49 protein-coding genes (1 of these 49 running past the window's edge) are annotated in these 57671 nt (G+C 37.2%); 5 read left to right on the plus strand and 44 right to left on the minus strand.

All coding sequences use genetic code 11. The annotated features are described in order from the left end of the window. Positions 1-336 precede the first annotated feature (336 nt). From N0O92_RS10610 to N0O92_RS10630, 5 genes are all read right to left on the minus strand, one after another. Complete coding sequence (locus tag N0O92_RS10610; protein ID WP_315614630.1) at positions 337-1086, minus strand: SDR family NAD(P)-dependent oxidoreductase; 750 nt, start codon at positions 1084-1086, stop codon at positions 337-339. A 66-nt stretch (positions 1087-1152) separates the two neighbouring features. Further along, complete coding sequence (locus tag N0O92_RS10615; RefSeq protein WP_315614631.1) at positions 1153-2631, minus strand: alanine/glycine:cation symporter family protein; 1479 nt, start codon at positions 2629-2631, stop codon at positions 1153-1155. Positions 2632-2805: 174 nt separating this feature from the next. Next, positions 2806-3495, minus strand: coding sequence for an SDR family oxidoreductase (locus N0O92_RS10620; RefSeq protein WP_315614632.1), 690 nt, complete (start codon positions 3493-3495; stop codon positions 2806-2808). A 525-nt stretch (positions 3496-4020) separates the two neighbouring features. Continuing rightward, positions 4021-5382, minus strand: coding sequence for an aspartate aminotransferase family protein (locus N0O92_RS10625; protein WP_315614633.1), 1362 nt, complete (start codon positions 5380-5382; stop codon positions 4021-4023). Positions 5383-5580: 198 nt separating this feature from the next. Further along, positions 5581-7212: a PucR family transcriptional regulator gene (locus N0O92_RS10630; RefSeq protein ID WP_315614634.1), complete on the minus strand. Its 1632-nt coding sequence runs from the start codon at positions 7210-7212 to the stop codon at positions 5581-5583. 432 nt (positions 7213-7644) lie between these two features. Between N0O92_RS10630 and N0O92_RS10635 the strand changes: the two genes are divergently transcribed. Further along, on the plus strand, positions 7645-8553 hold the full coding sequence (locus tag N0O92_RS10635; RefSeq protein ID WP_315614635.1) for a LysR family transcriptional regulator: 909 nt from the start codon (positions 7645-7647) through the stop codon (positions 8551-8553). Positions 8554-8745: 192 nt separating this feature from the next. Next, a complete protein-coding gene (locus tag N0O92_RS10640) occupies positions 8746-9390 on the plus strand; it encodes a YczE/YyaS/YitT family protein (RefSeq protein WP_315614636.1) in 645 nt (214 codons plus the stop codon). 524 nt (positions 9391-9914) lie between these two features. Here the strand turns inward: N0O92_RS10640 and N0O92_RS10645 are convergent. From N0O92_RS10645 to N0O92_RS10675, 7 genes are all read right to left on the minus strand, one after another. Beyond that, a complete protein-coding gene (locus N0O92_RS10645; protein ID WP_315614637.1) occupies positions 9915-10268 on the minus strand; it encodes a nucleotide excision repair endonuclease in 354 nt (117 codons plus the stop codon). A gap of 374 nt (positions 10269-10642) precedes the next feature. After that, the gene (locus tag N0O92_RS10650) at positions 10643-10843 is read right to left on the minus strand and encodes a cold-shock protein (RefSeq protein ID WP_250098471.1); all 201 of its coding nucleotides are present in this window, start codon (positions 10841-10843) and stop codon (positions 10643-10645) included. A gap of 412 nt (positions 10844-11255) precedes the next feature. After that, a complete protein-coding gene (locus tag N0O92_RS10655) occupies positions 11256-12701 on the minus strand; it encodes a PTS transporter subunit EIIC (protein ID WP_315614638.1) in 1446 nt (481 codons plus the stop codon). Beyond that, entirely contained in the window at positions 12694-14397 is a 1704-nt protein-coding gene (locus N0O92_RS10660) for a glycoside hydrolase family 13 protein (protein WP_315614639.1), read from the minus strand. Before N0O92_RS10660 ends, N0O92_RS10655 begins: the two co-directional genes overlap by 8 nt. Before the next feature lie 365 nt (positions 14398-14762). Further along, a complete protein-coding gene (locus tag N0O92_RS10665; RefSeq protein ID WP_315614640.1) occupies positions 14763-15755 on the minus strand; it encodes a LacI family DNA-binding transcriptional regulator in 993 nt (330 codons plus the stop codon). Positions 15756-16266: 511 nt separating this feature from the next. Further along, positions 16267-16917 (minus strand): YdeI/OmpD-associated family protein, encoded by a 651-nt coding sequence (locus N0O92_RS10670; RefSeq protein WP_315614771.1) that lies wholly within the window; start codon positions 16915-16917, stop codon positions 16267-16269. 428 nt (positions 16918-17345) lie between these two features. Next, complete coding sequence (locus tag N0O92_RS10675; RefSeq protein ID WP_315614772.1) at positions 17346-18299, minus strand: CE1 family esterase; 954 nt, start codon at positions 18297-18299, stop codon at positions 17346-17348. A 768-nt stretch (positions 18300-19067) separates the two neighbouring features. Here N0O92_RS10675 and N0O92_RS10680 point away from each other — a divergent pair. After that, complete coding sequence (locus N0O92_RS10680) at positions 19068-19205, plus strand: hypothetical protein (protein ID WP_315614641.1); 138 nt, start codon at positions 19068-19070, stop codon at positions 19203-19205. 131 nt (positions 19206-19336) lie between these two features. Here the strand turns inward: N0O92_RS10680 and N0O92_RS10685 are convergent, their stop codons facing one another. From N0O92_RS10685 to N0O92_RS10735, 11 genes are all read right to left on the minus strand, one after another. Continuing rightward, on the minus strand, positions 19337-20665 hold the full coding sequence (locus N0O92_RS10685) for a prolyl oligopeptidase family serine peptidase (protein WP_315614642.1): 1329 nt from the start codon (positions 20663-20665) through the stop codon (positions 19337-19339). Between the two features lie 224 nt (positions 20666-20889). Continuing rightward, positions 20890-23316 carry a beta-glucosidase gene (locus N0O92_RS10690; protein ID WP_315614643.1) on the minus strand — a complete coding sequence of 809 codons (2427 nt, stop codon included), beginning with the start codon at positions 23314-23316 and terminating at the stop codon, positions 20890-20892. Positions 23317-23573: 257 nt separating this feature from the next. Next, entirely contained in the window at positions 23574-25145 is a 1572-nt protein-coding gene (locus tag N0O92_RS10695; RefSeq protein WP_315614644.1) for a response regulator, read from the minus strand. Between the two features lie 988 nt (positions 25146-26133). Further along, the gene (locus N0O92_RS10700; RefSeq protein ID WP_315614645.1) at positions 26134-27309 is read right to left on the minus strand and encodes a sugar ABC transporter permease; all 1176 of its coding nucleotides are present in this window, start codon (positions 27307-27309) and stop codon (positions 26134-26136) included. Positions 27310-27321: 12 nt separating this feature from the next. Continuing rightward, entirely contained in the window at positions 27322-28842 is a 1521-nt protein-coding gene (locus tag N0O92_RS10705) for an ATP-binding cassette domain-containing protein (RefSeq protein ID WP_315614646.1), read from the minus strand. A gap of 66 nt (positions 28843-28908) precedes the next feature. Next, positions 28909-30069, minus strand: a complete 1161-nt coding sequence (locus N0O92_RS10710; protein ID WP_315614647.1) for a sugar ABC transporter substrate-binding protein — start codon at positions 30067-30069, stop codon at positions 28909-28911. A 154-nt stretch (positions 30070-30223) separates the two neighbouring features. Next, a complete protein-coding gene (locus tag N0O92_RS10715) occupies positions 30224-31300 on the minus strand; it encodes a sugar ABC transporter substrate-binding protein (RefSeq protein WP_315614648.1) in 1077 nt (358 codons plus the stop codon). A gap of 25 nt (positions 31301-31325) precedes the next feature. Then, on the minus strand, positions 31326-32846 hold the full coding sequence (locus tag N0O92_RS10720; RefSeq protein ID WP_315614649.1) for a response regulator: 1521 nt from the start codon (positions 32844-32846) through the stop codon (positions 31326-31328). 6 nt (positions 32847-32852) lie between these two features. Then, complete coding sequence (locus N0O92_RS10725) at positions 32853-34286, minus strand: sensor histidine kinase (protein ID WP_315614650.1); 1434 nt, start codon at positions 34284-34286, stop codon at positions 32853-32855. Further along, entirely contained in the window at positions 34283-35260 is a 978-nt protein-coding gene (locus N0O92_RS10730; RefSeq protein WP_315614651.1) for a substrate-binding domain-containing protein, read from the minus strand. The genes N0O92_RS10725 and N0O92_RS10730 overlap by 4 nt, the downstream gene beginning before the upstream one ends. A 453-nt stretch (positions 35261-35713) precedes the next feature. Beyond that, entirely contained in the window at positions 35714-36724 is a 1011-nt protein-coding gene (locus N0O92_RS10735; protein ID WP_315614652.1) for an LLM class flavin-dependent oxidoreductase, read from the minus strand. A 321-nt stretch (positions 36725-37045) separates the two neighbouring features. Between N0O92_RS10735 and N0O92_RS10740 the strand changes: the two genes are divergently transcribed. Beyond that, entirely contained in the window at positions 37046-37636 is a 591-nt protein-coding gene (locus N0O92_RS10740; protein ID WP_315614654.1) for a molybdopterin-dependent oxidoreductase, read from the plus strand. Between the two features lie 305 nt (positions 37637-37941). Here N0O92_RS10740 and N0O92_RS10745 read toward each other — a convergent pair whose 3' ends face one another. The 20 genes from N0O92_RS10745 to N0O92_RS10840 all read right to left on the minus strand — a co-directional run bounded on the left by N0O92_RS10745 (position 37942) and on the right by N0O92_RS10840 (position 56016). After that, entirely contained in the window at positions 37942-38871 is a 930-nt protein-coding gene (locus N0O92_RS10745; protein ID WP_315614655.1) for a ketopantoate reductase family protein, read from the minus strand. Positions 38872-38956: 85 nt separating this feature from the next. Continuing rightward, complete coding sequence (ribB, locus tag N0O92_RS10750; protein ID WP_315614656.1) at positions 38957-40063, minus strand: 3,4-dihydroxy-2-butanone-4-phosphate synthase; 1107 nt, start codon at positions 40061-40063, stop codon at positions 38957-38959. 212 nt (positions 40064-40275) lie between these two features. Beyond that, positions 40276-40533, minus strand: a complete 258-nt coding sequence (locus tag N0O92_RS10755; RefSeq protein WP_315614657.1) for a ferredoxin — start codon at positions 40531-40533, stop codon at positions 40276-40278. 6 nt (positions 40534-40539) lie between these two features. Next, complete coding sequence (locus tag N0O92_RS10760; protein ID WP_315614658.1) at positions 40540-41028, minus strand: flavin reductase family protein; 489 nt, start codon at positions 41026-41028, stop codon at positions 40540-40542. Between the two features lie 22 nt (positions 41029-41050). Beyond that, positions 41051-42952 carry a XylR N-terminal domain-containing protein gene (locus N0O92_RS10765; protein ID WP_315614773.1) on the minus strand — a complete coding sequence of 634 codons (1902 nt, stop codon included), beginning with the start codon at positions 42950-42952 and terminating at the stop codon, positions 41051-41053. 56 nt (positions 42953-43008) lie between these two features. Next, a complete protein-coding gene (locus N0O92_RS10770) occupies positions 43009-43395 on the minus strand; it encodes a VOC family protein (protein ID WP_315614659.1) in 387 nt (128 codons plus the stop codon). A gap of 99 nt (positions 43396-43494) precedes the next feature. Beyond that, a complete protein-coding gene (locus tag N0O92_RS10775; protein WP_315614660.1) occupies positions 43495-43695 on the minus strand; it encodes a hypothetical protein in 201 nt (66 codons plus the stop codon). Between the two features lie 28 nt (positions 43696-43723). Further along, positions 43724-44722 (minus strand): 3-hydroxybutyryl-CoA dehydrogenase, encoded by a 999-nt coding sequence (locus N0O92_RS10780; RefSeq protein ID WP_315614661.1) that lies wholly within the window; start codon positions 44720-44722, stop codon positions 43724-43726. After that, entirely contained in the window at positions 44722-45816 is a 1095-nt protein-coding gene (locus tag N0O92_RS10785; protein ID WP_315614662.1) for an NAD/NADP-dependent octopine/nopaline dehydrogenase family protein, read from the minus strand. The genes N0O92_RS10780 and N0O92_RS10785 overlap by 1 nt, the downstream gene beginning before the upstream one ends. A 30-nt stretch (positions 45817-45846) precedes the next feature. Beyond that, the gene (locus tag N0O92_RS10790; protein ID WP_315614663.1) at positions 45847-47268 is read right to left on the minus strand and encodes an amidase; all 1422 of its coding nucleotides are present in this window, start codon (positions 47266-47268) and stop codon (positions 45847-45849) included. Further along, complete coding sequence (locus tag N0O92_RS10795) at positions 47261-47386, minus strand: hypothetical protein (protein WP_315614664.1); 126 nt, start codon at positions 47384-47386, stop codon at positions 47261-47263. The genes N0O92_RS10790 and N0O92_RS10795 overlap by 8 nt, the downstream gene beginning before the upstream one ends. Positions 47387-47401: 15 nt before the next feature. Continuing rightward, complete coding sequence (locus tag N0O92_RS10800) at positions 47402-48163, minus strand: class II aldolase/adducin family protein (protein ID WP_315614665.1); 762 nt, start codon at positions 48161-48163, stop codon at positions 47402-47404. 28 nt (positions 48164-48191) lie between these two features. Further along, positions 48192-49139 (minus strand): D-2-hydroxyacid dehydrogenase, encoded by a 948-nt coding sequence (locus N0O92_RS10805; protein WP_315614666.1) that lies wholly within the window; start codon positions 49137-49139, stop codon positions 48192-48194. Positions 49140-49178: 39 nt separating this feature from the next. Then, on the minus strand, positions 49179-50468 hold the full coding sequence (locus N0O92_RS10810) for a TRAP transporter large permease (protein ID WP_315614667.1): 1290 nt from the start codon (positions 50466-50468) through the stop codon (positions 49179-49181). A 1-nt stretch (position 50469) separates the two neighbouring features. Then, positions 50470-50988 (minus strand): TRAP transporter small permease, encoded by a 519-nt coding sequence (locus N0O92_RS10815; protein ID WP_315614668.1) that lies wholly within the window; start codon positions 50986-50988, stop codon positions 50470-50472. Between the two features lie 107 nt (positions 50989-51095). Further along, on the minus strand, positions 51096-52181 hold the full coding sequence (locus tag N0O92_RS10820; protein ID WP_315614669.1) for a TRAP transporter substrate-binding protein: 1086 nt from the start codon (positions 52179-52181) through the stop codon (positions 51096-51098). Between the two features lie 166 nt (positions 52182-52347). Next, positions 52348-52707 (minus strand): hypothetical protein, encoded by a 360-nt coding sequence (locus tag N0O92_RS10825; protein WP_315614670.1) that lies wholly within the window; start codon positions 52705-52707, stop codon positions 52348-52350. Positions 52708-52726: 19 nt separating this feature from the next. Next, entirely contained in the window at positions 52727-53482 is a 756-nt protein-coding gene (locus N0O92_RS10830) for an SDR family NAD(P)-dependent oxidoreductase (RefSeq protein WP_315614671.1), read from the minus strand. Positions 53483-53505: 23 nt separating this feature from the next. Continuing rightward, on the minus strand, positions 53506-54705 hold the full coding sequence (locus tag N0O92_RS10835; protein WP_315614672.1) for a dipeptidase: 1200 nt from the start codon (positions 54703-54705) through the stop codon (positions 53506-53508). Between the two features lie 33 nt (positions 54706-54738). After that, positions 54739-56016: a Rieske 2Fe-2S domain-containing protein gene (locus N0O92_RS10840; RefSeq protein WP_315614673.1), complete on the minus strand. Its 1278-nt coding sequence runs from the start codon at positions 56014-56016 to the stop codon at positions 54739-54741. A gap of 430 nt (positions 56017-56446) precedes the next feature. Between N0O92_RS10840 and N0O92_RS10845 the strand changes: the two genes are divergently transcribed. Beyond that, on the plus strand, positions 56447-57190 hold the full coding sequence (locus tag N0O92_RS10845) for an IclR family transcriptional regulator (protein ID WP_315614674.1): 744 nt from the start codon (positions 56447-56449) through the stop codon (positions 57188-57190). Positions 57191-57308: 118 nt separating this feature from the next. Here N0O92_RS10845 and dctP read toward each other — a convergent pair whose 3' ends face one another. Continuing rightward, positions 57309-57671 carry the final stretch of a TRAP transporter substrate-binding protein DctP gene (gene dctP / locus N0O92_RS10850; RefSeq protein ID WP_315614675.1) on the minus strand. 654 nt of this gene lie beyond the right edge of the window, so the window shows 363 of its 1017 coding nt (coding positions 655-1017); its start codon lies beyond the right edge, outside the window — the gene reads right to left on this strand; it ends in the stop codon at positions 57309-57311.

Below are 57671 nucleotides of genomic sequence, written 5' to 3' on the forward strand. Positions count from 1 at the left end.
CGATGGTGAGATGAAGTGGTCGGGAAACCAACTTTATCCTATCATGAAGTGAGGTTTTTTTTTACTACCACGCTATAAGCTCTTTTGAACCCCCGGCATAGCCAGGGGTTTTCTAAACCATTAAAAAGAACAGATCGTTCCAAAGAAACGTCTGTTCAATCAAAATCCTAATAATATAACTCGTAATATTTTCAATCTTTGAAAATATATACCATTATAAAGTTGACATTCTTCTTGTATACATTAGTTTAATTACATTGATGAATGATAACAAAACTAATTAATTTGCATTACAAGTGAATTAATAAGGCACCCGGAAAATCCTCGTTAAATAAATTATTTAACGGAAAACCCTCCATCTACGAATATATGAGACCCAGTTATAAAGGATGATTCATTTGATGCTAAAAAGACAGCTGGACCTACAATATCATCTGTTTCTCCAACTCGATTTAACATGGTTAGACCACTTTCTTTTTCCATTACTGCGTGATCTGAGAGTCTATTCATTGTTAGTTGGGTACGAATGGTTCCTGGAGCTATTGCATTTACGCGAATATTATAACCCCCAAGATCTAGTGCCATATGTCGAGTCATAGAAGCAACTGCCCCTTTGGAAGCACCATACTCTACTGTATTCGGTTCTGCAAGCACAGAAGTCGTCGAAGAGATATGAATAATCGATCCGCCACCGTTTTGGGACATAACACGTGCAGCTTCTTGACTACAAAGAAAGACACCCTTTGCATTCACCTGCATAACCCGATCATAATCTTCTTCTGTTAGTTCTAAAAATGGTTTTCTTATCGTAATTCCTGCATTTGCTACAAGAATGTCTAACTTTCCAAATCTTTGAATTGTCTCTTCAATACACCTTTTCACATCATCTAACTTTCCAACATTAATGTATGCAGCTAACCACATTTCATCTGATACACCTGATTCTAGAGCTATTTTTTCCGCTGACTCTTTATTGATATCTGCAAATACTACCTTTGCACCTTCTTTCAAATATCCTTGTGCAATCGCTGCCCCCATACCAGAACCAGCACCTGTTACTAACGCCACTTTATCACTAAGTCTCATTCCCTTCACTCCTCAAAACTATTTTTTAAAATTAATAATCTAAGCTACCTTTACTATTACTCTTCGTTAAAGAGCTTTGGAATTATCCTTCTCATCGACATTCTCTATTTTATATTCATTCTCCCAAAAATCAGCGTTCTTAATTCCAAGCTTTACTGGATCAAATACAGGATCTTTTCCTGCTCTTTTTTGTTCCTTATAATCGTTCAACACTTTCAATGCCGGCTTTGTCAGAAGAAGCAAAGCAACAATATTTAAGTACGCCATACTTCCTAATCCAATGTCACCGATAGTCCAAGCTGCACTTGCAGAAATGATAGTACCCGTAAATACAAAGAATAGAACTCCAAACTTCAGAAGATGTCCTGACCAGACTCCGTTACTCTTCCTATTTCGATTAATAAAGGCTAAGCTTGTTTCAGACTTATAGTAGTAAGAAATCATTGTTGTAAAACAAAAGAAAAGCAGAGCAATCGCCAAAAATGTATAACCGAAACCAGGAAGTACACTGTCTACAGCTAGCTGAATATTTACTACACCAGCTTCTACACCTGGAATGTTAGAAACGAGCGTTTCTTCCCCAGAAGGATGGACATTGAACATTCCGGTAGCTAGAATCATAAAGGCTGTTAACGAGCAAAGAACCCATGTATCAATAAATACCCCTAAAGACTGTACCAGTCCCTGCTTTGCCGGATGTGACACTTCAGCAGCTGCTCCTTCAAACGTTTCACCACCAGATCCAGCAGCATTTGAGAAGAACCCACGCTGAACTCCCCAAGCAATAGCAGAACCTAACATACCTCCTAACGTCGCTTCTACTCCTAAGGCACTTGATACTATTAATCTAAAAACATCTGGTATAACAGATATATTAGCGACTAAAACAATGATACTAACAACTATATAACCAATAGCCATTATAGGTACTGCAAATTCCGCTGTCTTTGCAATTCTTTTGATTCCTCCAATCAAGATCATAAACAAAATCAGTACCAAAAATAGTCCCGTAAATATAGGATTAATCCCAAAAGCTTCATTCATTGAAGCTGCAATAGTATTTGATTGAATATTCATTAATAAGAAACCATTTGCAACTATTGTTAAAATTGCATAGGCAATGGCAAATTTCTTTAATCCTAACCCCTTCTCAATGTAATACGAAGGCCCACCACGATATTCCCCATTTTGTTTACTTTTATACATTTGCGCAAGTGTTGTTTCAATAAAAGATGTTGCCGCACCTAAAAATGCCATGACCCACATCCAAAAAACCGCTCCAGGCCCTCCGAACGTGATAGCTGTTGCAACACCTGCAATATTTCCTGTTCCAACACGGCTACCTAATGATAACGATATTGCCTGAAACGATGAAACCCCACTTTTTGAACTTTTTCTCTGAAATGTTAATTTAACCATGTCTTTGATGTGTGTTACCTGAACAAACTTTGTTGCAATTGTAAAAAACAAACCTATTCCTAAAAAACAGTATACAAAGTATTGATTCCACACTAACCCACTAAGCCAACTAAAAAACTCCTGCATAAAATCCCCCCATCAACTCAATCGACAATAAAGTCACAAATTGAGTATTTTTTAAACTCCTCTTTTAAAAACTCGATTCATTTTTTTATACTCATGATTCTGTGTTGATTAAAAGTATTTTATTGAGTACTACCCTGCTTCCTATAGACCTTTGTCAGAGGAAGATCCCATTTACTAGTTGTGGTTGAGAATAGTTATGTCACTAACATTAAGGTGTTTGCGTGGCTTTAAATTTTCAATTATGATTTCAGCTACATCCTCTGGATCCATATAAAGATCCAGGTTTTTATTTTCAAGATCATTTCTCCATAAATTCGTTTTCATGTTTCCCATATACGCGGAAAAAATATTAATCTTTGAATCTTCCACTTCTAACGCAAGAGCATCTGAAAATCCACGAACACCAAATTTACTGGCACTATAGACACTTTCCGTTGGTTTAGCTACTTTTCCAGAACCCGATACAATATTAACAATTGTTCCTTTGTTCTTCTCTCTCATACCTGTTAAAACTTCTTGGGTACAGTATATTGTCCCCTTTAAGTTGATATCTATCATTTGATTAATTTCTTCTTCCGTTAACTCTTCAATACATTTAAAAACTCCGACACCTGCATTGTTCACTAAGCAATCAATCGAGTCTCTTTCTTCTTGTATTTTTCTAATAGTATTCCTAACACTTACTCTAGACGTTACATCCGCTTCAAAGATAGAGTAATCATTTTCTAGTTTAGAAGCAGTTTCCAAAAGTTTTTCCTGTGTTCTACCTATTAAACACACATGGCTCCCGAGTGATGAAAACTTCCTCGCCAAGGAAGCTCCTAGTCCACTTCCAGCTCCTGTAATTACAACTGTCTCCTTCATCACGACTTACCTCCTTCATCATAGTTGGACTCCTATCAAATATGAGTTTAATAGCATAATAACTTTAGACAATAGACTGAACTCCAAATGATACCGTTCTCATTTTTCAATTATTTCAAAATAAATCCCTTGATCTCAAACATGAGATCACATTAATTCGTAGCTCCATTTAGCAAGATGAAGTCTGAGGTAATCTTTCGAGAAATCGTAATATTTAGTTTCCTGAGTGTATACCTAACTTTCAATATTTGTTATTATTTTATAGAATCTACCTCCTTGTTCTTCATATAAATCGACTAAAATCTACATTTTCTCACCTATATGGTTCTCCCTCTTATCTATATAGTAGATTTATTTAAATGTACCGTGTTTTGATATTTGTCACAATAGACACATTGTTAAAGACGAGTCGTTTATGTTCTTACATCTTTTTTGTAAGCGCTTTAGTAATATTGTTAAAATAAAGCATCAAGGATGTAACCTTATCGCTTTATTTTAACAATTACACAGTTCACGAGATAAAGGTTAATCTAACTCCAAGATGCATTCTTTCAACGTTTTCACAATAAACGCAAAGTCTTCCTCTGTAATACTTAACGGCGGTGAAAGTTGTAAAATATTGTTATAGCCTGCAACCGTATCGCCATTTTTTCCTATAATTAATCCTCTATTTTTACACGCACCTATGACTTGGTTTAGCTTTTCCACTGCAGCAGGTTCTTTCGTTTCCTTGTCTTCTACTAGCTCAATTCCTACTAAAAGACCTTTTCCGCGGATATCCCCTACGTTTGGATGTTTTTTTAGTTCATCAAGTTCAAGCAATAGACGTTCCCCTAACTCTTTCGAGCGTTCAATCAGTTTTTCATTTTCCATAATTTCTAGATTTTTAAGTGCCAATGCGCAAGCCGCAGGATTTCCACCAAATGTGTTAACATGACGGAAACGATCATAATCTTCACTACCAACATAAGCCTCATAAATCTCTCGTTTCACGGCCGTCGCTGATAAAGGAAGGTACGCACTTGTGATTCCTTTTGCCATCGTAATAATATCTGGTTTCACGTCATAGTTCATGAAGCCAAATGGTTTGCCCGTCCGGCCAAATCCGCAGATCACTTCATCACAAATAAGCAAGGCACCATGATTCTCACAAATTTCTTTTACTTTTTTCATGTAACCATCAGGTGGCATTATAATCCCGCCTCCAGTAATGATCGGTTCCATAATGACACCCGCTACCGTTTGGCTTAACTCCCATGTCATCACACGATCAATTTCATTGGCACTTTCAAGCGTATGAACATCATCTGGATTTCGATACGTATCAGGTGGAGCAACATGCAAAAAACCTTGTCCTAATGGCTCATATTTGTATTTACGTTGCGCTTGGCCGGTTGCTGCCAATGCCCCCATTGAGTTGCCATGATAAGCCCGGTAGCGCGAAATGAACTTATAACGATCACGGTCTCCTTTTTGATGATGATACTGACGGGCAATTTTAAACGCTGTTTCGTTTGCTTCTGATCCACTGTTTGAGAAGAAAATGACATACTCCTCACCGAGCCATTCATTCAACTTTTCTGCTAATTTAATCGCCGGAACGTGACTATTCGTGAGCGGAAAATACGGCATTTCTTCCAGTTGTTCAAACGCAGCTTGAGCGAGCTCTTTTCGTCCATAACCAACATTAACACACCACAGACCAGACATCCCGTCTAAATAACGATTGCCATTAATATCGGTCACCCACGCACCTTCTGCTTTCGTAATAATAAGATTAGCAGGGTTAGGACCCGCTCCTTTCATCGCATGCCAAAGGTACTTTTCATCTGTTTTCTGCAAATTTTGTGTTTGTTCATTCAGTAGGGCCGTTTGTGATAATTCCATTGAGAACCTCCTGTAAAATAGAATTAAATCTTTAACCCAATTATATTTGTCCTCTACCACCCTATCACTAGACACTGTGTCAAATTTTCAGCATACGTTTTCTACCTTTTTTAAACATCACTTCTAAACGAGTTTACAAGTTGTCATAAAAAAAGAAACCCTACTAAAATCTTAGGGTTTCATCACGATTTAGGAGTTTTAAGACGTTTTAGAAATTGAAAAATAGGAAGCATCAAAAATTTGCTTTGAAGCGACAGCATATTCATATGCGGAGATGGATACTTCAATTGCTTGTCGTTTATACGGTTCCATAAAATCATTTCCAATTAACTCATACAATTTATCCAAACGATGATAAAGCGTTTGTCGAACAATAAACAGATGTTCAGCCGTTTCTTTTTTGGCACCTTTGCATCTTAAATACATTTTTAACGTCTGTAATAACTCTCCATTGTTCTGTTGATCATGCTCTAAGACCGGTCCAATGTAATCATAAATGAATTCACGAAGGATGCCTTGTTCATTTGCAGCGAGTACAATTCGAAAGATATATAAATCTTCATAAAAATATTTACGTATTTCATTTGGCATTTTTTCTTTGATACTTAACGTTTCCTTTGCTGTACGGTAACTATTTCGTACATGATCTAATTGGTCGACGAACTGTCCAACACTTATCTCCATCTTAGTCAGGTTCTGCTTTTTAATAAAATCGGACTTTTTGATGCAATCGATACAATCTTGCACTCTACGTTTAAAGTCGTGTTTTTTTCGTTTATTTACTAGTATCATAGCCATTTGATTTTTTTGGATTGAGGAGCACAAAAAGATGCCTCTTTGCTCAAAAATAGAACTAAGAAATACTTTCAAGTACGTAATTTCTGAGTTGATTTTATCCAAGTTACTAGCTTTACAAAGTAGCACCGCACATCCGTTAGGTTTGAGATCAGGTTCAAGTTCGAACAAATGTGTTTGGATTTGTTCCTTGCTATGATCCCCTTCAAGCCAGTGACTTACCCATTCCGCTTCCTTTGCCTTCTTTTGTTCTTCAATATATAACTCACGTAAAAGAGCTTGAGCCAAAGCAATAGCACTTCTATCTAATATAAGAGATTCAAATTCAGTGATTGCTTCTGTTTCTGAAATGATAAACAAGTCTGCAAACGTTTGATTAAGAGCTTGAACGGGTTGGTGTGCCACATTCATATTTTTAGGGATATTATTTGTTTTGATTAGGTCAAACAGTTTATCTTGGTCGGATACATTCGTCTTAGGAATAACGGTAACCTCTCCTTGATTAGAAATATAAAATATTCGCATTCCTAAGTATTCATATAAAAGCTCTAAAATTCTTGGTTTCGGATTGGATGAAAGAAGCAATTGATTCAGCCGATTTGAGAAATCTTCTAAATCAGAAAGAAGTTGATAATGTTTCTTTACTAGTAAGCTGTGAATTTCTTGTGTGATATCGATAAAGCGTACTTCTTTCGCAAAGGTGATCAGTGGAAAATCACAGTTGTTGGCTAAATCGATAATTTCTTGAGGAACCTCTTGGACATATGGACCTAATTCAATACATAAACCAGCTGCATTCGAATCAATAAACTTTTGAACTAATAACGCAAATGTAGTTGGATCTCCTTTCCATCCAACTCCTGTTGAAAGGATCAGTTCGTTGCCATTTAACAAATTATCAATTGATGTGACTTCTAAAACATGAACCCATCGAACCGGATGAGAGAGCCCTCCCTTTCCAGCAATTACATTCGCATCGCTAAAATGTTTACTCTTTAAAATCTCATCAATTGATAATTTGCTTTCAAAGTTCATACATACATTCCCCCTACGGTCATTTACGATTTATTTCCCTTTTACTATTTTTCGTTCTTGAATGGAGATGGTTCACCTAATCGACATTCTCCTTATGTCGGTTATTATATCTACAAACCTATATTACTCTACGATTTTTGTAAGGTTTTCTTCCGTCTTTATTTTTTCTTCGTGAAGATAGAAGGAGTAAAAATCAGATAAACCCCACTAGATCAACTGTTAATTCTCAACTAACTTTAATCAAAGAAAATATAATTTCCGCTTCCTCTTATCTGAGTCACTATTGACAGTAAACGCTTTCAATTATATTTATATAATATATATTTTTGATTTTCGCTACTTCTATTACAATAAATTTTAATAAATTCATTAAATTCAGTATACTTCATCCTACTATTTTTAGTAAAATTAATTATTATGATGCAAAGCATAATGAAAACTTATGAATGGAGAATGATGATGACTCTTGCTCGCTATGAAGTTTTTTACACAGTCGTTGAATCTGGAAGTCTGACTAAGGCTGGTCAAATATTAAATTTAACTCAATCAGGGATCAGTCAAGCCATTACGAGCTTGGAAACGGAATTAGGGTTTTCATTACTTACCCGAGGGAGAGGCGGTATCCAACTCACGAGCAATGGAGAACGGATGCTTTCGTATGTTCGTGATATATTGTTTTTATATGAAGGAATGAAACAAGAAGCCGCAGCCATTAACGGAATTGAAATGGGGGTTGTAAGAATAGGAACATTCACTAGTGTCGCTTCACAATGGCTTCCCGACATCATAAAACTGTTTGAAGAAGATCATCCGGGGATTGAATTACAATTATATGAAGGAGACTATGCTTCCATTGAACAATGGATTTCTACAGGAGAGGTAGATTGTGGGTTTCTAACGTTACCAACACCTAAATCACTAGAGTTTACCCCACTAAAAAAAGATCGAATGCTTTGTATTTTGTCCGATCAACATCCACTCCAGAATAAAGACAACATATCATTTAAGGAAATAGAAAATGAACGTTTAATTATCCCTAAATTAGGCTGGGACCATGAGGTTAGAGAGATATTTAAAGAAAACAATATTAATCCCCAAATTAAATTTGAAGTTTCCGAAGACGAAATAATCATTGCCATGGTGAAAAATAATTTAGGTATAAGCATAAGACCTGAGATGACGTTATCTTCTCTTCCTAGTTGTATGCGTATTCTCAACTTAGAAAAAGAATCTTTTCGCTACATTGGAATTGCGACAAAACCTAATACGTCTCCTGCCACTAGAAAGTTTGTTGATTGTGTTTACTCTTGGTTAAAATCAAATCATTTGCTTGATTCCTAGCATTACATACTTTTTTCATTTTATTGTACATTCTCTACATTTAGCCAAAAATTAGGTGCAGAAAATATCTCGAAATGTATGACACTCTGTCTAATGATTACTTTGTAGTGTTTTCCTATCATTGGTAATGGTACAGAATTGAAAACAGAGATAGTTGATAAGACTATCTCCCGTGAAAAATGGGAGGTTATAATGAGAAGTCTACCTGTAAGCTTATTATGGTATGTCTGTTCAATTACGTTAAATGCTCTAGGAAATAGCTTTATGATAATAGCTAGCTTAGGAAGTGCGCCCTGGGCAGCTGCAGGGGAAAATCTTTCGTCTATACTTCCGTTTTCCATCGGTGTCTGCATTGTTATTTTGAATGTTTGTTCATTTCTACTTAGCTATCTCATGAAAATCCCTTTTACCGTAGCGATGATAGCTAAAAGTATGGCTCTTACCTTCGTTTTTGGATTGTTTATTGATCTATTTGTCTACTTACATCACATGATGTATCTACCTGAAAATATATGGATTCGTTTTTTCTATTTAGTATTAGGGCTCAACCTTATGGCAGTTGCTATCAGCATTTATTTTCAATCAAGCTCCGTATATCTGCCGTCTGACTATTTGTTGAAGGCGTTTGGTAAACGATTTAACAACTATACATTAGGAACCATCCTTTGTACGTCCATACCATTATCCATTAGTGTGATTATTATGCTCTTTCAACAGCACATAACTGGTCTTGGTATAGGCACGATTTTGTTTATGTTTGGAATCGGTTTTTTTATTGATCGGTATAATCGTGTAATTGTGATTCACACGGTACTAAGGCAAAATATGTCTGGATAGTAGTCGTTTGAGGTGTGCAGGCAACGTAACAACCTGAACAGCGCGAGGGGCATGACGTTGTGCGATTACTGCGAGTGGACACCCCAATAAAACACTGTTTGTCACAGATAGCGGAACTTGAGTCCACTTGAGATAAAAACAAGAGGATCTTCCGGGAGCTGAATATTTGAAGGAAACTGCGCTTCTATTGGCTCTATGAAAGACCGTTCCCTTGCTTTTCTAACGATGCAGCAATTAATAAAGAAATATCTTCTTCACAGGAAATACCCCATTAAGCACAAGGGTTATTATACTATATTAAAAATAAATGCAAAAAATATAGATTTCTTCAGTAGGGAATCCATGTCTGACATGCTCGCTTCCCCTAGCCATATTCCTAGCTTTTTCTCCTTGCTCCCAGATTCGTGAACCAAGTTTCACTCCCACTTTGTTGGTACTCGCTAAATATGGATTTAAAAGTAAAAAGGCAATAAATACAGCCTAACTAGACCGTACCTATTGCTTTTCATTATTCAGATTTCACTTTAAGAAAACACTTTGTCTACATTGTACTTCGCCTTGAGTTCATTAATTATAAACGTCTCATAGATTTCTCTATGTACAGGGCTTTCGACCACACAAACATCAATTTTAGTCACTTCATTTCTATGATCTTTGATTGGCGATACTGTATCCTCAAAATGTTTTTTGATTCTTTGTCTTAACTTCCTTGCTTTACCGACGAACAATAATTCCTTATTGCCATTATAAAACATAAAAATACCACCCTTATCTCTAGGGATCAGATGGAAATCAGTAAATCCATAAATATTACTTAGCTCTGGATTATCTTGTTTGGTAATCGTAACATTTGGTGTTGGAATCGTTATGTTTATCACGAGAGTTCACTTCCTCTTTAAATATTGCTAGTGCTTTTATGCTTAGATTATGCCACCCAACAATCACTTTAAATTAAGATATCGTCATTGTAACCATTTTTAGAGAGAGCTATCCAAATAAAATGCGATAAAATTAGGTATTCTAAGCATTGTGTGTTATGCTTCATCTAACCATTTTACCACTTGTATCATGTTGCCCCGAGGCTGACTAATAGTAAAATGCCACATCCTACAAACTCGAGAATATAGACTTTTACCATATGGTTTATAGATCGGATTTTAAAAGGGAGAAGGCATTCATTAGTCAGCCTTTTTTGTATTGTGTGTTTGCAAAAAGAAAAAAGGACTCTAATCTAGAGTCCTTTTTTGCTTAATTATGCTTTGTTTACATTAACAGCTTGAGGTCCACGTTGACCTTGCTCTGTGTCAAATGTAACTTTTTGACCTTCATCTAAAGATTTAAATCCTTCGCCTTGGATAGCTGAGAAATGTACGAATACATCATCTCCACCTTCAACTTCGATGAAACCGAATCCTTTTTCTGCGTTAAACCATTTTACTGTACCTTCTTGCATGTGCGTTTCCTCCTGCGGTGGATTACGTCCACCATTTGTTACTATTGATGTTCAGTTATCAAAGGCGAAAAGTTTAAACCACTTATTCGTTCCTACAGATCGAACAAAAATAATTCTTCCTTAGAGTAACAGATAGGATCCAAAAAGGCAAACTGTGTTTCATTTGGAATAGGTGCCAAAACTCTTAAATACCCTTAACACTATGCCACTCTACATACATTCGGTAAAAATTTTTATCAGATATTGGAATTTTTCTCGGCCTCGTTCCATACAGAACTCACTTCTTAGTTGTACATACTCTTTTTTTAAAATAGGATACACCCCTACCTCCCCCTCACTTTTCAAACTAAAAAAGGTGGAGAACTCCTCTTGATTAAGAAAAGTTCTCCACCTTGAGATCAACCTCAAACCATCAACTCACATTCCTTACATCTGCCTCTTCATCTGCAACCATTACTTCTTTTGGTACAGCAAATAAATACGTAATGAAAAATGCAGCAATAAAAGTGATAACGGAAACAACTAGGTAAGCAAGAAGCTGACTCCAATCATAAATGTACATTAAAGGAGAAAGAACGACCGCTAATCCATATGAGTTTGCCTGTACATTCAATAAGGAAAGGACGGCACCCCCAGCAGCGGAACAAGCAATCATCACATAAAGCGGTTTCGTACTGTACCTCATTACGACCCCAAACAGTGCAGGTTCACTAACACCAAGTAATTGAGTTGCCGTTGCACTCGCTCCCGTTACCTTTACCGTACTCTTTTTCGCTTTCACTGTAATTCCTAAACAAGTACCAGCATTAGCAAATCCGTACATCGCACATAAGGTAATTAAAGGATTGAAACCCGTGTTTGCAAGCATCGTTGTTTCAATCATAATAAATAAATGATGCATTCCGGTCATAACAGCTAACGGGTAAATAAAGCCAATCAGTAAGCCGCCAATACCTAGAGGAATATCGATCAGTTGCGTGACAATTGTTACTAATCCCGCTTCTACAAAATGCAATAGTGGACCTAAAATAAGCAATCCAGTAATCATCATTGATAGTAAAACGAAGAACGGGGTAAAAATTAAGTCTAACGCATTCGGCATGACAGCCCGTAATTTCCTCTCCAATTTTGCCCCAAGAAATCCAACAACAAGTGCAGTTAACACACTTCCTTGATACCCGACAATCGGGATGAAACCAAACGCAATAATAGGGTCAACCCCGCTATTAATGTCTGCTACTGCATATGCATTCGGCAAAGCAGGAGAAACAAGCATGAGTCCAAGTACAAATCCAATGATCGGCATCCCGCCAAATTTCCTAAAGGCCGACCAACAAATCAGCGCTGGCAAAAACGCAAAGGCTGTATCTGTCAAAACAGATGTTAGCGTTAAAAGGTATTCAGGAATGTCATCAATACTCTTTCCTATTAAACCTAAGAACGCATCACTGGTCAAAACACCCCTTAACCCAAGGAATAAACCTGTTGCGGCAATAATGGGGATAATCGGAATGAAAATATCAGCTAACGTACGAACAGCCCTTCTGATCCCTTTTTCCTTATTCTGAGATGAGGAGTCCTCTTTTGCTTGGTCCTCCACCTCATCAGGCCGCCCCCCTCTTAAAGCTAAATAAACTTTATTGACCGTACCCGTACCTAAAATCACTTGATATTGACCGGCATTATAAAATACGCCTTTTACCTCATCAATATTTTCAATAGCCTCATCATCAATTTTTGTTCGATCTTTAACGGAGAATCGCAATCTTGTTGCACAATGGACATACGATTCGATATTATCTTCACCGATGACTTCAATCAGTTCTTTTCCTATACGCCCATATTTATTTTCACTCATGAGAACCCGCTTCTTTCTTTTGAAGTATTAATGCTTGGTATGGTTGTAACGAGCGCGCTTGCTCAGAAATAATCTCTTTCTCTTCTTTATAATTGTCCAGTAGAACCTGATACTCTGAATGCTCTAATGTAACGCTTTCAATCTCAGCTGAAAAATTGAAATAGCAAACAATTTCTTCAGCACCTAACTTACGTTTATAGGCAACAATCGCAGGGTGTTCTTCTAAAATAGGTTCAATCTCTCCATATATGAAACAATAACTCGCTACGCTCGACTGCCTAACCTGAATCATCTCTCTATAAAAATTCAATACCGAATTTGGATCATTCTGTTGTTGTTCTACATTAATAGTTTGGTAATTCTCGTTCATTCCTAACCACGGCTTCCCTTTTGTAAAACCACCATTTTCCTCATTACTCCAGTGAAATGGAGTTCTTGAGTTGTCACGGCTTCGTAAATTAATAAAGTGGAGTGCTTCCTCTTCACTAAAACCTTCTTTTATCGAACGATAATATTGATCAATGCTTGAGATATCATCAAATTCTTCAATACTTTTACGTTCAAAGTTCGTCATCCCGATCTCTTGACCTTGATAGATAAACGGCGTCCCGCGAAGATAGAAAAACATCGCACCCAGCATAGATGCTGAATAAAAGTTTCGGTTCTCCTCTTCTTTTATATACTTACTGATTGATCTGTTCTGATCATGGTTCTCTAAAAAGTTTGCTCCCCAACCGGCTTTCTGGATTTCCTTTTGACTCGTAAAAATGAGTTCCTTTAAACCTAGTACATCCCAATCAATTCTTCTAAACCACTCACTTCCAGAAGCAACATCAAGATCTGCATATCTAAAATCAAAAATCATGGAAAAGTAGCCATTGTCGCCAATGAAATCCCCGTACTGCTCATAAGGTACCCCAGGAGCTTCTCCAATCGTTACACAATTGTATTTGGAGAACGTCTCGTCATTTAATTCGTGTAAAAACTCTTCAATACCCGGCTGATTACGAGCCTTCTTGGTACATTTTACAAGTCCATCGACCCCATCAGCAGGAAGATTATCATAGTTTTGATCTTTTTTAATAAACGTTATAGCATCTACCCTAAATCCAGCAATGCCTTTATCAAGCCAGTAATTCACCATTTTATATAGTTCTTCTCTGACTTCTTTGTTTTCCCAATTTAAATCAGGCTGTTTCACATCAAATGAATGGAGATAGTACTCATCTGTTCCTTGCAAAGGCTCCCATACACTTCCACCAAAAACAGAGCGCCAGTTAGTAGGCGGTTGACCATTTTCTCCTGTTTTTAAAATGTAAAAGTCCCTATACTTACTCGTCTTTGGATTTTCCAATAAATCTTGGAACCACGGGTGTTCGTCTGACGTATGATTGATCACTAGATCAAGGACCACTTTAATTCCTTTCTCTTTTGCTTTATCGATTAACTCATCTAAATCTCTCATCTCACCAAACTCCGGGTTTAATTGATAATAATCCGAGATATCGTATCCATTATCGGCCATAGGTGATTTGTAAATCGGACATATCCAAACCATCGTAATACCTAGAGACTGTAAATAATCTAGCTTTTGCGTAATCCCTTTAATATCTCCGATTCCATCATTGTTAGAATCATAAAAACTCTTAGGGTAAATTTGATAGATTACTTCTTTCTGCCACCATTTCTTTTCCATGATATATCCTCCCATTGACTGTGCTTAGATGTGGTATCGATTCCATATAACTACAAAATAAAAAATAGAGATAATAACCACTAATTAAGATTTTACAATTATTTTTCTCTCTTCTCTAATTCGAATATATGTGGTATCGGTTCCACAGTGATCCGAAAAAAATCAATTGCTATTGTTTATGCTATTTCATTTTGTTTTGTGGAACCGATTTCTGTTTTTATTATACTTTTAGTTTTTGTTTTGTGTCAACGCTTTCTATTAAAATTATTCTAGTGAAAATTCATCCATACATGAAAACTTATAAAAAAATACAAAATGAAACAATGAGAAACGTTTCACTTTGTACTCTCTCGTGTTAAAACAGATTAAGTCGATTGCCTTACAACTAATTCTATTGGCAGCTCATAATTTTTTACTTCCACTTCTTCTTTCTCCAGCATTTCAATCATGACTTCAATGGCTTTTTCCCCCATCTGATCAACAGGTTGGCGAATTGTCGTTAATTTAGGATCCAGTATTTCTGCAATCGGTTGATCATCGAATCCAATAACAGCAAGATCGTTCGGGATAGTTAGGCCTTGCTCTTTAGCTTCAATGATGATTCCACCTGCCACTTCATCACTCCCAGTAAAAATAGCCGTTGGGCGGTCATTCATCTCTAACAATTGTCTTAGTACGTACTTACCGTCTTCAATCGTATGTTGATCAACGAAAATCCATTTAGGATTAATCTTAATCCCTGCTTCACTTAGCGCTTTTTGGAACCCCTGATTGCGATCTTTCCCTTTACCCTGCTCATCAAACAATCCACCTGTACAGTAGGCAATTTTGCGATGTCCGCGTTCAATCAAATGGTTCGCGCCAATTTGCGCACCTTTTGATTGATCCAAACGAATCATAGGAGCAATCTCTTGATTCACATAATCATTACATAACATGATTGGACCATATTCAATATATGACTCAATAACATCCCAATCATTTTCAGTCGAAGTCATAATAATTCCGTCAACTTGCTTGGTTTTTAATAAATTTAAAAAAGCTAATTCCTTTTCTCTATCTTCATAACTTTGACCAATCAGCACTTGATACCCCTTTTGGGACGCAGCTTGTTCAATCGAATTGATTAAATGCGCAAAAAACGGGTTTACAATCCTCGGTACAATCACACCAATGGTTGTCGTTAACTGCCCTCTTAGCCTTCTTGCAGAAGGGTTTGGTATGTAACCAAGATCCTTCATCGCCTTTAGTACTTGCTCTCTCTTTTTGTCCGAAACGTACGGATGATTATTGATCACACGCGAAACCGTCGTTTTGGACAATCCTGATAATTTTGCAACGTCTGATATCGTAGCCACTTTGTCGATCACTCCACTTTTTAAAAACCTGAAATCATTTTCATATCATTATTTTACTTTAGTATGGAAAGAGATTGCAATGAATAGTGGCTGGTTTAGACTTCTTAGGGCTTTTAAGAGATTTGGGAGTTTCTTATGCTCTTCTCACAATTAGCGAAACTAATGAAGAAGAAGGTCTGTTCCCTTGTACCTATCCCCATCTCTAGAACTGCTACCTCTTAAGGAAACAGTCTTACTTAGTAAGGTATGAAAAAAATAGGTTGGTGGTTGTAACTGTGTTGGAGTGTTCCTCATCCTGTTCAAGAAATGATGAGGATGTGCTTGATAATTGGAAACGCATGCTCTTTATGACATTCAATACATATCGTAAGGAGAAGAAAAACGTTTTAAGCGAGAAATGTTTCAGTCGGCCAATTGGGGTTATATACAATGGGAGCTGACGTTTTTTATGCTGTTTTCTTAACTTGAAGTAATGCTCCCTTTAGTTGAAAACTATTTCATCTTTAGTCAATTACTTTTTTCGACGATACAAATCAATCGATTTATATCCTTGTGATAAGATATCAATCATTTGTACTCGGCGTTTATCACGAGTCTTCTGTTGCTTAGCAGAGAAAATATAGCGAGCCCAATCCCTTTTGTAACCTGGTGTTAGTCCCTGATAAAACTTTAGTTCATTTGGATGATCTTTTAATACCCTTTCTATATCTTTAACATTTTCCTCGTAATCAGCTACACATTGACTAGTAGCTGATGACTTTTCAGCTTTCTTCTTTTCACGTTTTAACCCAACGACAGTAAATACATCATCCATACTTACCATTCGTGAAAATTTCAAATCGCTATTTTTCACATATCCATCACCTTCTCCTACTTTCATGGTTGGAAAAATTTCATCTCTGTGAATAAACGTATCATATCGCTTATTCCCTTTTTTCGGATAGGCAAAAAACAAGTATCCTTTTTCTAGTAATTGTTCCTCAATAATCACTTTTTGAGTTTGATTCACCATTTCTTCCATCGTTTCAACAAAAATGAAGATAGCATCATGGTCTCCTGTTAATTCCGTCATATATCCTTTAAACAATTCATAATCACTAGGTTGATTAAGCACGGCCATTTTTTGATATTTACTCAGATTTAATTTGTCAATAATCGTCATAACTTTTCCTTTCATGTACCTTCCATCAAAAGTTGTTGTAATTATACATCATAGTTTCTGTCAATTAAAATGAAGATCTTTTTGCTGGAGATTACTGGTGTATCCAAAGTAACAGCTGGTCTATTGATTCTGCTACTAATTTTTGAGCAATGGTTATCTAATGATGAGTTTTTTGTCACAAAATCTGAAATTTAAAGGGCATAATAAACTCTATCTTCAATAAAAAAAGAACTTCGAATATGAAAAACATAGGGAGATTTTAATCTTCCTATGTTTTCAACAGAGTAAAAACTTAATTGCTTTAGCTCTTGTCTAAGGATAAGAAAAACCTCCTCATGGTTGGTGTTTGATCACACTTATAATACCATTTCGGAGGTTTTTTCTGTTTTAATCCGAACCTCGTAATGTGAGGCTGGCGAAACATCCAACTATTGAAGTAGGTCTGTGTTTAAAGTATATTGACTTAGATATTCCCAAACGATCTGACGGTTAATGTCAGCATTGTTAGGCTCATTGGGATCAAGTCCAGCAACTGCATATTGAATAATATCGGCATGATCACCAGTGTATGAGTATCTAGTTACGCTATCAGATACGATTTCTCCATCTACTCGGCCATCGTGATCAATGTCAAGTTTATCAGCCCACCAAGGACCTACATCTAAGAAGTGATGGAAAACAGGTTCACCAAAATTCGCACCAAAGTTGTCAGTCCCGCCTCGAAATGGAATAACATTATCTGCTTCTCCCATTACGTGAATGATTGAAATTGGTGTTGTTGGTGACTCATCATTAATTTCATATCCTAAGGTCATAGTAGCTCCAAGCGGTGCAACTGCAGCAAGTCTATCTGACAAGTTCACAGCAAGGTTGAATGATAACATACCACCACTAGAGAAACCAGTAGCATATACGCGATCAAGATCAAGTGAGTATAGTTCATCAAAATAATCAATCATTGCTGAAACAAAACCAACATCGTCCACTTGATCTCTGTAAATATACTGAAGAGCGATAGAATAACCAGGATCCCATTGAGTACCTGCAACAGGTAACGGATTACCGAAGAAACCTGGAAGATAACCTGAATTCGGGTCATTTGTTGGCAATACGGTTGAACTTGGGAATACGGCAATAAAGCCTTCTTCTTCAGCTATATCGCGCCAAGCTCCTTGTACAGTACCGCTTCCACCCATACCATGGAAGTAAAACAGTAATGGAACATCGCTTTGACCATCATAACTGGATGGTACATAGTATCGGAAATTTCGGTCGTATTCAGCATGACTGAATCCGTCACTTAATACAATAGCACCTGTTTTTTGAACAGTGAACTGTAAATCTAGAGTCTCAACTCGGTCATCAATTGTTACTGTAAGCACTTCCAAGTTAGCAGTTCCATTTAAATTAAGACTGCTATCTACAGCAGATTGATCCCCATTGATTACACTTTGAACAACATTCTCAAAACCTCAACATTCATATATTATGACCGAAGGAGGTTTCACAAATATTAGAACAGATCATTATGTAAACTAGAATCATTTGAATTACACCCACAAAAAAACTGCATGGAGCAAAGGGCTCATCGTGTGAAATGTTTACACATCTATTTAGGAACTCTTAGAAATTTCGTCATTCGTTTTCTTTTTTCATTGAATAACCGCCCATCATAATTCTTGTAAAATATTAACTCTTATTTCAATCTTCTAAATCCAATAATATAAGCCCTTTCATAAGTGAAAGGAACGAGAGCTTAAGTAAATTAGCACTCGTTCCTTTTGAGGTTAATAGTTATGATTGTAGTAATCTGGAAACTGACCGTACCTTGTCCGAATGCGTATCCATGCTGCGCGTGATAATCATGAACATTCTTCTTGTCGATAGGCTTTTGCTCAACTAACGCTTCACATTGAGGTTGCCTCTAAAATACGGCTTGTAAACATTGTAAAACTCTACAAGAAGAATGTAGATGTAATGGATTCACTATATTTTTTTCTATGATCGAATAAGATATAGAGACAATACCACCTCTTCTTTTTTTGGAAAGGTGTTTATATAGATCAATTGAGGGTATAAAAATTGTTGCTGCAATTGGGATTGGTGTTCTATTTTTTGCTTTTACTGGCTTAACAGCTGAAGTATCTAATATGAACGAATCAATCCAAGATCAAACAAAGGCCATCGAAGAACAAACACAAGTGACAGAATCGATCAAAGAAAGCATGGACAACCTCATTGCAACTATTCAAGATGCTGTAAATAAAATAACAGGAGCCATTAGTTAAGTTTTCACCAAATTAATCGGAAAACAGGAGGGACAAAAATGCTCACTCCTGTTTTTTCTGCGAGTCGGCGTGCTACGCACCCAAAAGGCATGAGTCCGATATCGAACTCATGCCCAGGATATTAGTTACTACTATTTTTCTAATGACTGTAACGCCATCCACTCCATAATCGTTACTTGGTTTCCATTGATTTCTTTAACTGGATCGTTATTATAGACATAAATCCAAGACCAATGACCGTTGTATTCAAATGGGGTACCATCAGCGTTTTTGTATTTTCCAGAAGTATCATAGACTCCATCATATAAAGAAAAATGTACATTGGTTGCGCCAGCTTCTAATAAACGGTCATAGGTTGGAATCGTGTAGTGTTCTGGTCGTAACGTTGTATCATTTTCCGCTGTAACAAACCAAATTGGCGTCTTAGCTAAATTCTCAATATCCTCATCTGTGATGAGTGTAGTCCGTAAACCTTCACATACCGGAAATGCAGCTGCGAAGTAACCTGGGTAATCACGGATCATAAGCATAGTCATATATCCACCGTTTGAAGCTCCACCAATGTAAATTCGGTCCGTATCGATATCTGGATTGTTAGCTACATAATCTTTAATAAGCTCCATCAGCGCTTCTTGGTAAATAGAAGTTCCATCAGCTGATCCAGTAAAACCTTCCATCCATCTCGTTGGGGTTTGCGGTACTAACACGTAAGCCCCTTCAAAAATAGACTGGATTTCTTCACTAACAAAGCTCACAGCTTTATTAGCAGCTAGTGGAATCGTCGTATCTGTTCCACCTTCTCCACCACCATGTAACCAAACAATTAATGGATTTTTCTTCTTATCTTTTGCAGGAACATAATCTGCATATGTCAACGTAACACCATTAAATGTTTTTGAACCAGAAGAGAAATCATCAATTAGTTCTCTTGTTTCCCCAGCAAATGTATCAATAACCAACCCAGAGATTGTTCCTGATTTTCCTTGATTAAACGTAATGTCTTGGACCTGAGTAATCGTATATTCCTTATCGATCCAGTCGTTAAAATGTGTGTTTGCAAAATCATAGTTTAGCGGAGACCCTAATGAGATAGTCGGTCCAATTTCCATTTCTAATACTACGTACTTTCCTCTTTGAGCTTGGTTCCCATTTTTATCTGCCACATAAGCATTTGTGACTCTGCGTTCCCCTTCTTCCAAGAACGGATTGTTTAATCTAGCATCACTTCTAGATACATGTACTTGAAAGGTTTCCTTATTTACGGAGTCTTTAGGGAGAGGTTTGCCTATATCAATGATAACCTTTGTAACAGCTGCTCCCCAGTCATGGATTTCTGTCACCGTTTGATATGAATGCGTCTCTGTGTTCCCTTCTTTAGCCAAAACTCCCATACTAAAACAAAGTGACACAACAAAAGCTAACAGACACAACCAGCCAATTTTCACGTGTTTTGAAAGCATCCTCTTCTACCTCCTCTTTTTTGTAAACCCTTACAAATATAGAATAACAGACAGCTTATACGATGATCTTTTTGCTTATAGGATTTTTTTGCTATTTCCTTCAACATTTTGTTATCGTTTCTTCCTGATCTATCAGAGCTGTTCTGTAGAAAAAATACGCCCTTCTAATGAGAAAGGCGCATTTGCTGATTAAAGAAGCTCAAGACATACGAGTAACCTTTATTTTAATTTTTTGAAATCCTAGTAAATTCAACTTGTGGAGCTAATGCTTCATTCACGGTTTCAACAACGATATCTTTATCAACGTTAAAGAATGCCGTTCCTCTTATATCGGTTGAAGACGCACCAACAAGAACCTCATATGTTCCTTTTTCCACAATCCAAGCGGACTTTTCTTCATCAAAAGAAGCTAAATCCTTTAGATCTAAATCAAATTTTACATTTTCTTTCTTGCCTGGTCTGAGCTCTTTCGTTTTTGCGAATGCTTTTAATTCAATCTCAGGCTTCTCTAATTTCCCATCTGGAGCCGATACATACACTTGAACAGCTTCGCGTCCTGTAACCTCTCCTGTATTTGTAATTTCTGCGAAGACCGTAATCTTATCCTTCAATTGACCATTGCGATTTACTCTCACTTTGTCATAATCAAACGTAGTATAGGACAAACCGTAACCAAACTCATAGGCAGAATCTAGGTCAAATGTAGAATGGTAGCGATAGCCTACATAAATATCTTCTTCGTACGAGAATTCATCATTAACACCAGGATAACGGTCTGCATAAGGAAGGTCTTGATAGTCAACTGGGAATGTTTGTGCCAATTTACCCGATGGATTAACCTTTCCAGTTAAGACGTCAGATAACGCACTTCCTAATTCCTGTCCTGGCTGCCAAGAAAGGACGATTCCATCCACCTTATCTTCCCAGCTCGCTGTTTCAAGTGGACCTTCCACATTCAGTACGGCAATAACAGGTTTGCCTTGTGCACGGTAGGCTGCTGATACATCGTCAATCATTTTCAGTTTCGATTCTGATAAGTAGAAGTCCTCTTCCATTCGATCCCGTCCGTAACTACCAAACTCCGTCGCAAGAACGATAATTCCCACATCCGTTTGTTCTGCAGCCGCAATAGCTTCTTCGGCAACATCCATCTCAGGTAGAGTCGGGAGTGTTGAGACAAAGAAATTACCTGGCGTTTGTTTATATTCATCTGTTGCTCTTAACTCTTCAACATACGTTTCATATTTGGCTAGCAAATCTTCGTTTAATGTTAGCCCGGCATCCTGCAGTCCTTCTGGAATGCTTATTTGGTATGGCGTATTAACTAGCGCACTTCCTCTTCCTCCAGTCATCGTTTCAATCGTTGGCGTACCAAACAATGAAACGCTTGGATTATTAGTTAATGGCAATGCTTTATCTTCATTTTTCAAAAGAACCATTCCATCCGCCGCTGCTTGACGTGCCACTTTAGCACTTGCTTCTAAGTCTGGGTTATCCGTGGCTACATGCCCATTAAACCTTGGAGTTTTGACAACAATGTTGAGAATGTTTTTGACATTTCGGTCAAGATACTTTTCATCAAGGCTGCCATCGTTAACGGCTGCTATGATACGATTAATTTGTTCTAGGTTCCCAGGCATGAATAAGTCATTTCCTGCCTCAACTTGTTTGGCAATATCACGGTTATTTCCATTTTCCCAATCGGTCATGACAAAACCATTAAAGCCCCAGTCATCTCTTAATACCGTTGACAATAAATCCTTATTTTCTGTTGCCATCTCACCATTGATCCCGTTATAAGAACTCATAACGGCCCACGGATCTGACTCTTTTACAGCAATCTCAAACCCTTTAAGATATATTTCTCTTAATGCTCTTTGGCTGACATTCATAAATCCGTTATTTAATGTTCTTTGATTATAAGCAGCAAAATGCTTAATCGTTGTTCCAACTCCATTGTCCTGAACACCATTTACAAATTCCCTTGTCATGATTCCTGTTACTAAAGGATCTTCTGAGAAATATTCATTGTTTCTTCCATTTAATAGATAGCTTTGAATATTCATTCCAGGTGCTAATAGAAGGTCAATGCCAAAAGCATTGAGCTCATGTGCAGTCGCTTCTCCAACTTTATTAACTAATTCTGTATCCCATGTGGCCGCAAGAACAGGAGGGGCTGGGAATTTAGTTGCATGAAACGTTTGATCAGTGCCTTCTCTAGTTGGGTCGATTCGAACGCCCATTGGTCCATCTGCAAATACAATCGCTGGAATTCCTAGGCGCGGGATAGCTTGGGTCTGACCAGCAGCACCTGGTACGATTCTAGATTGAGCTCCAATAATTTCTCCATTCACTGGATTAAGTGCCACACTGTTTGCTCCAACAACCATCGCAGCTTTTTCCTGTAGTGACATCGCTGCAATGACAGCATTAATGGAAGCAGCATCTACTAATTGAGGAACCTGTTGTTGCTCTGTACCTGTCTTCTTCGCTTGCCCTTTTGCTGAAGCTTCCTGGGCGACAATAGAAGCATTACTGTTAGGAGTTCCAGCAGCAAAGGCTGACTCAACACCTAATCCACTTACAATTAATCCAGATGCTAATGCAATTGCAACTAACTTCTTTCTCTTCTTTCTCCACTTTTTTAACATTTCATCTTCCCCTTCACATGTTAATTCCGTCCTTAAAGTGTAAGCGTTAACAATTTAAGTTTACTAGAATTTGCTGATTAATAGATTGTGATCATATTTACTTTTTTGTTATTTCTAGCACTTTCTTGTTATCTTTTCATTTCGAAAAAAACAGCTCTGTAATGAATAGCTAATTGTTCAAGACACAGACAAGAGGCCAAATCAAATTTGATTTGGCAGCTATTTCCCATATAACAGATATCTTTCCGTGTACCTAGTTATCTAACCTTAAAATAATTAGCCCGATACTCGCTAGGACTTTCCCCTGTCGTTTTTTTATAAACTCGGCTAAAGTAATTAGGATCGCGATACCCAACTTCTATTGCAATTTTTTTTAAAGTCACCGTTTGATCATTTAAGAGTTCCTTTGCTTTTGTCACTCTTAAATGGGTCAAATAGTCAATAAACGTCATCTGAAAGCGTTCCTTAAACAACTTGCTAAAATAGAATGAACTAAGACCAACAAAATCAGCCGCATCATCAAGAGTGATAACTTTGTTGAAGTTTCTATCGATATACTCCTTCGCTTGTACGAGAAGGCCCTTCATATCATTTTGACGCCATTCCTTTATTTCTTTAATTACAAAAACTAACTGAGACTTCGCAAACTCTTTGACTTGAGTTACTGTTGAAACCGAATGAAATTCATATTGAAAAGGTAAATCGATCCCTATCTCTTTCAACATTCTCGATATAACGACAAATAAATCTCTTACACTCATTTTAACTTTGCCTACATTTGAATAAGCCACTTCTACAATGGTATAGTAATATTGATCAAATAAACGAAGAGAATCCTCTTCACTCCCTTCTTTTATGGCTTCAAGCAATTTCTTTTCTTTCTCCATCGGGATTAACTGCTCTCTTTTTTTCTTTAATTGCTCATCATAAATGAGATAATTTGCAGCTTTATTACTATGAACGAATTCTAAGGCTAATAATGCCTCTTCATAGGATTTTACGAAGTGATCAAGCTCCTTAATCATTGATCCTACCCCAGCCGTTAAGCGACAGGTTTGCTTTAAATTTTTGAACTTATGAATGATTTTTAAAACAATGCGGTCAATCTCTTTCCTATCAGTAGATGCCTCGTCAATCAACATAAAAACAGGTACATGCAAACCCATCATTGGTCCTACTAAACTATTGTTCATTTCCATGTGAATAACGTCTTTCAGCAAATTGTACCATTCCAATTTCACGGATCTATTTATTTCAGATTCGCCATGTTCAAATGAGAAAGCAAGAGCATATCCTTCCTTTCCCTCAATATTGAGCCATTCACTCCACTCAGATAAACTAACTTCTTGAATGTGATCCATTAATAAGTATACAATCGACTCTGTTTGAACAAACGAAGAGATCCGCTCTAAACGGTTGGTTAGCTTTTTCTTTTGATCTTGCTCTGAACGTAGCTTCTCAATTTCGTTTATCATGCGATCAATCGCTGCTAATATATCGCTCTTCTTACTAGGTTTTAATAAATACTCTTTTACTCCAAACCTCATCACTTGCTGGGCATAATCAAATGTATTAAAAGCTGAAACCATAATAAACTTGATTTTGGGTTGTTCCTCTTGAATTCTTTTTACTGCTTCAACTCCGTCCATACCCGGCATTTTTATATCCATCATGACAATGTCAGGCTCCAACTTTTTAGCTAGTTCAACTGCCTCTCTTCCATTTCCTGCCTCTCCAACTATGTTAATAGCAGGTCGTTCTTTACTAATCATTAACGACAGTCCTTCTCGCTCAATAACTTCATCATCCACGATTAATATCTTTATCATTTTTTCCCCTCCCGAAAGTCAAATGGGAATGTTAATCTGACAATCGTCCCTCCCCCGAGGTTCGTAATAAGATAAATCACATTGGTCTTCTGATAATAAATGGCTAATCTCTAAGGATGTATTCTATATGTACGTCTTTCTATTCTTCTCCCTCTCTTGCATTCTCTTAACCAACCTCAACAAGCGTTATCTTCTTCTCCAATTAACACAAAAGGATAAGTAGGCAAGTTTGCTGACGTTTGTTGAACTAATCCACCGTTTAATTTAAGCGTTTTCAAAAAAAGATGTACTAAAAAATAACCAGTGATAGTAATGTAATGTTCGTTTTTGTTGAAAAATAATAACGAAATAAGAATATTCAGTTTTTTTGTTAAAGCAAGGTAACTTCCATACTAATATAAAGTAGCTGTCTGCTGTTCACTCTTATTTCTTTACTTCCTGTAACGACTGTAATCTTTTGGACATACTTATTTATAGTTACTATATTTTAACTATAAAGAGTAGAATCATTTTTGAACAGGTTACAATTCACCGGTTTTATCATAAAAGAATTAGGTATTCTTTCCCATCATGCACAGTGGTTGGTTTCGACTTTCTCTTAGTCGCTTTTCGAGAATGATTTTAGTAAGCAATCCACCGATGAAGAATAGCAAAAATCAGATCAACGAAAGATTCACATGATAGTGGACCATTATGTGATGAGATCTCCCTTCGTCGTCCCAGCCCTTCCCTCTTGGACCATGTCCAAATGGACTAGCAGCTAAAACATAGAGTCCACTTACTAGAGAAAATTTCTTTGATAAGAGATTTTATGTACACAAAAAAAGCTTGCAGCGCTCTTAAGACGCTGCAAGCTTTTAGGATTGTCCAGTTGCTTGGTCTCCCCCCGTTATAGTAGAAGCTTACTCTAAGTTAGACCATTCTCTTCCCATAAATGAATCATGATTGCATACTAAATATCCCTTGCTTCCCCGAACTGACTCTTTCATTAAGCTCTTTGTCTTCGTGTCATAACATCAAAGATAACAGCTAAAGCGAGGACCCCACCTCGAATCATGTATTGAGAAGCAATTCCTACCCCCAATAAGTTCATACCGTTTGTTAATGTTGCCATAACAAGTGCACCAATCACAGCACCTGTCACTTTCCCAACTCCACCCGCAGCAGATGCTCCACCTACAAAGGCCGCTGCAATTGCATCAAGTTCAAATAATGTTCCTGCCGTTGTCGTTGCTGATTGCAAGCGGGAAGTAAATAAAATCCCAGAAAGTGCAGCTAGCATTCCCATTGATCCAAAAACTAGAAATGTAATTTTACTAACATTGATTCCGCTAAGGTGAGCAGCTTCAGGATTGCTTCCTACAGCATAAATATGCCTTCCGATGATCGTTTTTGTTGTTATGAAGTGATACACAAGTACAACAACCATAATAATAATCACTGTCCATGAGAAACCGTTATATCCAGATAGAAGCCATGTGATATAGGCAATAATGGATGATACAAAAGCTAGTTGAATAACAAACAGTGGTTTCGATACAACTTCAAAATTATATTTTAACTTTTTTCTACGATTTGAAATAGAACTGTAAATGTAAAATAAAATAGCAAGTGCTCCAATAAGTAAGGAAAGCAGGTGCAATCCTCCTACTACCATAATAGACGGAATGTATCCGTTTCCAATTGCATTAAAGGCTGGGTCATTTATTATGATCGTTCCTGTATCTTCTGTCACTAACAGAATGGCACCTCTATAGATTAACCAACCTGCTAACGTAGCTACAAATGCTGGAATACCAACTTTTGCAACAAGGAACCCTGTTATCGAACCAGCACAAATGCCGAGAATAAGAATAATAGGAATAACAATATACACAGGTACCCCGTAATGCATCAATAAAATAGCCGCAACGGCACCAAGAAAACCTGCTAAAAATCCAATGGATAAGTCAATATGGCGTATGACAATAACTAGCATGACCCCAACTGCTAATACGGCAATATATCCTGCTGAATCTAATAGATTACTTATATTTCGAGAAGTTAAAAATAATCCGTCTGTTAAAATGGTAAACGTAATCATAATGACAATTAAGGCAATGTACATCCCATAATCACGAATATTATGTTTAATTAAATCTTTTGCTTCAATGAGCAATTTCATTTGACTAACCTCCTATTGCGTTGCAAGTTCCATAATCTTTTCTTGGTTCGCGTCTTCCGCTAACAATTCACCTTTGATTTTTCCTTCTGCCATGACATAGACTCTATCACTCATTCCAAGTATTTCTCCTAACTCTGACGAAATCATAATAATACTCATCCCCGCTTTAATAAGTTCATTCATGACCGTATATATTTCAAATTTCGCCCCAACATCAATCCCACGTGTCGGTTCATCTAAGATTAATAGCTTAGGACCAACAAACAACCATTTTCCTAATGACACTTTTTGTTGATTTCCTCCACTCAAGTTCCCAACCCGCTGTTGAATCGACGGCGTTTTAATGCCTAGTGATGTTTTGTAAGATTCCGCTACTTTGATTTCCTCGTTTTCGTTAACTACCCCAATAGAAGTAATTTGTTTTAAATTTGCGGTTGATATATTTTTCTTAATATCTTGTAATAAGAATAAGCCATCCCCTTTTCTGTCTTCTGTAACATAAGCAATTCCAGCTTTAATAGCTTCACTCGTGTGCCTAAATTGAACAGGCATTCCGTCCAATAACATATTTCCTTTAAGCTCATATTTGGCTGCATTACCGAAAATGCTTAATGCTAACTCTGTTCTTCCTGCACCCATTAAGCCCGCAATACCAACGATTTCACCTTGTTTTACGTGAATGTTTACATCTTTTGCCACATCACGGCCTAATTGTGGGTCATAGGCGTTCCAATTTACTAACTCAAGGATTTTTTCACCAAGTTCCTTTTTCTCTCGTTTCGGATAAATTTCTTTGATTTCACGCCCTACCATATTTTTAATAATGGCTTCTTCTGTTATTTCTCCTTTGGAAGCATCTAACGTACAAATCGTCTCGCCATCCCGAAGAACCGTTGCTTTATCTGCAATAGCAATTACTTCTTTTAACTTGTGGGAAATCATAATAGAAGTAATTCCTTGTTTTTTCAATTCACGTAATAACTCTAATAGATTTTCACTATCGTCTTCATTCAGAGCCGCTGTTGGCTCATCTAAAATAAGAAGTTTCACTTCTTTGCTCAACGCTTTTGCAATTTCAACGAGTTGTTGTTTTCCAACACCTAAATCTTTAATTAATAGTTCCGGATTCACTTTTAGATTCACTTTTTCAAGCATTTCTTTCGACTTAACGACCACTTCATTCCAATCTAGAACGCCACGACTTGCAATTTCATTGCCAATAAATATATTTTCATAAACAGTAAGATCAGGGAATAAAGCTAACTCTTGATAAATAATGACAATTCCAGAATCGACGCTATCACTAATTTTACTAAACTTCTGTACCTCTCCATTAAACACAATATCCCCTTCATAATTCCCAAAAGGATACACACCACTTAACACTTTCATAAGTGTCGATTTTCCGGCACCATTTTCTCCAACTAAAAAGTGAATTTCTCCTCTTTCTACTTTAAAATTAACATTAGAAAGGGCCTTTACCCCCGTAAACTCTTTCGATATATTGTTCATTTCTAAAATATAATCACTCATTATTATGCCTCCCTACTACAATGAATTAATAGTGTTAGACTGATGTCTAACACTATTAATTTGGCATTATTCTAATCCAGTAAACTGACTAGCTTCATAGTATCCAGATTCAATAAGCTCACTTTTTACATTGTCTTGATCCACTACGATGACATCTGTTTGTTTTGCACTTACATCAACGCTGCCGTTGTTATAACTACCTGTCGTTTCAGGCGTATTCCCATCTAGAACATCAATCGCCATTCCAATCGCATCTTGTACCAACGTACGAACATCTTTAAAAACAGTCATGGATTGTTTTCCATCGATAATGTACTGAATAGAAGCGATTTCTGCATCTTGACCAGTAATAAAATAACTTGTAATTTCATTATCTGAAGCAAAAACATCGGCGATTGCACGAGATGTACCATCATTTGGAGCTAAGATAGCCACATCACCTTTTAAATCATCACCAGCTGCAGTTAATTGAGTCTGAGCTTTGTTAATGGCTTCGCTTGGATCCCAGTTTGTTGTAACTTGACCTAAAATACGACCAAATTCCTCACGAGAAAGATCTGCTTTGTCTTGTAATTCTACTGCTTCACTTGAGTTAGCAATGACAAACGTTCCATCTGCAATTTTGGGTTGTAGCACATTCCAAGCTCCTTCAAAGAATAAAAATGCATTGTTATCAGAAGATGCCCCAGCAAATAGGTATAATGGAATTCCTGATCCTTCCGCATTATCAATTAAATATTGACCTTGTGCTTCCCCTACAGCGATACTGTCAAAAGTCACATAATAATCAACCGCATCCGTGTCTGTAATTAGACGATCGTAAGAAATAACGGTAATTCCTTCAGCTTTAGCAGCTGCCACTGTTGCAGCTGCTGCCGCACCATCATGTGGAGCAATGATCAGAACATCGATCCCTCTATTAATTAAAGTTTCCACGTTTTCTCTTTCATTAGCCGAAGACCCCTGGCTAAATAAAATTTCTGTATTGTATTCTGAGTCTGCAAGAGCCGCTTTAAATCTTTCTTCATCTTGCACCCATCTTGGCTCATCTCTTGTTGGTAGAACAATTCCAACTTCTACTCCTCCACTACTTCCGCTGCTTGCACTACTCTCACCACTTCCGTCACTTTCCCCACCTGTTTCACTTGAACCACCACAAGCTGTAGCAATAAACATCATAAGTAGTCCGATGATCAACACTGAAATCAATCTAAATTTCTTTTTCACTCTTCTAACCCCTCTCAATGTTTTTATTTGTAACGGCTTACAACTTAAATATATCAACGAATCTACTTAGCGGAAACGCTTTCTTATGGTACTTTTTTTGCTTCTATCTGTATTTTTTTAATTTTCTCAACAAAAAACCACTAGGTGTCTCAACCTAGTGGTTCAAAGATTTGTATACGTCTTCTTTCTTATGAAATCCGTCCGCGATAATGGTCTCATCTATATTTGATTGATCGACAGCTATTGGTGTCAGGAGAAACGATGGTACATTAACCAGTTCATTATTCACTTTCTCCCCTTTTAAAACCTCTTCCCCTTTTGCTAAAATCACGGCTAATTCTGCTGCTTTTTCCGATAAATCGTTAATCGGTTTATAAACTGTCATTGCCTGGGTTCCTTCTACAATTCTCTGTACGGCTGCGATATCAGCATCTTGACCTGCTACAGGTATTTCACCTGCAAGTCCTCGTTCCTCAAGAACCCCAATCACTGCACCAGCTGTTGCATCATTAGCAGCAATGATAGCATCTATTTGATTATCATTTGCTTCTAGAGCCAACTGTATATTAGCTTTAGCATTCTCAGGAACCCAGTCTTTCGTCCATTGATCAAAAACAATTGTAATATTCCCATTTTTAATAAATGGCTGCAGGACATTGAAAACCCCCTTTTTTAACAAGTGGGCATTATAATCCGTTTCCGCGCCTCCAATATATACATATTTCCCTTGAGGAACTAGATTGGTAATAGCCAATGCTTGCAATTCACCAACCTTTTCATTGTCGTAGGACACATACATATCAACTTCCGCATTTTTTACTAAGCGATCATATGATAAAACTTTAATCCCAGCCGCATGTGCTTTTTTTACAATGGCAGCGGTGGTCTCAGCATTATGAGGAACTATGACAAGCAAATCAATTCCATTGCTAATCATCGTTTCTGCTTGCCAAATTTGCAATACATCGTTGCCGTGAGCCTCCATAATTTCAATTTCTGCTCCACGACTTTCTACTGCTTCTTTAAATAGTTCTCGATCCTTTACCCAACGTTCTTCTAGTAGTGTATCCATCAAAAAGCCAATCTTCAAATTGTTCTGTGTTCGTTCTTCAATTGGTGTGTAGATTGGGGTTTTGAGGTTACTTTTCTCATTTTGCTCACAAGCAAAAAGAACTGGGATTACCACGAGCAAAAATAACATGAACCTTAGCTGAATGAATAGATGTTTCATTTTCTGTAACTTCCTTTCAAGTTACCTATATAGTAAGAAGCTTCTTCCTATACTCGGTCGGAGAAATCTGACACATTTTCTTAAACACTTTGCTAAAGTAATTGGGATCATGATAACCAACCTCAAACGTAATTTCTTTCATACTTTTTTCTGGATCTCTCATCAATTTTTTTGCTTTTTCAATCCGACATTCTGTCAAAAAGTTTATGTAATTGATTCCAAGATGTTCTTTGAATATTTTACTAATGTAAATAGGGCTTAGGCCTACTTCCTTGCTAATAGTTTGTAAGGAAATATCCTGATCCGCATGTCTAATAACATATTGCTTTATTCGTTGAATCGTATCTCCTTCTAAATTCAAGGAATGGGCTTTATAGGCATGTTCAATTCGTTGTAATAAATAATTGGTTTCAGATCGTAACTGCCTAAAATCAGTTGCTGTAAAAGTGTAAAGGTAGGAATCTAACTCTACTCCCATATCATTCAATATTTGAGAGATTATCCAGACAAATTCGGTTAAACGTTGTTGGGTTCGTAGCAAGCTACTACCATCCTTTTCTGAACCTATTAATAAGTTAGACATTTCAGCATGAAGTTCTTCCCATTTTCCATCATGGATCAGTCTGAAAATTTGTTCTTCCTGTTGCTTTACCTTCTTATCATCAAGACTGGGTAATTCCTCACGAACCTCTGAATAGTAACAATAACTTTGAGAAAGCGTTGTATCCTTTGTAGCAATTAATGATTCCTGATACGATTGTCTGATCTGCTCTAATGAGCGATACACATTCCCAATACCGATGAACCATTGCGAATCCGGTGGCTGTGCTAACGATAAAATCTCCCTAACTAACGAACTAGCTTGTCTTTGAAACTTTTGATCTTGCTTCCGGAATACAATGATAGGAATTTGACGCCCAGATAGGGCACCAATTAATGCACCTTCTGTTCGTCTCACTTTTTCTCTAATACTAGGATAATCTACTTCAGACCCTAGTGGTACCAATAACGTCATTACAAAAGATTCTTGGGTAATCTTTATATCTAAAAGACGAACTAACTGGTCAATATGAACTTCATGGACATGATCGAATAACAACTGTGTGACAATATCTGTTTCAAAGAGTGACATGACAGTATCCTCATTGTATCTCTTTTTCGACATTTCCTTCTTTTCATCCTCCACCTGCTTTAACACTTTTCCAACTGTCTCTACGATGTTCTTTACCTTACTCGGCTTAACAATGTAATCAACGACCCCTAATTTCATTGCCGAATGAGCGTAATCAAAAGTAGCATAAGCCGTGACCATAATGAATTTTATATGTCGATTTTTGGTATTCATCTTTTCAATTGCTTCAAAACCATTCATGCCTGGCATCTGTATATCCATTAATACAACATCTGGTTGAAATTCTTCTGCCATTTCGGCAGCCACTCTCCCGTTTGGTGCTTGCTTTAATTCAATTTGAACAAAATTTCTGCCTAAGATCGCTTGCATAGTCTCGCGCTCAACCTGTTCATCATCCACGATTAGAACTTTCATTAATTACTACCTCCTCTCTTTAAACAGATAAATGGTGACTTTCGTTCCTCCTTCTACCTTGCTTTCAATTTCCATGACAGTCTCACACCCATTAAAAAGACGAAGTCGTTTCACTACATTACTTAACCCTATTCCAGATGTCTGGCCTTTTTGAGAATCACGTCGTTCCTCCATAATTTGTGTAATGGTTTCATCAGACATCCCTGGACCATCGTCCTCCACTTCTATAATGACCCTGTCTCCCCCATCCTTTACACGAAACCATATGACACCACCTTGTTCAAAAGGTTCGACGGCATACATTACGGCATTTTCTACTATGGGTTGTATAGTTAGACCAGGTATCTCCACCTGCAAGCAGGTTTCTTCCATTTCCACATAAAAGTTCAATCGGTCTGTAAACCTTGCTTTTTGAATTTCCATATAATCTCGTAACACGTTTACTTCATCAATAAGCGTCATGTTCTTATCAAGATGCTTTAAGTTATATCGTAATAAGTCAGCCACACTAGTAATTAAATCACTTGTTTCTTCAGAACCCTCCATATACGCCTTTTTTGAAAGTGTATTCAACGTGTTGAATAAAAAGTGTGGATTAATTTGACTCTGTAATCTTTGCAGCTGACTTTCTTTTAGCAGCAATTTACTTTGTTGCAATTCTTGTTCTAGTTTTGCTTTCTGTCGGATTTCAGAAATAAGATTATTAATATTCACTCTCATCTGTTCAAACATCTGTGCTAAAAAGGCAATCTCGTCCCTTGAATCTACTTCAATTTTCACGTCAAACCTCCCCTTTGATAAATAACTCGCTGCCTCAGTAAGTTTTTTTACAGGTTTGGTTATTCTGATAGAAAACCAATACGTGAAAAGCAATAATAGAATGATAATTAACGAAAGTACCAAAAAACCTAGTTTCTTTACACCTTCTGATTGCGTAATAATTCCACGGTAAAACGGATCAAATGTCTTTAGTTCTAGGTCAATTAATGTTAGTGTCATTTCCGAAATATAATTAGAAATATGCGTTGCTTCCTTCAGTATGATCATCGAACTTTCCGAGCTTGGCTCTTCATGTAAACGGACGGAGCGATCCGTTGCTTCTACTAGACTGTCAATCAAATTCATATAGTTGGCTAATGCTAACTCATTCGCTTCATTTCTATGACCCATCACATCGTATTTCAATATTTCAATTTTCTTTTTACTAGTATTAATAAGCTCTAAATGATCACTCGTAGGAGTAACCAAGTAATTGTTTAATTCTGTAATCATGTTTTGACTTGTACTAGTTAATTCATTCAAAGTTAAATATCGCTCAAGTACATAATTATATTGGTCTTGCATTTTTTGATTATAGTACGTTAAGGACACCCAAATGACGGTCATAATTAATAAGACAACGATAGCTAGTACCCAAATTTTCTTCTGTAAACTATTCATTGTACGTCCGCTGCTTTCACGAGCTCAATGTCCGTATGATAACCATCTAATTCAAGCGGTTCTGTACCATCTTTCAACCATTTCATCATTAAACTAACACTACGCTCTCCCATCCTTTTAGGAGATTGTTCAACCATCGCATCTAGTGTTCCTTGTTTCAGAAGTAAACATGATGCACTATCCTCGTCAAATGAATAAATGTGATAATTCTCCACTTTTGTGCGTCTGCTAATCTCCTCAACAATATGTGAAGCGAAAGTCGCATTTACAGCAATGAAAGCATTAACATTTGGATGTCTATTTAGTAAATCTTTTGTTGTTCCCACTCCATCTTCCCTTGATTCGCTTGATTCAGCAACGATAAACTCAATGTTAGGATAATTGACTAATACGTCTTGAATTCCCGAAAGTCGCTGTTTTTGATAATACTGCTCTTTGCTATCTTTCATAATAATAACTTGACCTGCTGTTCCCATATCTTTAATAAGTTGATTCGCGATTAATTCTCCTGCTAAATAGTGGTCTGATCCAACATAGGTTTTTCGAAGACTTTCTTCCATCGGTACATCATTTGCCACTGTAATGATTGGGATTCCATGGGATGCTGCTTTCACTTTCGTTAACTCTTTAAATTCATCCGTACCTAATCCCTGAACAATGATCCCATCCACTTTTGCGTAAATCGCTATGTCAATTTGCTTTAAGAAATCCTCCTGATTCCCAGCGTAACTTCCCCAAACTTCCAACCTTGCCCCCTCGTTCCGAGCTTGGTCTTTCGCCCCTTCACTAACTTTTTCCCAAAAAGGGGTATCTAACTCTCGGGTAATTAAGACAATACGATTATGAATGGAATGATCTGCTGTTGTTTCTGGTATTTGCCAGTCAGCATAAAATACGTCAACTGCCGAGTTAATTGTAAAATAAAAAAGAATGATAGATATGATAACGGTTACAAAAGTAATAATCTTTCTCATGTAAAACCTGCCCCTTTACTAGATTTAACAAATGATTAAAGTATAAATCCAGGATTCTATAACGTAAGATAATTTTTTAATAATTCTTTTAATTATAGCGTATTTCGATTATGTATCAATATAAAATCGTCTCAAAGGAAAATACATAATTCCATGGAGGAAACTAAAAAAGAATGACCCTTATTTGAAGGTGCAGGTTGGCGAAGAAACGAGTAAAGATAAAGTAATTGATTAAAAACTGTAAATAGGACTGAATTACAACAAAAAAATCATCGAAGGCTAGTCGGCATAGTACCGAAAAAACCTTCGGATGGAAAACAATACAAACGAACGAGTCACTCTCTTATAATAAAAAACCTTGGTATAATCAAGGCTCGATGTGGCTTATTGTTGATGCAATCTGGTAATGAAACAAAAGAGCAAGAGATCTCTCTGTCCCCTTGCTTCCTTTTCCTATAACCCCATTATTTCTGCCACGAGTTGGTGGGAGTAGAGTCGGGCGTTGTGGTCATAGACCATTGTACTCACCATGATCTCATCTGCCTTCGTTTCATCTAAGAAGGATTGCAGCTTTTTCTTTACGTTGATAGGACTTCCAATGAACGTGGAGCCTAATTGTTTTTCTAAAACTGCCTTCTCATATGGGCTCATGAGTTCATCCAAATTCTTCACTGGTGGTTGTAACTGTGTTGGTGTGTTCCTCATCATGTTTAGGAAGCTTTGTTTGATAGAAGTGGCTAGCAATTCTGCTTCCTCATCCGTATCTGCCGCGATGACGTTTACTGCAACCATTGCATAAGGCTCTTTATAATCCTCCGACGGTTTGAAGTTCTCGTAATACAATTCCAGGGCCGGTAGTGTGTTTTCAGGTGAAAAATGACTAGCGAACGCAAACGGCATCCCGAGTTGTGCCGATAATCGGGCACTAAATCCACTAGAACCTAACAACCAAATTGGGACATTTGCTCCTTCCCCAGGGATGGCTCGTACCGCTTCTGAACCTTGGAAATAGGCTTGCAGTTGTTCTAATTGTTCTGGGAAATCATCTCCATTGGTGTAGTTAGCCCCACGAAGGGCATGAGCTGTTCGTTGGTCCGTCCCCGGTGCACGACCTAATCCTAAATCAATTCGACCTGGAAACATAGCTTCAAGGGTTCCGAATTGCTCCGCGATAACCAGTGGCGAATGGTTTGGAAGCATGATTCCACCGGACCCAACACGAATAGTAGAAGTATGTGCCGCTACGTGGCCGATGACTACGGATGTTGCAGAGCTTGCTATGCCAGGCATATTATGGTGCTCCGCTAACCAATATCGTTTAAAGCCTAGTTTTTCCGTTAATTGGGCTAACTCGATCGAATGTTGGAAAGATTGGCTAGGCGTCCCCCCTTGCACGATGGATGCAAGGTCAAGGACCGAGAAGGATATATCGTTAATGGATTTTGTCGGTCTAGTTATTGGCATGGATATCCACTTCTTTCTTTTTCATTTCCTAGTTGATGGAGCTTAAATGTGTTGATTATTATAGTGTTGATGTGACTCCATACAAAAAGTTAGTACTTATTTTGTTTTTATCATAACAGGAAGAAGAGATGATTTAAATTGAGATGACTTGGTTGAAGGCGTGCGTTCGTAAACACCTTATGGAAAACGTCATTTGTTACTCGATTTAGAACCTTTCCCTATTATCTACCACTAATAGCATTTCAGTTAGTTGCGAAACCATCTAGAAATCGGTATTATTTTTACCACAAATACCATTTTTTACATAGAAAGGAAATAACCATGGCAAAATTACCTCCAGGACAATTCGGAACAGAGAAATGGCCTGTTTTACATCAAGGTGACGTGTATGAATTTAATGAAGAAACATGGAAATTTACACTGTTTGGTGAAGTGGAAGAAGAGAAAACCTTCACTTACTCTGAAGTGATGAATTTACCAAAAACGATTTCTCCGATTGACATGCACTGTGTGACGACATGGTCTAAATTTGGAATGGCGTTTGAAGGGATTCCGTTACGAGCGTTAGTAAACAAAGTAAGGCTTCATCCAGACGTCCATTATGTGAAAATATTCGGCTACTACAATGGGGACCCATTTGGTTACTCAGCAAATTTACCGTTGAAGGATTTAATGGGAGATGATGCATTGTTCGTGTTTCGCTATAAGGATGTAAATCAGGAACAATGGTCGGAGATTACACCAAAGCATGGCTATCCATTAAGGTTTATCTCCCCTGCCTCCTTTTACCTATGGAAGGGATCGAAATGGGCTACTGCCATTCAATTCATGAAGGAAGATGAAGAGGGATTCTGGGAGGAGTTAGGCTACTCTATGACGGCGAATCCATTTAAGGAAGAGCGGTATCGATGATTTTACTGTGAAAGGTGCATAGATCTTAGCATTTTTGGACCAATCTCCTATTTCTCCCGGGAAAAGTGCGCAAAAGGTACTAAATGAATCCTTGAGATTAGGACAGGCAGGTTAGTCGATTGGCCATCCACGCTTTTGGAATTCAGAGCACCACAGCATGAATGGCCTCACTGCCTAGTTCCTAAAGTCATGCTCGGCTACATTGGTGGGCAAACACGCTCGATACATATTGGAGCAGGGGCCAGTGTTGCTTCCACATTAGTCCTTATCGAGTCACTGAAGATCGTAAGGAAGCCTCAACTTTCTTAATATACTCTTTCATCTCTTGTTTTCTCAATAATTTTAATTAATTCATAAAAGGTTTCGGTAACTGGTACTTTCATGTTTAATTGTTTTGCCTCTTTTATGACCGCACCATTTAGCGAATCTACTTCAGTTTGTTTTCGATTTAGAACATCTTGAAGCATAGAAGGCTTATGTGAAGCATACTTTACAAAGGCTTCACTTACTAGCGAACGAACCCTCACTCTATTTACTTTTATACCTTTCTTTATAGCAATATCGAGAATCTCCTCAACTACTTTAAATGCTAAATTTCTTCCTTCTTTCAACTCCCCTAAGAAACCGACTTCTAGAGCTGTGATTGTTGCTAAACAGTTTAATGAGCAGTTAAATGCTACCTTTTCCCAAATATATGGGTAAATATCGGTATGGGTAGAGCATTGAAATCCAGCTTCGTTAAACATTTTCACTATTTTTTTCAGCTCTTTCGGTACCGTCTGGTTAAGCATCATCAACCTTGTTTCTCCGGAACCTACTGATTTAACATAACCTGGCCCTATTAAATCACTTGGAACGTTCGTCACACCCACGATGATTTGATTTTCGTTAAAAAAGGACTGAATCAATCTGGCATTGTTTAAGCCATTTTGAATCGTTATAATCATCGTATTTTCGTGTACAAGGTGGAGAATAGACTCTATCGCTTTTGGGGTGTGAAAGGTCTTTGTAAACAATATAATTAAATCTGCTTTCCCCTCCATATCTTCTGCAAACTTCGCAGCAATCTGTATGATGTCTTTCTTATTCTCTCCTTGTATGAGTAGTCCATCAGAGTTCACTTTTTCAATATGTTCGACCCAAACATCTACTAAGGCTACATCAAAGCCCTTTTCCTTTAAGCGACCACCAAAAAGAGACCCCATTGCACCTGCTCCAACCACTAGTATCTTCATATACTCTCCTTTCTTTTACATGATTCATCAGCAGGCTGTGTTTTTATAGTTCTATGATTACATGCTATAAAAATTAGCTTATATTTCATAAAACTTGTTTAGGTTCCTTGGACATGATAATAATTTCGAAAGTAAGAAGAATTTCTTCCACTTCTGGAACCGATTGCGAGAGTCTAATTTTGTTTATCCCTAAATCCTTTAATATTTTCGCCATAACTACGTAATCATCATGAAGTAACTCGGCATCTTGGCATGTTTGATTCAAATTCTTTTTTGAATACATATTTGTAAACATATCTTCCTTCTTTTGTTCTTTCCTAATACAGAAGACACCTCTTGGTTCTTCTTGTTCTAGTTTTTTCATTCGTTCTTTCAGATCATCTTTATGAGACCATCCAATAGATTGCAGTAATTTATTGGCTGCTGTTTCAACGTAGATATCAATGATACGTTCAGCTGTGTCATTATCATTCAAAACTAAAATGTGTTCAGAATTTGTTAAATAATTGTTATACATATAGATGGATAATTTCTTATTTTCTACAGTCAATTTATGAACACTTTTTCGTTCAACTAATTTCTCTTTCCTTTTTCTATAGGCAATTAGATCTTGAATAGAGATGATCTTTAATTGATGGTGCCTTGCCATAACCTGTAGCTCCGGGAGACGAGCCATCGTACCATCATCATTCATTACTTCACAGATGACAGCAGCTGGTGTTGCATGAGCAAGCCTCGCTAAATCAACAGCTGCCTCCGTATGCCCATCCCTTTCTAGCACACCGTTTTGTCTTGCTTGAAGTGGAAACACATGGCCTGGTTTTCTAAAGTCTTCTGGCTTGCTGTTTAGATTTAACAATTCTTGAATGGTTAAAGCCCGATCTTGTGCTGATATCCCTGTTCCTGTTTGTATATGATCAACTGAAACGGTAAAAGCTGTTCTATATTTATCTTCGTTCTCCTTCACCATAAGTGGAATTTGCAACCTATTTAATAACTCTTCTGCCATCGGAACACAAACTAGGCCTTTTCCATACTTGGTCATAAAGTTAATATTTTCTGGCGAAGCAGCTTCAGCCAAACAGACTAAATCTCCTTCATTCTCACGATCATCCCGATCTACCACAATAACCATTTTTCCAGCTTTTAAATCTTGAATAGCAGAATGAATTGAAGCAAATTCAGCGCACATTTTCGATCACCTCATTTTTATATGATCTAAATAACTAAGATAAACTTCTTATCTAAATCGTAACGAAAGTTTATTCGCAAAACCATATATGTTTAGGTTTAAAAATTGATAATAATAAGACATAACCGTACAGATTTCACAATGCAACACGACTAGAAAAAAAGACTCCAACTTTGTGATCGGAGTCTTTTTTTCCAGTATGAAATTGTTGTTTACATCGCTTCTTCATATTTTAACGGATTACCACAGAAAGGTTCATCCGCAACTTTAATGGATTCCGTTGGACATCCTTCACGAGCATCCTCTAAGTCTTCCAATAAGTCAACTGGTATGGTTTCTGTACCTTCATTCTCATCTAGAATAACAAATGAAATTCCCTCTTCATCAAAGTCAAATATATCTGGTGCTGTTGCCCCGCATGCTCCACAAGCAATACAGGTTTCTTTATCGACAATTGTATATTTCCCCATGCCGATCTACCTCCCTTTTACTTCAGTGCTTGATAATTGACCAATTTTCCCTCTAAAAAATAGAAGTGGTTGTTTCTCTTGGTCATAATCAACTTTTTTTACCCTTCCAGTGACGATATAATGGTCTCCACCCTCAAGTACATCTTCTACCATACACTCAATGGTTGCGAGATTCTGACTGATTATGGGAACTCCATCATTAGATAGGCTATATGTCACCCCTTCGAATCTATCAGCAGACTTACTAGCAAATTTCCAGCATTCATCTTCTTGACCTTCCTGCAAAATATTAATAGCAAATGGTCTTTCCTTAGTAAAGGCCACCATACTACTTGATCTTTTATCAATACAGACTAATATTAATGGCGGATCTAGCGATAAGGAAGAAAATGCATTTGCTGTTAACCCAATTAGCTCCTCTCCCATTGTCGTCGTAACAACTGTAACTCCTGTTGCAAACTGACCAAGTGTATTACGAAATTCTCTTCCATCCATAATAAAACTCCTCCTCTTTCCCCTAAATTTCTACTTTGATTTCCCCTAGCATAAGGAGAATTTGTAAACATATTTGAATCTCAAATCGAGATTGAGAACTTGATAGATCCATTTCCAACAAATCTTCTATTTTTTGAATTCGATATCTCATACCGCTTATTGAAATCGACATTTCACGTGCTGTTTTGTGAAGATTAAATTCATTTTGCGAATAATAAAAGAGAGTGATTAATAATTCCGAGTTTTTCTTCTTATCATAGATCAGAATTGTATCTAATTTTTCTTTAGCAAACTCCTCCAACTCCTCTGGTGCCCTAGCATTTAAAAACAGTCTCAAATAACCTAATTCATTTGACATCATCACTCTTGAATGAGAAGACTTTGCCTTCGCCTTGGTTTTGGCCAACTCTACTGCTTTTATAGCCTCTTCTGATTTGGAATAAAAGGATGATATGTCCTTAGTTACACCGCTTACCCCAATAAACGCTTCACAAGCGTGCTTTTCAAATTTTTTAAGCAGTTGGTTAGCGAATTCTTTAATAGTAATCTGTTGTTTGTTCAGATTTTCTTGGGAAATGATAACTTGTAAAGTATTTAGTTTCGGTAAAATCAAAGAATGAGGACCAAAACTTTTTGATTGTGCATAAAACAAGTCAATCATCTTATTACGAATTTGAAGATACTCAAAGTCGTGACTTTTGATACTCTCACCTGCTTTAGTAATATCTATTAAAAGAACGTAATGAGGTTCATTCAAATTATAACCAAGATAGGAGAAGCGTTTTTGGATTTCGATGCTGTCTACTTCTTTATTATTAAGTAATTGCTCTAATAACTCTCCCTTAAGTCTTTGTTCTGTTTCTATTGCCACTCTCTCATTTTGAATATACAAAGCTGTAATAGTAGTCGATCTTTCTAGTAGATCTTTAAGGAAATGTAAATTTTGTTGATCACTAATGATATTAATATATCCATAGATTTGATCCTTTATAATGATAGGCGCTGTTAAAAGTTTGAAGATCTTATGTGGTAAATCTGTCTCGACGACTCCACAATTTTTTTTGAATATATCTTCATGATTACTAATAGATTGAGCTGATATATATTGATCCATCCCTGGATTAATTCCAAATCTAACTAAAGGCTCAAAGTCTCTATTCTCAATCAAAACCGTGCAATGTAGACTCTCTCCTATAATTGTAGCAAACGATTGTAACCCTTCTCCTTCTAGCATTGCCTGCATTAAGTTGCGGCTTAATGCGTATCCTTTTTCAAATTGTTCTTTCTGTTGTTCGACTCGCCTGTACATTTGATCCAATTCACCGGACATATCCTCATCTTCATAGTACATAAGCTCTTCCGCTATCTCATTCCCCCAAGCATCTACAGTCTTTCCAACATAGCTGCAATGGTCATCTCCTTTTCCTTTACAAGTCACTTCTTTAAAGATAGTTTTTTTCCCTAAACACTCACTTGTATAACCACTAGCATATCCTACTAAGTAATAACAAACAGGTTCTGAATGTTCAGAAAAAAAATTCAAATGCTGCTTAGCTTCATATGAGTCAATCCAATAACCAGAGACATCAAACCTGCCATTTTCAATATCTACCTGAAACGAGTCGGGATACGAAAAAGCTCTTCCCGTTATATGATGCATCTTGGTACCAGCTATAAGCCATTCAAGATGATCCTTCCAACTAATTTCCTCTTTGAGAACTCTAGCCTCGTGAGCACCGCAGTGATATCCATAACGTAACAAAAAACGTTTTGCACGTTGAACTCCAAGTGCGTTTATCAAGTCTCTTCGAAGAAGTCCCAAAGCTTCAGTACTTGTAAATGTTAATTGCAAATCTTTTAATTTTTTCCCTGACTTTTCTTGAATACTTATCAAATGATCTAAGTTTAGTTCGTTAGCTTTCATCACAAATCATCACCCCCCTATTATTAGGTTTTCTGACTCCCATAATTTCTCAGTCTTTATCTTGGTCTTTCTACCAACTGTAACAATTCCTTATTTAGGCCTTGAAAAAAGATCATTCGTGCTCCATCAATTGCTTTTTTTGGCTTTTCACTATGAAACGTAATTCCTTTTTCTTGTAATTCCTTCATAACTTGATCAAGGTTCTCTACCGAAAAAGCAATATGATTGACAATACCATCGGCTGAGTATTCGGTAGTTGGTGTAAGATCTCGAATAAGTTCAATCTCCACTTCAGGTTTTGATTCTAGATAAATAAAAGCCATTTCTCTTACATCATTTTGACCTTTAATGCGTAATTGAAAACCAAACAGATCTTGATAAAACTGAATTGTTCGCTCAAGATCTTGTACGACCACAGCAATATGTTCAATTTTTTGAATCACGTTTTTAGCACCTTTCTAATAGTTTTTGCTTGTTTAATAAGACTGTAAGAAAGAGAATCAGAAGCACCCAATCATGTAGCAAAGGTGCTTCCTTTAAACTCAATTGATCACATCACCATAAAAATAGATTGTATGATCATTCTTGGTTACTTCTATTGAGGTTACATGAATGCTATTTCCGTTTATATGGATGACTTCATCTTCTAACATTTCCCGTAACGTTGGGTAGGTTACTTCAGAAAGGTATTTATTTAACCCAACTACTGCGACTACTGTAAAATTCGTATTTGTAAGAATCATAGATTCTCCTTTCTCAGAACCAATTTACCTAGATAATTGACTTGCTGGTGGCTGGCGGCCTGATAAAACCAAGATGGTTAAGAAGATCAACAAACTTAACAATGGTTTGTTTTTGATATTCTGTAACGTTCACTTCATTAAAGTCGTAAAAACCTTTTCCCGATTTCATACCAATATCTCCACTTTTCATATTCTCAGAAATGACATCAGGAGGGCTAAAACGATCATCATTTAATGAATCCTTTAAATAGTGACTTGCATAGTACAGAATATCTCCGCCTCCCCAATCAACGAACTCCAGCAATCCTAACACTGCAAAACGAAGGCCAAAACCAACTCTTGCTGCTTTATCTATTTCTTCAACAGAAGCGACTCCTTCCTCTGCCAACCTTGCAGCCTCATTCATCGTTAATGCTTGAAGTCTGGGTACGATAAAGCCTGGTGAGGCTGCGCATGTTACGGGTACTTTCCCAACTGCCTCTAATAATTCTCTCGTTTGCTGCAGTACTTTCTCATCTGTTTTCTCACTAGGACTAACCTCAACAAGAGGAATCAAATAAGCTGGGTTTAACCAATGTGTATTTAAAAATCGCTCTGGCCTTTCAACAAATTGGGCTATTTCATCTACTAAGAAGGTAGAGGTTGTCGATGCAAGAATGGCTGCATCGTTTGCATAGCGAGATACTTTTTGAAAAGCGTCCTTTTTTACATCGATGACCTCAGGTACGGCTTCAAAAATAATGTCTGCATTCATAACAGCCTTTTCTAACTCTTCTGCATGATGAAAAAAAATTCGGTCCGTTATTACAGATATTTGATTTTCATCCAAAACATTTACCGAGGATAAGAAGGTCATATTTGATTCGATTTCTTGTAATGCTTCTTTTTTGATTTGCTGCTTCCCATCTTCATTTCTTTGTTTTATATCAACAAGATGAACCTTATAGCCAGAATAAGCAAAGACATGAGCAATCCCTCTTCCCATTCTCCCAGCACCTATGACAGAAACAGTCCATTGCTCATCCATCATATTGAAACACCTATTCCTTGAGTTAACAGTACTTTCATCTCCTCTAATGAAAGGGTATTTAAATGTAAGTTCTCTAACGTTCTTCCATTTTCTCTCCAGTTTTCCTCAGCTACTCCTGAAGCAATCGCTAGCAGTCCAGTAGCTGTCGGTGCAGGAATGTTTAGCCAATCGGCCAGAGAAACTAGAAACGCTAATCCACATGCAATATCTTCTTGCATATAACGATGTTTCTTTAAATCTAACGGTTCTAACCAATCTTTCCCGTCAACTAATTTTTCGTGTGCCCCATTTCCATACATCCACTCTTCTCCGTCCAAACTGTAATGATCAGCTAGAGGAAAATGAGGAGCCCCATAACCTAGTGCTTCTCTAACCGCTATTCTTTCTGCATCGAGTGCATCATGTATCCTTCGTACAGATGGTTGAGTTCCTTCATTATGAATATCCCAGCGATCAAAATGCTCAATAGGACCTGCATTCATCATAATTAACGGAGGATGAATGATTGGGCCAGCATTCATCAAAGCCCCATCAAGTGCATCTTGAATCGGTTCAACAGAAGGGTATGCTTTTATTAATACATCAAAAGCATGTTGGGACCTCTCAGCAGGGAAAACTCCAGTTGGGAGCCTTGTTGCACGTCCCGAAATTGATACAGTATCACTGTCATGCTTTCTCGCTAAGTATGGCAATGTCCCTGTTTCTGCGAACGTTATTTCTGCTTGACAACCTTCATTTTCTAACGTTTTCGCCATTACGTAACTGCCAAATGTACCAGGTGGCAAAAAGATTACCTGACCATCTTCTAAATATGGAGAAAGTTGTTCAGCCACAGATTGTTGAGAAGTGGCTGGTAATGGGATCACAATTAATTCTGCCCCGCTTATCACATCTTTCAAATTGGTACTAACAAGAGCTAGGTCTACCACTCTAGTCCCATTAATATCGCGTACCTTCATACTCTGATTTTGAATAATAGTTGCAAAATCGTCTGCGTTTCTTCTCCACCACCTTACATCATGACCACTCTCTGTTAAATCCGCAGCCGCTGCATAACAACCGTTCCCTCCACCAATAACAGCAATATTCATGTGCAAATCATCCCTTCTATCCGTTTATATTTAGACCAACGTTTTTAAATAAATAATATTTTCTTCTAATTTACTAACCCACTCTTGAGTTTTTTCATATAGATCACCAATTTGAAAAAGTTTGCTTTCTTCAAATGGCTTACCTATTAATTGGAGCCCTACTGGAAGATTGCTAGGCATAAACCCACAAGGAATGGTCAGCGCAGGTAACCCAGTAATATTGGCAAATGGTGTTCTCCCTAACGTAAACATATTGTTTATAGCTTCTTGGGGAGGAATGGTGCCTATTGAAAAGGGCTCTATTGCGTTTGTAGGAGCCACAATTGCATCAATATTCAAATCATTGATTTTATTCAGAAATCTGGAGAGGAACAACTTCCTTGTTCTTTGTGCATTGATATAATTAGTGGCTAATACATCTTGGCCGAAATGAAAACGAAACTGCAAATCCTCTCCATATAAATGTTTATACTTTTTTAGAATCGGCTCATGGAAAGCAACTACTTCAGATTGAGCAATAAGCTTAAGGGAGTTAAGAACTTCTTCCAACCCATCAACCTCGACGTCAACTACTTCTGCGCCTAATTGCCTTAAGTCAGAGATCGCTCTCATTACAACCATCTCAACTTCTGGACTAATTTCTTCAAAAAAATGAGAGTGAATAACCCCTAATCTCAATCCTTTTAAACTTGTTAATGGAGAATAATCAACTGGAGCTGATACTTTGGATGAAGAAGAATCACTTGAATCATAACCAGAAATAATATCTAGCATGAGAGCGGAGTCTCCCACTGATCTCGTCATCGGTCCAATATGATCAAGTGACCAGCTAAATGGCAAACAACCTTTTCGGCTTACCCTTCCATAAGTAGGTTTTATTCCAGTAATTCCACAAATAGCTGCAGGTAGCCTAATAGAGCCCGCCGTATCAGTGCCGATGGCTCCAAAGCTCATTCCCGTTGCAACTGCAACGGCAGATCCACCGCTAGATCCTCCTGGAATCTTCGTTACATCCCACGGATTACGGCAATTTCCAAATGTAGCATTTTCAGTTGTTGCCCCCATCGCAAATTCATGCAGATTCGCTTTCCCAATTATAATGGCTCCAGCTTCTTTTAATTTTGATATAACTGTTGCATCATCACTTGGGATCCAATTTTCAAATACTTTCGACCCAGCCGTTGTCTCAACTCCTTTTGTTTCTAACAAATCCTTCACAGCAATAGGCACTCCATGTAATGGACCACGTATTTGACCAGTCATCACTTCTTTTTCTAATATAGAGGCTTCTTCTAATGCTGAATCAGACATCACTTTAATAAAAGCATTTAATACAGGATCTAACTTCTTAATTTGTTCAAGTGACTGCTTTGTTACATCTACAGGTGAAATCTCTTTATTCGCTATCATGTTTGAAAGACTCTTAATATCTTTGAATAATAGTTCACTCATCGACTCCCCTCCAATCTTCTAATGAAAACTGAAAGGCTGGTTCTACATCCAAAAGCTCTATTTCCTGCTCATTGTCAAGTGGGGCGAGTATTTTCTTAACGTATTCTTTGAACTCCATTAATGCTGTTCCTCCTCAATTTAATAAATCAGGCTGTTCTCGAACAATTCTTTCGTATAATAAATTGAATTGAACTTCTCCTGCCCAAGGGGCACCTACTTGTTTGGACGTATGAATAGCACTCTCATGATCAATTTGTTTAGGAGTTCCGACTGCTTCTGCCAATAATTGAGACTGACAGCACCTTTCCATGCTAATGTACCACCAGGCAGCTTCTTCTACTGATTGCCCTACAGTTAAGAGTCCGTGATTAGCAAGGATCATCGCTTTGTTCTGGCCTAATGCATTCACAATTCTTTGACCTTCATCATCACCATAGACAACTCCACTATAACTATTAAATAGCGAATGCTGTTCATAAAAAGCACATGAATCTTGTGTTATTGGATCTAGCAATCTGCCAAGTGTTGACCACGTTTTTCCATATATTCCATGTGTATGAGCGGCTGCTACGACATCTGGTCTTGCTTGATGAATTGGCGTATGAATCGCTAATGCTGCTTTGTTTACTTGCCCTTTACCTTCCACTACTTCTCCATTTTCATCCACCAATACAAGATCGGAAGTTTTAATTAAACTGAAATGAACAGCAAAAGGGTTTACCCAGTAACAGTCTTTGTGTTCTGGATCGCGAACTGTAATATGTCCTGCCAACCCTTCATCAAAACCAAATCTTGAAAACAAACGGAAAGCAGCAGCTAACCTCGTTTTACGATGTCTTCTTTCTTCCTCTATTGATTGAAAACGTACCGTTGTTACTAACTCCTCATTTCCCATTTAGTTGTTCCCCTTTCGGTATGCTTACTTAATATCCACGCTCACAATCTATAACATTCCGAAAACCTTCGGTTGTACCACTAGCATATTTTCTTAAATTTTGTTTAAAGATCTCAATAGCACGAACATGATAGTTTATTGACACTCCAGCAATGTGCGGGGTAATCGTAACATTCTTCATACTCCAAAACGGATGAGACGAATCTAGAGGTTCCTGTTCAACAACGTCTAATACCGCGTGCGCTATATCTCCTTTTTCCAAAGTTAAAATTAGATCGCCTTCATTTACCGTGTCTCCGCGACCGATATTAATGAAAACAGCGTCATTTTTCATGGATTGAAAATGTTTAGCATGTAAGAACCCTTTTGTGTCAGGGGTAGATGGCAAAATTGAGATAACAATATCTACTTGTTCTAGCATGTTAAATATCGCATCTCCTGTCCAAATAACATCAAAATATGGAACCGATCTCCCGCTAGAGTTATAACCGTGAGTTTTCATTTGAAAGGCTTTGGCCACTTCAGCAATCTTCTGTCCAATCTCACCAGTCCCGATGATCGCTAGATTTTTCCCGGTAATTTCATCAATACTTTCGACATATTTCATTTTATCCCATGTATGATTTTGTTCATCTTCAATCATTGTTTTGTTATGTCTCAACGTCTGGATCATCATTAGCATGGCATATTCCACCATCGGTGTTTTGTGTATTCCTTTTACGTTTGTTACAATTATATTTCTCTCTATAACCAAATCTCGTGGCACTTGCTCTATACCAGCTGTTAAAACCATAATCCACTTTAACTTCTGAGCTTTTTCGATAAATTCTCTCTTTAGATGATCTCCATACGTAATAAGAACATCAGCTTCTTTTATATTTTCTAAAATAACTTTTTCTTCTTTAATATACGAAAAAGATATTTTTTCAAATTCTTCAGAAAGTTCCTGACGTATTTCATCACTCAGTTCGACCAAAGATAAAACAAACAGTTTATCACACCTCCTCACCACAATTTACAAAGCAATCAAAACGATTTGCGGGAACAATATTAAAATGACTATAAAAATGACATACGTTACAAGAAAATATCCAGCACCTTTAAAAATTGTTGTTATGGGAGTTTTGGGACTTAGCCCTTGAACTACAAATGCATTTACTCCTACAGGGGGTGTAATTGCACCCATACTTGTAACAACGCAAAGAAGCACAGAGAACCAAATTGGATCATAACCGAGTGCAACGACTGTTGGGAAAAAAATCGGAATCGATATAATCAAAAAGCCTAATGCATCCATGATCGAACCACCAATTACATAGATTAGCAATATGCAAATAAGGATAACCATCGTCGGTACAGGTAGGTTGTTTACCCACTCAGCAACTTCAAACGGAAGTCTCGTAATAGTAAGAAATCTACCAAAAATCGTCGCTCCGACAATAAGAGCCATAACCATCGTAGCCGATTTTAATGTACTAACAATCGCAGTTTTAAATTTATCCCAAGTTAGTTGTCTCATCGCGAGTGTAATAATAATGGCACCAAACGCTCCAAAAGCACCTGACTCAGTTGGTGTAAACCAACCTAGATAGAGACCACCAATGACAAAGATAAATAATAGAACAATAGGGATAATCCCTAATAGAGATACTAATTTTTCTTTTAATGGAAATTTAGGTCCGGCTGGTCCATAATCAGGATTTTTCTGACATAAGAACACGACCGTTAAAAATAATAAAACCGTTAAAAATATCGCTGGAATTAAACTAGCTGTAAACAAATTCCTGATTGATTGCTCGGTCTGTATGGCAATGACAATGAGTACGGTACTAGGTGGAATAATAATTCCAAGCGTTCCTCCAGTTGCTACACTACCTGTACTAAGTGCTTCATTATATTTATATTTCTTCAGCTCAGGTAAAGCCATGGTCCCCATCGCAGCAGCTGTCGCAGTATTTGAACCACAAATAGAGGCAAAGCCTGCACTTGCTAAAATTGTTGTGCTTGCCATTCCTCCTTTAAATTGACCAACCCATTTGTAAGCAGCATCAAACAGTTTTACAGTCACACCTGTCCTAAAAACAATTTCTCCCATTAAGATGTACATAGGTATTACACTTAGTGTGTAACTAGAGAAAGAAGTCCAAATTTCTGAGCTAAGCAAATTAAATGTAGCTACTGGGCTAGACATAATGAGTAATCCCAAAAAACCGATAATAAACATAGCAAAACTTATTGGCATTCTTAAGAACATGAGAACAAATAAGCCGATTATTCCTATAACCGCTATCCATGCTGGTTCCAATTTATTCACCACCTACTTTAAGCAACTTTATTAAATCCGTAAGCAATGCAAATGTAATTCCGATAAACCCAATTGCAACAAGATAAACAAGGGGATAAAATGCAATTCTTAAAGTTGAAGACACCGTACCAGCATTCATTAAACTAGTTGCATAAACGATCATTTGCCATCCGACCATCGCAAAGAATAGTAAACTGGCAGCGTATATGATCAACTGAACTCCCTTTTGAATAACAGGATGGAATTTTTGAATAAGTAAATCTATACTGACATGGCCTTTTTGAAGCTGTGTGTACCCAAGAGAAAAAGAGATAGCAATGGCTGCAAGCCACCCTACAACTTCTACTGTTCCTGAAAAAGGTTTAGCAAAAACACGAACAATCGCATTTCCAACAATTAAAAACATCATTAATGTAATACATAAACCTGCTAAAACAAGAAGCGCTTTATTAAATTGCAAGCTAATCATCTCTATCATTCCGTTAGTTGGTTTAATGTCAACTTGCTTATCACTTTCCATTCGATGTCCCCCCTTAAAAACATGAGGGTGACTCTAGTGAAGATCTGGTCATCTAGCAACTTGCTAAAGACAGGACACTTGTTTTTGAGTCACCCTCATTTACCAGCTTATTGGTTCGAATATTTCTCAATTAATTCATACAACTTCTCTTTATATTCTTCAGCCGGATATCCCTGTTCCTCAAGCTCAGCCACTAAATCATCTTGTAATGATCCAACACGTTCATCCCAAGCGCTCGCATCTGTCAAAGAAACGACTTCTAGACCATGCTCGTCTCTGCTCCAATTCATTGCTTCTTGAACCTGTGAATCTAAATAAGCCCCAGCAAATTGACCCATTTCTTTATTCAAGTCATTAATGACTTCTTGGACATCATTAGGCAATGAATTCCATGTGTCTTGATTCATAACAGCAATAAAACTTGAAACAGTTAAGGGATAATCTGTTACATATTTCAAATTTTCTGCTAGACTTAAATCCATTAATACCTCACGAGATGAAACATTTCCTCTAACAACACCTGTTTGAACTGCCTCAGCCACTTCTGCATTGGACATTCCAACCGGAGCTGCTCCTAAAGCCTCCATAATTGGAGTTAAAGAGCCTGAAATTCGTAGCTGCACTCCACTCAAATCATCAAGACTTGCAATAGGGTCTGCACTTTGAAGATAGGCTGCTTCTGTTGCAAAAGAAGTAATGATTTTCATATCATCAAATGCTTCTGGAGGGTACAATTCAACTAATTCGTTAACAACTAAACTAGCAACCTCTCCACTTGGATAACCAGACGGCATATCTGATATCCCCATCAGCGGAAACATACCTGGTTCATAACTAGTTACAGACAGACCTATATCAGCTACTTTGTTACGAATACCATCATACATGTTGTTTGCTTGCAGCAATGATCCCCCTGGAAAAAGTTCTACTTCAACTTTTCCATCCGTTCTAGCTTCAAGCTCATCCTTCCACTTCTGCATTTGAACTGCCGGGAACGTGTTAGCAGGAGCAAAAAAGGCGTATGTTAATTTAATAGGATCTTCACTTGATACAGTCGTTTCTTCAGTTGAAGAATCATTTTCTTGTGTATCTGCTGGTGCTTCTTCAGATGTTGATGGCGAACTACCACAAGCTGTTAGTACAAAGATAAATAACATGGCGATTAATAGGCCAAAGAACTTTTGTTTCATCATTGTTTCCCCTCTCTTTTTACGCTTGCTAGTAGTTTTCGAATCTAATTGTTTTACTACGATTTACTAGTTGTTTTTTAACTCTTTTCTACAATGTGGCAATCCAATGTTTCTGTATACATTTGCCCGCGAAGCTTTCTGTATCTTAGTAATATTCAGACATAAAAAGTTACTTCTCAAGTAAAAAGAACGGTCTCCCGATAATAGCCTCTAATCGAAAATATCTATCTAAACCTGATGACCGAAAAGAATGAGTCATAGCAGTCACTGCTTGCAAGTCTGGAACATTGTACAATAAAACTGCATGCCATCCTTCATCTCCAGCAAGACCAGCTGTAAAAATATCCCGATCAATTGTTCCAATTAATTCTGCCCCATTTTCTTTCCAACTTTCTAATGCTTCATTGAGGTTTGGTAAGATCGTTTCACTTCTTTCTTCTGCTGATGTATTAAACCATCCAGTTGACTCAAACTTAATCATCACTCTTAACGGACTAGGTATTTTTGGTACGTCATGTTTAATTCCCAAATTTATCACTCCTTATTATTTACCTCATAAAAAGTCCACCATTGATATCTACAGTTGATCCAGTAATATACCCACTATTATCAGAGCAAAGATAGTTTACTAGTTTCGCAACTTCCTCTGACTGCCCTACCCGTCCTACAGGTATCGCCTTTATCATATTCGCCAATTTATCAGTTGGAATTTTATCCATTTCAGGTGTCTGAATAGCCGCTGGTGTAATAGCATTTACTGTAATCCCATCATTTGCCAATGATCTAGCAAAAACTTTTGTTAATGCTAATTGACCTGCTTTTGACGCTGAGTAATGGGCACCAGAAGTTAATGGACCCGCCTGACCAGCAAACGAAGACATATTTATGATCCGTCCCCATTGTTGCTCTTTCATCACTTTTATAACCGCTTGAGAAAAGAAAAAAGTACCGGTTAAATTAATTGATAATACACGATTCCATTCTTCTAAATCCATATCTTCAATTGTTGTTTCTGTTCGTACTCCCACATTATTAACAAGAATATCAATTCTTCCCCACTTTTCAATAACATGATTAACACAATACTGAATCTCATCTACGTTTGAAACATCAATGGAAACAAATATTACACGGTTTTTTTCATTGTCAGTAAGAGATGTTTCAATCTGCATTAGATCCTCTTTGTTTATGTCAACAAAAACTACCTTCTTCCCTTCATGTAGAAGTTCCTTGGCAATTTCATAACCAAGACCCTGTGCTGCACCTGTAACAATTGCAACTCGTCCATATCCATCTAGTAGCAATTAAGAACCTCCTTCCCTTAAAGCTAATTTTCAAAAGTTTGTTTAATGGCTCGTAAAGCATTAGCACCTGTGACCTTTTTAATATCAGCATTGCTGTAACCTTTACGAACTAACCATTTCACGATATTAATCATTGATTCCGAGGGATTTTCCAGTCCTTTTACATAATCCGATTCTCTAAACTTTTCCTCACCTGTATGTGAATCGGATATAGCGAGCATATTATCGAATTCATGTTGTAGTGCTACATGATCTCCGTAAAAAGTATCAGGGCCAAATCCAACATGATCAATACCTACCAAATTAACGATATACTCAAAATGCTCCATTACTGAATCAATCGTATGTTCACTTCTTGACTTTGTTAATGTTGTATTTGGAGCTGCACAAATTCCAATTACTCCCCCAGTTTCGGCACATGCTTTCAAAATATGATCAGGAACCATGCGCGGTGTATTCCATAAAGATCGCGCACCACCGTGTGTAATAAAAACTGGTTTTTCACTCTGTTCAATTACATCGATGCTTGTCACATCACCACAATGAGAAATATCAACCATCATTCCTAACTTGTTCATTCTTTCAATAACTCTATTCCCGAATTTTGTTAATCCGCCATCACGTACTTCGGCTAAACCAGATCCAAGAGTATTCGCATGGTTATATGTTATCCCCATACATCGAACGCCAAATCCATATAGAAGATCAACACGACCTAATTCATTTTCTAAAGCACTAGCTGCCTCAAGCGAAGGAATTAATGCCACTTTTCCTTGTCTTTTAGCCTTTTTTAAATCAGAGATACTACTAGCAATAAAAACAGAATCTTGCTTAGCAATATCACAATAGCGGATACCTAGTGTCCAAATGATATCATCCCATTTCAACCCCTCAGTAGAGGAAATAATCGAGATTCCATCCATAAAATTTTCAAATATAACATCTACTCCTGCTCGTGCTAACCCTTCATAGTGAAAGTGAGTGTACGGCTGCCTACAATAGGGAATAATGTCTTCTTTTCGTTTCGGCACAATAAACCCATGATCTCGCATGGAAATTATCAAGTTTTTTTCAAATATAGTATTAACTCTTTCTTGATCTTCTCTCGTTAAATCATAATAACTGTTTAAATATTCTGACTTATCTAACTCGAAAAGTTTATAATCTTTTCCTGCTTCTAAATAATTAAAGGACTCGAAGCCATCATATTTCTTTGCTTTCAATGGTTTTCTCCTTCTTCTGGAAGTTCAATCATATTAGTTCTTAGTCGTTTTTTTAACAGCAAACTTTTCACTTAACGGTAAAGCCTGTTGCCATGGTTGACCTTTTGGTGCATACTTTCCAGCACTATATAGTTGTTTTAAAGAATCCATATCTAGTTGTAAAGGCTCGACTCCCTCTTGAAATTTTTTAACAGACGTTAACAAGATTCGACGCATTTGAATGACAGGTAAATCGCTCGTTCCTAGATGCTCTCTTGAACGATCAACGATTTCTCCCATCGTTTCTGTTGCGGCGTGATCTTGATTAGCAATTCCTCGTATACCAGTAAAGTTTCCGCTTTTCATTAATTCTCGATCTTGTTCATATTCATTATTCAAATTTTTGCGCTTTCTTAAATCCTCATCAAGGTCTAAGCCACGACGTTCATGTTGCGCTTTTGCATCAATTGGTTTCTTTTGGGAAAATTGAACATCCCAGCTCCATGTACTATGATCGTCACGAGGAATAAAAGCATGCCACATTCCATCTTCTCCCTCAAACCGAGGCGGAAATGTATAGAAAGGAAAAATATAATGAATTTCCATAAAAGCATCTTCTTTTGCATTGCCTTCTCCCATTGCTAAGCAACGTTTACCATAGTTCGTATTCTCAACTACTTGCTTAACGGGAGGGTTTCTAACAAGTGGATGCTCAGGGTCAATTCCTAAATCTGTGCTTAAAATTCCCTCATCCACACTTTGCGTTGCATGTGCCTTATGTAAAAAGGCAGCATGAACAAAATCTAAATCATTTTCCATTACCTGTAAGTAATTGCATTCTTGCCATACCCGTTCAGCCAATAAATTTTCCTCGGGCAGACTCATCCAAAAAAACTCTGGAAATTCAGGCTTTTTTTCCTCTGGCCCCATATACGTCCAAACAATTCCATTTCGTTCTTGCACTGGATATGATTTCAACTTTATACTATTAGAGAAATTACTGCCCTTTGGTTCAGATGGTAAGTCGACACAGTCGCCTTCCGTGTTAAACTTCCATCCGTGATACATACATCGGATCCCACAGCCGTCATTAATTCCGTAATATAATGAAGTACCACGGTGAGGACAAGCTTCATCTATCAAACCAACCTTACCATCTGAATCTCGAAATGCTACAAGATCTTCACCTAATAGTTTAACTCTTAAGGGCTTCCCATCTGCAACGACTTCATTTGAGGTAATAGCAGGAATCCAATATCTTCTAAACATTTCTCCCATTGGTGTTCCTGAATTCGTCTCAGTCAGCAATTTGTTTTTTTGAATATCAAGCATTATTTTCCTCCTTCGCTTTATTATGATTTTACTTTACCTTTTGAAAATCACGGGAACAACCTACTAATTTCATTATTTGAAATCCAAAGAAATATTTTTGAAAAATATTAAATAGTTAGTAAAATCATTTATCAGAACCATTTTTTATGATAAAATGTAAAGGCTTACATTTTATCATTGAAGAGAACCTCGTTATATTTACTTCCATGAATTCTGATTTTTGTAGATTACTTGAGTAAAATTAATAATAATTATAAGATTCGACAAAACTCTAACTACGTATATTCATCTCACATTATCTGCTTCCTTATCATTAATTTTTTGACAGTAATAGAAAGTCTCTTTTTTCTTGAAATAATAAAGGATATAGGCCATCATTCTAATCTAAAAAACTTGTTATACATAATCAAATTTTTAGGAGTGATATGATATGCTAGGATCTGTTAAGAATGCCATTAATATTATTAATAGTTTTTCTATTGAAACCCCTGAACTAGGAATTTGCGATATTGCAGATCGATTGGAGATGAATCGAAGTACTGTACACCATATTGTAAAATCATTATCAAATGAAGGAATTCTAGTTCGAACTAAATCTAGAAGGTACCGCCTTGGCTCACAACTACTAGGCTGGGGACAAACAGTCACAGAGCAATATAAAGATTACTTGATGGCAACCCCCTACATTGATTCACTTGTTAAACGAACACAGGAAACCGTATTACTAGCTATATTAGAAAATGAAGAAGTTTGTTGCCTCTCAAAAGTAGAGCCAAATAAGGCCATTAGTATGAATACAAAAATAGGTGATCGAAAACCGCTTCATTGTTCAGGCGCTGGAAAGATTCTTTTAGCTTATCAAACAGAGAAGTCCATTAAGAAAGTGTTATCGAAGAAACTCATTAGAAAAACAAATAACACAATTACAGATCCAAATTTACTAGCAGAAGAATTAAAATTAATTAAGAAACGGGGTTACGCCTTTGATCACGGAGAATATGAGGAGAATTCCTCTTGGATTGCAGTACCTATCTATAACTTTTTAGGCGATGTTACTTGTTCTCTTAGTCTTTCTATAAGCAAGCAAACACTTAACGACGTTGAAGCAATAAAAACCGTAAAAAACCAACTATTGTTAACCTCTCAAAATATCTCTAGACATTGTGACTTTTAACATCATTGTTTTTAATCTATGTACTTTCTAATATCTAAAGGGTCTCTCATCAAGGAAGATGAGAGACCCTTTACTAGGTATTTAGTCAAATCTTATTCACAAACAAATTAATAACTTGCTAATTACCTGTCAGCTCTCTCATTTTTTCAATGAGTTCTGGCGTTTCTTGTACAAGATAATCCCATTCAACTTCGTAAGCAAGGTCTAAAAACTTTTCTTTTTCTTCTTCAGAAAACTCAAAAAATTCAACTCCAGCTTCTTCAAGTGCAACTCTTTCCTCTTTATCCAGTTCTTCATAATAGTCAACCATGTAACGTTCATATTCTGCTGTAGCTGCTAAAATCGCTTCTTGATCAGTAGTAGAAATTTGATCCCATTTTTCTAAATTCATCAATATTGTACAGTTTTGTGTCCAGAATGGATGATCAAGGACATACTTTGTTGAATCTGTCCACCCATCTGTTCTTGGGCCACTCAATCC

The sequence above is a fragment of the Alkalihalobacillus sp. MEB130 genome, assembly GCF_032335535.1.
Taxonomy (GTDB): domain Bacteria; phylum Bacillota; class Bacilli; order Bacillales; family Bacillaceae_D; genus Halalkalibacter.

What these genes read in the sequence shown, in the direction of transcription:
- N0O92_RS10620 (WP_315614632.1), bottom strand. Translation starts at nt 3,495, where the DNA reads ATGAAGGAGACAGTTGTAATTACAGGAGCTGGAAGTGGACTAGGAGCT.
- N0O92_RS10760 (WP_315614658.1), bottom strand. Translation starts at nt 41,028, where the DNA reads ATGGATGGAAGAGAATTTCGTAATACACTTGGTCAGTTTGCAACAGGA.
- N0O92_RS10700 (WP_315614645.1), bottom strand. Translation starts at nt 27,309, where the DNA reads ATGAAATTGCTCATTGAAGCAAAAGATTTAATTAAACATAATATTCGT.
- N0O92_RS10815 (WP_315614668.1), bottom strand. Translation starts at nt 50,988, where the DNA reads ATGGAAAGTGATAAGCAAGTTGACATTAAACCAACTAACGGAATGATA.
- N0O92_RS10785 (WP_315614662.1), bottom strand. Translation starts at nt 45,816, where the DNA reads ATGAATATTGCTGTTATTGGTGGAGGGAACGGTTGTTATGCAGCGGCT.
- N0O92_RS10625 (WP_315614633.1), bottom strand. Translation starts at nt 5,382, where the DNA reads ATGGAATTATCACAAACGGCCCTACTGAATGAACAAACACAAAATTTG.
- N0O92_RS10615 (WP_315614631.1), bottom strand. Translation starts at nt 2,631, where the DNA reads ATGCAGGAGTTTTTTAGTTGGCTTAGTGGGTTAGTGTGGAATCAATAC.
- N0O92_RS10755 (WP_315614657.1), bottom strand. Translation starts at nt 40,533, where the DNA reads ATGGGGAAATATACAATTGTCGATAAAGAAACCTGTATTGCTTGTGGA.
- N0O92_RS10845 (WP_315614674.1), top strand. Translation starts at nt 56,447, where the DNA reads ATGCTAGGATCTGTTAAGAATGCCATTAATATTATTAATAGTTTTTCT.
- N0O92_RS10695 (WP_315614644.1), bottom strand. Translation starts at nt 25,145, where the DNA reads ATGATAAAGATATTAATCGTGGATGATGAAGTTATTGAGCGAGAAGGA.
- N0O92_RS10680 (WP_315614641.1), top strand. Translation starts at nt 19,068, where the DNA reads ATGAACGAATCAATCCAAGATCAAACAAAGGCCATCGAAGAACAAACA.
- N0O92_RS10800 (WP_315614665.1), bottom strand. Translation starts at nt 48,163, where the DNA reads ATGGGAAATGAGGAGTTAGTAACAACGGTACGTTTTCAATCAATAGAG.
- N0O92_RS10740 (WP_315614654.1), top strand. Translation starts at nt 37,046, where the DNA reads ATGGCAAAATTACCTCCAGGACAATTCGGAACAGAGAAATGGCCTGTT.
- N0O92_RS10720 (WP_315614649.1), bottom strand. Translation starts at nt 32,846, where the DNA reads ATGAAAGTTCTAATCGTGGATGATGAACAGGTTGAGCGCGAGACTATG.
- N0O92_RS10725 (WP_315614650.1), bottom strand. Translation starts at nt 34,286, where the DNA reads ATGAATAGTTTACAGAAGAAAATTTGGGTACTAGCTATCGTTGTCTTA.
- N0O92_RS10765 (WP_315614773.1), bottom strand. Translation starts at nt 42,952, where the DNA reads ATGAAAGCTAACGAACTAAACTTAGATCATTTGATAAGTATTCAAGAA.
- N0O92_RS10670 (WP_315614771.1), bottom strand. Translation starts at nt 16,917, where the DNA reads ATGACGATTATTGACAAATTAAATCTGAGTAAATATCAAAAAATGGCC.
- N0O92_RS10610 (WP_315614630.1), bottom strand. Translation starts at nt 1,086, where the DNA reads ATGAGACTTAGTGATAAAGTGGCGTTAGTAACAGGTGCTGGTTCTGGT.
- N0O92_RS10650 (WP_250098471.1), bottom strand. Translation starts at nt 10,843, where the DNA reads ATGCAAGAAGGTACAGTAAAATGGTTTAACGCAGAAAAAGGATTCGGT.
- N0O92_RS10685 (WP_315614642.1), bottom strand. Translation starts at nt 20,665, where the DNA reads ATGCTTTCAAAACACGTGAAAATTGGCTGGTTGTGTCTGTTAGCTTTT.
- N0O92_RS10635 (WP_315614635.1), top strand. Translation starts at nt 7,645, where the DNA reads ATGAAAACTTATGAATGGAGAATGATGATGACTCTTGCTCGCTATGAA.
- N0O92_RS10690 (WP_315614643.1), bottom strand. Translation starts at nt 23,316, where the DNA reads ATGTTAAAAAAGTGGAGAAAGAAGAGAAAGAAGTTAGTTGCAATTGCA.
- N0O92_RS10735 (WP_315614652.1), bottom strand. Translation starts at nt 36,724, where the DNA reads ATGCCAATAACTAGACCGACAAAATCCATTAACGATATATCCTTCTCG.
- N0O92_RS10790 (WP_315614663.1), bottom strand. Translation starts at nt 47,268, where the DNA reads ATGAGTGAACTATTATTCAAAGATATTAAGAGTCTTTCAAACATGATA.
- N0O92_RS10655 (WP_315614638.1), bottom strand. Translation starts at nt 12,701, where the DNA reads ATGAGTGAAAATAAATATGGGCGTATAGGAAAAGAACTGATTGAAGTC.
- N0O92_RS10840 (WP_315614673.1), bottom strand. Translation starts at nt 56,016, where the DNA reads ATGCTTGATATTCAAAAAAACAAATTGCTGACTGAGACGAATTCAGGA.
- N0O92_RS10780 (WP_315614661.1), bottom strand. Translation starts at nt 44,722, where the DNA reads ATGGATGAGCAATGGACTGTTTCTGTCATAGGTGCTGGGAGAATGGGA.
- N0O92_RS10705 (WP_315614646.1), bottom strand. Translation starts at nt 28,842, where the DNA reads ATGAGTGATTATATTTTAGAAATGAACAATATATCGAAAGAGTTTACG.
- N0O92_RS10730 (WP_315614651.1), bottom strand. Translation starts at nt 35,260, where the DNA reads ATGAGAAAGATTATTACTTTTGTAACCGTTATCATATCTATCATTCTT.
- N0O92_RS10660 (WP_315614639.1), bottom strand. Translation starts at nt 14,397, where the DNA reads ATGGAAAAGAAATGGTGGCAGAAAGAAGTAATCTATCAAATTTACCCT.
- ribB (WP_315614656.1), bottom strand. Translation starts at nt 40,063, where the DNA reads ATGTGCGCTGAATTTGCTTCAATTCATTCTGCTATTCAAGATTTAAAA.
- N0O92_RS10715 (WP_315614648.1), bottom strand. Translation starts at nt 31,300, where the DNA reads ATGAAACATCTATTCATTCAGCTAAGGTTCATGTTATTTTTGCTCGTG.
- N0O92_RS10820 (WP_315614669.1), bottom strand. Translation starts at nt 52,181, where the DNA reads ATGATGAAACAAAAGTTCTTTGGCCTATTAATCGCCATGTTATTTATC.
- N0O92_RS10775 (WP_315614660.1), bottom strand. Translation starts at nt 43,695, where the DNA reads ATGATTCTTACAAATACGAATTTTACAGTAGTCGCAGTAGTTGGGTTA.
- N0O92_RS10640 (WP_315614636.1), top strand. Translation starts at nt 8,746, where the DNA reads ATGAGAAGTCTACCTGTAAGCTTATTATGGTATGTCTGTTCAATTACG.
- N0O92_RS10630 (WP_315614634.1), bottom strand. Translation starts at nt 7,212, where the DNA reads ATGAACTTTGAAAGCAAATTATCAATTGATGAGATTTTAAAGAGTAAA.
- N0O92_RS10795 (WP_315614664.1), bottom strand. Translation starts at nt 47,386, where the DNA reads ATGGAGTTCAAAGAATACGTTAAGAAAATACTCGCCCCACTTGACAAT.
- N0O92_RS10745 (WP_315614655.1), bottom strand. Translation starts at nt 38,871, where the DNA reads ATGAAGATACTAGTGGTTGGAGCAGGTGCAATGGGGTCTCTTTTTGGT.